General features: G+C 70.9%; 44 protein-coding genes and 2 pseudogenes (1 of these 46 running past the window's edge). 20 read left to right on the top strand and 26 right to left on the bottom strand.

Translation table 11 applies throughout. The features are described 5' to 3' along the window. Positions 1-91: 91 nt before the first annotated feature. Both ACF073_RS35335 and ACF073_RS35330 read right to left on the bottom strand, forming a co-directional pair. Positions 92-484, bottom strand: a complete 393-nt coding sequence (locus ACF073_RS35335; RefSeq protein WP_392075574.1) for a VOC family protein — start codon at positions 482-484, stop codon at positions 92-94. Positions 485-688: 204 nt separating this feature from the next. Further along, positions 689-1,117: pseudogene (locus tag ACF073_RS35330) on the bottom strand (alpha/beta fold hydrolase); the annotation flags it as partial. Positions 1,118-1,477: 360 nt separating this feature from the next. On the opposite strand from ACF073_RS35330, the pseudogene ACF073_RS35325 reads away from it, so the two are divergent. Then, positions 1,478-1,531 (top strand): annotated as a pseudogene (locus ACF073_RS35325) (hypothetical protein); the annotation flags it as partial. Positions 1,532-1,589: 58 nt separating this feature from the next. Further along, the gene (locus ACF073_RS35320; protein ID WP_392075573.1) at positions 1,590-1,829 is read left to right on the top strand and encodes a transposase; all 240 of its coding nucleotides are present in this window, start codon (positions 1,590-1,592) and stop codon (positions 1,827-1,829) included. 137 nt (positions 1,830-1,966) lie between these two features. Here the strand turns inward: ACF073_RS35320 and ACF073_RS35315 are convergent, their stop codons facing one another. Together ACF073_RS35315 and ACF073_RS35310 are read right to left on the bottom strand one after the other, a co-directional pair. After that, positions 1,967-2,659 (bottom strand): hypothetical protein, encoded by a 693-nt coding sequence (locus ACF073_RS35315; protein WP_392075572.1) that lies wholly within the window; start codon positions 2,657-2,659, stop codon positions 1,967-1,969. Between the two features lie 953 nt (positions 2,660-3,612). Next, the gene (locus ACF073_RS35310) at positions 3,613-4,119 is read right to left on the bottom strand and encodes a cupin domain-containing protein (protein ID WP_392075571.1); all 507 of its coding nucleotides are present in this window, start codon (positions 4,117-4,119) and stop codon (positions 3,613-3,615) included. Between the two features lie 71 nt (positions 4,120-4,190). On the opposite strand from ACF073_RS35310, the gene ACF073_RS35305 reads away from it, so the two are divergent. Further along, positions 4,191-4,538 carry a TetR/AcrR family transcriptional regulator C-terminal domain-containing protein gene (locus ACF073_RS35305; protein WP_392075570.1) on the top strand — a complete coding sequence of 116 codons (348 nt, stop codon included), beginning with the start codon at positions 4,191-4,193 and terminating at the stop codon, positions 4,536-4,538. A gap of 211 nt (positions 4,539-4,749) precedes the next feature. On the opposite strand, the gene ACF073_RS35300 is transcribed toward ACF073_RS35305, so the two are convergent. Further along, positions 4,750-5,283 carry a 2'-5' RNA ligase family protein gene (locus ACF073_RS35300; protein WP_392075569.1) on the bottom strand — a complete coding sequence of 178 codons (534 nt, stop codon included), beginning with the start codon at positions 5,281-5,283 and terminating at the stop codon, positions 4,750-4,752. Positions 5,284-5,633: 350 nt separating this feature from the next. Between ACF073_RS35300 and ACF073_RS35295 the strand changes: the two genes are divergently transcribed. From ACF073_RS35295 to ACF073_RS35280, 4 genes are all read left to right on the top strand, one after another. Next, the gene (locus ACF073_RS35295) at positions 5,634-6,389 is read left to right on the top strand and encodes a (5-formylfuran-3-yl)methyl phosphate synthase (RefSeq protein WP_392075568.1); all 756 of its coding nucleotides are present in this window, start codon (positions 5,634-5,636) and stop codon (positions 6,387-6,389) included. Positions 6,390-6,657: 268 nt separating this feature from the next. Further along, positions 6,658-8,091 (top strand): aldehyde dehydrogenase family protein, encoded by a 1,434-nt coding sequence (locus ACF073_RS35290; RefSeq protein ID WP_392075567.1) that lies wholly within the window; start codon positions 6,658-6,660, stop codon positions 8,089-8,091. Continuing rightward, complete coding sequence (locus ACF073_RS35285) at positions 8,088-9,194, top strand: NAD(P)-dependent alcohol dehydrogenase (protein WP_392075566.1); 1,107 nt, start codon at positions 8,088-8,090, stop codon at positions 9,192-9,194. The genes ACF073_RS35290 and ACF073_RS35285 overlap by 4 nt, the downstream gene beginning before the upstream one ends. 236 nt (positions 9,195-9,430) lie before the next feature. After that, on the top strand, positions 9,431-10,288 hold the full coding sequence (locus ACF073_RS35280; RefSeq protein WP_392075565.1) for a class I SAM-dependent methyltransferase: 858 nt from the start codon (positions 9,431-9,433) through the stop codon (positions 10,286-10,288). Between the two features lie 124 nt (positions 10,289-10,412). Here ACF073_RS35280 and ACF073_RS35275 read toward each other — a convergent pair whose 3' ends face one another. Beyond that, positions 10,413-10,946 (bottom strand): EF-hand domain-containing protein, encoded by a 534-nt coding sequence (locus tag ACF073_RS35275; RefSeq protein ID WP_392075564.1) that lies wholly within the window; start codon positions 10,944-10,946, stop codon positions 10,413-10,415. A 182-nt stretch (positions 10,947-11,128) separates the two neighbouring features. Beyond that, positions 11,129-12,406, bottom strand: coding sequence for a PP2C family protein-serine/threonine phosphatase (locus tag ACF073_RS35270; RefSeq protein ID WP_392075563.1), 1,278 nt, complete (start codon positions 12,404-12,406; stop codon positions 11,129-11,131). 618 nt (positions 12,407-13,024) lie between these two features. On the opposite strand from ACF073_RS35270, the gene ACF073_RS35265 reads away from it, so the two are divergent. Beyond that, entirely contained in the window at positions 13,025-13,747 is a 723-nt protein-coding gene (locus ACF073_RS35265) for a dienelactone hydrolase family protein (RefSeq protein ID WP_392075562.1), read from the top strand. Positions 13,748-14,174: 427 nt separating this feature from the next. Here the strand turns inward: ACF073_RS35265 and ACF073_RS35260 are convergent, their stop codons facing one another. The 8 genes from ACF073_RS35260 to dnaK are packed head-to-tail and all read right to left on the bottom strand — an operon-like array spanning position 14,175 to position 23,213. Beyond that, the gene (locus ACF073_RS35260) at positions 14,175-15,989 is read right to left on the bottom strand and encodes an FAD-dependent oxidoreductase (protein ID WP_392075561.1); all 1,815 of its coding nucleotides are present in this window, start codon (positions 15,987-15,989) and stop codon (positions 14,175-14,177) included. Beyond that, positions 15,989-16,252 carry a UBP-type zinc finger domain-containing protein gene (locus ACF073_RS35255; protein WP_133046517.1) on the bottom strand — a complete coding sequence of 88 codons (264 nt, stop codon included), beginning with the start codon at positions 16,250-16,252 and terminating at the stop codon, positions 15,989-15,991. The genes ACF073_RS35260 and ACF073_RS35255 overlap by 1 nt, the downstream gene beginning before the upstream one ends. 5 nt (positions 16,253-16,257) lie before the next feature. Continuing rightward, positions 16,258-16,704: a thioredoxin gene (gene trxA, locus ACF073_RS35250; protein WP_392075560.1), complete on the bottom strand. Its 447-nt coding sequence runs from the start codon at positions 16,702-16,704 to the stop codon at positions 16,258-16,260. After that, positions 16,701-19,340, bottom strand: a complete 2,640-nt coding sequence (gene clpB / locus ACF073_RS35245; RefSeq protein WP_392075559.1) for an ATP-dependent chaperone ClpB — start codon at positions 19,338-19,340, stop codon at positions 16,701-16,703. The genes trxA and clpB overlap by 4 nt, the downstream gene beginning before the upstream one ends. After that, complete coding sequence (locus ACF073_RS35240) at positions 19,331-19,738, bottom strand: chaperone modulator CbpM (protein WP_392075558.1); 408 nt, start codon at positions 19,736-19,738, stop codon at positions 19,331-19,333. Before ACF073_RS35240 ends, clpB begins: the two co-directional genes overlap by 10 nt. Continuing rightward, positions 19,735-20,688 (bottom strand): DnaJ C-terminal domain-containing protein, encoded by a 954-nt coding sequence (locus ACF073_RS35235; RefSeq protein WP_392075557.1) that lies wholly within the window; start codon positions 20,686-20,688, stop codon positions 19,735-19,737. Before ACF073_RS35235 ends, ACF073_RS35240 begins: the two co-directional genes overlap by 4 nt. A gap of 6 nt (positions 20,689-20,694) precedes the next feature. Continuing rightward, a complete protein-coding gene (grpE, locus tag ACF073_RS35230) occupies positions 20,695-21,303 on the bottom strand; it encodes a nucleotide exchange factor GrpE (protein ID WP_392075556.1) in 609 nt (202 codons plus the stop codon). Between the two features lie 8 nt (positions 21,304-21,311). After that, positions 21,312-23,213: a molecular chaperone DnaK gene (dnaK, locus tag ACF073_RS35225; RefSeq protein ID WP_392075555.1), complete on the bottom strand. Its 1,902-nt coding sequence runs from the start codon at positions 23,211-23,213 to the stop codon at positions 21,312-21,314. A gap of 289 nt (positions 23,214-23,502) precedes the next feature. Between dnaK and ACF073_RS35220 the strand changes: the two genes are divergently transcribed. Next, entirely contained in the window at positions 23,503-25,284 is a 1,782-nt protein-coding gene (locus tag ACF073_RS35220) for a PucR family transcriptional regulator (RefSeq protein WP_392075554.1), read from the top strand. A gap of 129 nt (positions 25,285-25,413) precedes the next feature. Here the strand turns inward: ACF073_RS35220 and ACF073_RS35215 are convergent, their stop codons facing one another. Continuing rightward, a complete protein-coding gene (locus tag ACF073_RS35215) occupies positions 25,414-26,313 on the bottom strand; it encodes a LysR family transcriptional regulator (protein ID WP_392075553.1) in 900 nt (299 codons plus the stop codon). A 266-nt stretch (positions 26,314-26,579) separates the two neighbouring features. Between ACF073_RS35215 and ACF073_RS35210 the strand changes: the two genes are divergently transcribed. Beyond that, the gene (locus ACF073_RS35210) at positions 26,580-27,767 is read left to right on the top strand and encodes an MFS transporter (RefSeq protein WP_392075552.1); all 1,188 of its coding nucleotides are present in this window, start codon (positions 26,580-26,582) and stop codon (positions 27,765-27,767) included. A gap of 102 nt (positions 27,768-27,869) precedes the next feature. After that, on the top strand, positions 27,870-28,715 hold the full coding sequence (locus tag ACF073_RS35205) for an aldo/keto reductase (protein ID WP_392075551.1): 846 nt from the start codon (positions 27,870-27,872) through the stop codon (positions 28,713-28,715). Positions 28,716-29,160: 445 nt separating this feature from the next. On the opposite strand, the gene uvrA is transcribed toward ACF073_RS35205, so the two are convergent. After that, positions 29,161-31,629 (bottom strand): excinuclease ABC subunit UvrA, encoded by a 2,469-nt coding sequence (uvrA, locus tag ACF073_RS35200; RefSeq protein ID WP_392075550.1) that lies wholly within the window; start codon positions 31,627-31,629, stop codon positions 29,161-29,163. Between the two features lie 745 nt (positions 31,630-32,374). Here uvrA and ACF073_RS35195 point away from each other — a divergent pair. The 4 genes from ACF073_RS35195 to ACF073_RS35180 all read left to right on the top strand — a co-directional run bounded on the left by ACF073_RS35195 (position 32,375) and on the right by ACF073_RS35180 (position 37,897). Continuing rightward, the gene (locus tag ACF073_RS35195) at positions 32,375-33,418 is read left to right on the top strand and encodes a hypothetical protein (protein ID WP_392075549.1); all 1,044 of its coding nucleotides are present in this window, start codon (positions 32,375-32,377) and stop codon (positions 33,416-33,418) included. Positions 33,419-33,707: 289 nt separating this feature from the next. Next, positions 33,708-34,883, top strand: coding sequence for a glutathione-independent formaldehyde dehydrogenase (locus tag ACF073_RS35190; protein ID WP_392075548.1), 1,176 nt, complete (start codon positions 33,708-33,710; stop codon positions 34,881-34,883). Between the two features lie 89 nt (positions 34,884-34,972). Next, positions 34,973-37,147, top strand: coding sequence for an FUSC family protein (locus ACF073_RS35185; protein WP_392075547.1), 2,175 nt, complete (start codon positions 34,973-34,975; stop codon positions 37,145-37,147). A 327-nt stretch (positions 37,148-37,474) separates the two neighbouring features. Further along, complete coding sequence (locus ACF073_RS35180; protein WP_392075546.1) at positions 37,475-37,897, top strand: hypothetical protein; 423 nt, start codon at positions 37,475-37,477, stop codon at positions 37,895-37,897. Positions 37,898-38,000: 103 nt separating this feature from the next. On the opposite strand, the gene ACF073_RS35175 is transcribed toward ACF073_RS35180, so the two are convergent. The 4 genes from ACF073_RS35175 to ACF073_RS35160 form a co-directional block, all read right to left on the bottom strand. Then, complete coding sequence (locus ACF073_RS35175; RefSeq protein WP_392075545.1) at positions 38,001-39,425, bottom strand: sulfatase; 1,425 nt, start codon at positions 39,423-39,425, stop codon at positions 38,001-38,003. 81 nt (positions 39,426-39,506) lie between these two features. Continuing rightward, positions 39,507-39,590, bottom strand: coding sequence for a putative leader peptide (locus tag ACF073_RS35170; RefSeq protein WP_392075576.1), 84 nt, complete (start codon positions 39,588-39,590; stop codon positions 39,507-39,509). 156 nt (positions 39,591-39,746) lie between these two features. Then, complete coding sequence (locus ACF073_RS35165) at positions 39,747-40,325, bottom strand: TetR/AcrR family transcriptional regulator (RefSeq protein WP_392075544.1); 579 nt, start codon at positions 40,323-40,325, stop codon at positions 39,747-39,749. 69 nt (positions 40,326-40,394) lie between these two features. Continuing rightward, a complete protein-coding gene (locus ACF073_RS35160) occupies positions 40,395-41,285 on the bottom strand; it encodes an SDR family NAD(P)-dependent oxidoreductase (RefSeq protein WP_392075543.1) in 891 nt (296 codons plus the stop codon). 605 nt (positions 41,286-41,890) lie between these two features. Between ACF073_RS35160 and ACF073_RS35155 the strand changes: the two genes are divergently transcribed. The 3 genes from ACF073_RS35155 (at position 41,891) to ACF073_RS35145 (ending at position 43,629) form a co-directional block, all read left to right on the top strand. Then, positions 41,891-42,373 carry a hypothetical protein gene (locus tag ACF073_RS35155; RefSeq protein ID WP_392075542.1) on the top strand — a complete coding sequence of 161 codons (483 nt, stop codon included), beginning with the start codon at positions 41,891-41,893 and terminating at the stop codon, positions 42,371-42,373. 236 nt (positions 42,374-42,609) lie between these two features. Further along, positions 42,610-43,107 carry a cupin domain-containing protein gene (locus ACF073_RS35150; RefSeq protein WP_392075541.1) on the top strand — a complete coding sequence of 166 codons (498 nt, stop codon included), beginning with the start codon at positions 42,610-42,612 and terminating at the stop codon, positions 43,105-43,107. A gap of 120 nt (positions 43,108-43,227) precedes the next feature. Then, on the top strand, positions 43,228-43,629 hold the full coding sequence (locus tag ACF073_RS35145) for a VOC family protein (protein WP_392075539.1): 402 nt from the start codon (positions 43,228-43,230) through the stop codon (positions 43,627-43,629). Between the two features lie 96 nt (positions 43,630-43,725). Here the strand turns inward: ACF073_RS35145 and ACF073_RS35140 are convergent, their stop codons facing one another. Further along, on the bottom strand, positions 43,726-44,343 hold the full coding sequence (locus tag ACF073_RS35140) for an SUKH-4 family immunity protein (protein WP_392075538.1): 618 nt from the start codon (positions 44,341-44,343) through the stop codon (positions 43,726-43,728). 591 nt (positions 44,344-44,934) lie between these two features. Here ACF073_RS35140 and ACF073_RS35135 point away from each other — a divergent pair. Then, positions 44,935-45,777, top strand: coding sequence for a hypothetical protein (locus ACF073_RS35135; RefSeq protein WP_392075537.1), 843 nt, complete (start codon positions 44,935-44,937; stop codon positions 45,775-45,777). A gap of 124 nt (positions 45,778-45,901) precedes the next feature. On the opposite strand, the gene ACF073_RS35130 is transcribed toward ACF073_RS35135, so the two are convergent. After that, positions 45,902-46,966 (bottom strand): aldo/keto reductase, encoded by a 1,065-nt coding sequence (locus ACF073_RS35130; RefSeq protein ID WP_392075536.1) that lies wholly within the window; start codon positions 46,964-46,966, stop codon positions 45,902-45,904. A gap of 117 nt (positions 46,967-47,083) precedes the next feature. Here ACF073_RS35130 and ACF073_RS35125 point away from each other — a divergent pair, with 117 nt between their 5' ends. After that, complete coding sequence (locus ACF073_RS35125) at positions 47,084-47,917, top strand: helix-turn-helix transcriptional regulator (protein WP_392075535.1); 834 nt, start codon at positions 47,084-47,086, stop codon at positions 47,915-47,917. Between the two features lie 242 nt (positions 47,918-48,159). On the opposite strand, the gene ACF073_RS35120 is transcribed toward ACF073_RS35125, so the two are convergent. From ACF073_RS35120 to ACF073_RS35110, 3 genes are all read right to left on the bottom strand, one after another. Then, positions 48,160-48,387: a DUF5133 domain-containing protein gene (locus ACF073_RS35120; RefSeq protein ID WP_392075534.1), complete on the bottom strand. Its 228-nt coding sequence runs from the start codon at positions 48,385-48,387 to the stop codon at positions 48,160-48,162. Between the two features lie 230 nt (positions 48,388-48,617). Continuing rightward, complete coding sequence (locus tag ACF073_RS35115; protein ID WP_392075533.1) at positions 48,618-48,845, bottom strand: DUF6480 family protein; 228 nt, start codon at positions 48,843-48,845, stop codon at positions 48,618-48,620. A 1,028-nt stretch (positions 48,846-49,873) separates the two neighbouring features. Next, positions 49,874-50,215: the end of an NAD-dependent epimerase/dehydratase family protein gene (locus ACF073_RS35110; protein WP_392075532.1), read on the bottom strand. Its footprint extends 555 nt past the window's final position; only the last 342 of its 897 coding nucleotides appear in the window; its start codon lies beyond the right edge, outside the window; it ends in the stop codon at positions 49,874-49,876.

Raw genomic sequence — 50,215 nt, 5'->3', positions numbered from 1 at the left:
ACGACATCGCCCGCGACCTCACCATCTGGTTGGCCGCCCGCGACTTCCCCCGACGGCCAACCAAACAGGGCAGCGATTTCTAAAACACGCTCTAGCCCTGCTTGGGAGCCTTGGTTGGCTGCAGGCGCAGAGTGAAGGAGTGCCCGGCGGGGTCGGCGTAACCGCGTTCCTCGTACGGGCCCGCCGCGTCCCGCGTCTCGATCGGCCGGCCGCCCAGCCCCACCACCCGTCGTTCGGCCTCGTCCAAGTCCTCGACCAGGAACTCCAGATGGGCCTGGAGGGAGTTTTCCGGGCGGGGCCAGCTGGGCGGGGTGGCGTTGACGTCCCTGCGGAACGCCAGCCTGACGCCGTCGGCGCCCTGGATCTCCACGAGGTTTGCGGAGGCCGACGACTGCTCGCCCTCCAGAAACCCTATGTAGAACTCGGCGAGTTTCTCGGGCTCGGCGCAGTCCAGCACCACGACGCCCGCTTTCACCAGTGCCATGTCTCCTCCGGTGTTCTCCGTTCCCCTGCGGATATCCCGGGCCACCGGATTCAGTCGCCGGGAGGCGGCCGATCGTCGCGCATCAGCTCCCTGCCCGGCAGCCCGTTCGCCTCGCGCCAGGCTCGGACGCGCAGCGGGGTCTCTGTGGCGAGGTGCTGCGCCGGGCCGCACGGGAAGGGAAGGAGACGCCGTCCTGGAGCGCCCTCAGGACGCGGGGCGTCCCAGCCGACGGCTCAGGACGACAGCGCCTGCGCCCGCGATCAAGGAGGCGGCGGCGATGCCGGTGAGTGCGGTCTCGGCTCCGGCTGCATGGGTGGACCCCGTGGCCGCCAGCGCAGGCCGGACGGGATCGGTCGCCATGGCGGCTTGGAGGATGAGGTCGGTGACCGCTTCAGGGTGGGCGATCATGGCCACATGGGAGGAGTCGATCTCCACCGTGTGGGAACCCGCACGCTTCGCCTGGAAGCGTTCCTGGTCTGGGTTGATGGTCTTGTCCTGGTTCGCGACGAGGAACCAGGACGGGATGTCTTTCCAGGCGGCTGCCTTGGCCTTCTCCGAGAACGCGGTTGTCGCCGCGGGCCGTTGGGTCACCGTCATGATTCTCGTGGTGCTCTCCGGCAGGTCGGCGACGAAGACCTGGTGGAGCCTGTCGGGCTTGAGGTAGTGGGAGCTACGGCACTTGAGTTTTCACCCGTCCGCACCGGCAGGAGCGGTCGTGCGCGCCACTCGGGTCACGTAGGGCAGCCATCGGAGTGAATGCCTGCACCGACGGGTTTCCGGCGCCACACTCGGCGCACTGGCCCGACCGGCTCAGACGTACGACCCCGGGATGGTGGAGCACAGCTCGCCGAGCAGCCGGCACAACACCGCTCCCAAGGCGCACAGAGCCGTAGTGGCGTGGCAGGCGGGGCGTGGAGAGCCACCCTAGCGGGCCGCTGTCAGTGCCGGCACGGGCACTGTTGAGATTCGGCACACCGCGCGACTTCGCTTGATGTGTTCGCCTCGGTGTCGCGGCGGGATCAGCGGCGGCAGGGCGAATGTTATCTGCGGGGCCTGATGCTCGACCTCCGGCGCAAGGCGGTCCAGCCGATGGCCGTCGGCCGGAGTGGCCCGCCAGTACTGCGGAGCGGTCGGGAAACGGGCGAACTGCCAGGTCGGGATCAATGTCCACGCCGCCACCGACACCGTCGTGCCCCCCTGCAGTGGCCGTTGTATCTGCCGCGCGCGTGGGCGGACGAGCCGGACCGATGCCGCAGGGCGGATCCCCGACGACGTGGTGCACCGGGAGAAGTGGCGTCTCGCGCTCGGCCTGCTGGACACGCTCGCCCAGTGGCAGCGTGAGTGACGGCCAAGCGTTCCCAAGCGGCGTGCGAAATCGCGCGGAAAGCGGCGGTAGTCAGTGCCGCCCCACGCCGCTGCACCTTGTGCCTGACACCCCGTCAGGCACAAGGTACAGCGGCGGTAGAGCCGAACGAATACCGGTCAGGGCTTGCACTTGAGTGTGAACGTCGTGGTGTCCGAGGCATCGCCCGCAGTCACGCGCGCCGTCACCTTCGGAGGGGGCTCGTTGGCCGCCCCGCGCGGGGCGGCCTTCACCACGAATGTCGTTTCGGTGGTGGGGGCCGTGAACTTCACCACGGGGGTGCTCACCTTGGTGTCGGACTCCCACTTGATCTTTGCGTCCCCGGTTCCGGTCCCGGTGAGCGTGGCCTTGAACGTGACGCTCTGCGCCACGGTGCAGTCGACGTCCGCGGCGGGCGTGGTCGACGCACTCGTGATGTCCACATCCGAAATGCTGATGGGTGTGACACGGGCCGGCTTGGTGCAGTTGACCGACTGCGCGTTCCTGTTGTTGCGGCCTCCGCCGAACTCCACCTGGTAGGTGCCCCTCTTGACGTCCTGTTCGGTGAACGCGCCCTGCTGGTCGACAGTGGTCCTGAAGCTCTCCGGGCCCCTGATCCTCACGTTCTGGTTCGGCCTGAACCCGGTGAGGGTGATGTCGTACTCATTGGTGCTCGAGCCGTTCTCCAACTTGCAGGCCGGAGCCAGCGGGGCCGCTGCCGGTGCGCCGGGGGCCCGTTCGGCCGGGGCGGCCTGGGCGGCCAGGGCCGGGGGCAGGGCCACCGAGGCCACCACTAGGGGCGTAAGGAGTGGGTAGCGAAGGTGCCGGTTCATAAGTTTCCCTCCTTGCCGGGAAGGCGCTGCTGGTGAGGACGAACCAGGATCCCGGTGGAGTGCGCGGCTCGTAGTCGCTGCGTCCTGTGGCGAGCTGGCGGGGAGGGCGACCAGGGCGCCCGGTCCACGCCGCGCTCGTTCCACCCGCGCGACGGGCTCTTTCCTGGTTCGCTCTGTGCCATGAATGTGTCCTTCTTCAGGCTAGCGCCGGGTGAGGGAGAGGGCACGCCGAACCGGCCTTCGGCGGGCCGCCGCAGACCGCGACCTCTCACCCATGACGGGCAGCGCGATGAGCCTTCGCTCGGTCGAGACTCCGGCGCGTCAGACCTCTGCAGGAGTGCCGTGCAGCAGTGACCGAGTGTTGCGGGCCGGGAGGCGGCTGCCTCGCTGGTCAGGACGGGATGTGATCCGGCCCTGCGAGGTCAGGGTGCGGCTTTGCGAACCGAGGAGAACTGACGTGCACGACAGACCGCGGGTGGAGGAAGCCCTCGATGTGCTGCGTGCCGAGCTGGAGGTCGAGCGATCGACGAAGACCGAGTTGACCACGCGGGCTGCATGGCCGGCCTTCATGCGATTCGCGCGGCAGCGCTTCGCCACCGCACCCGCCCCCGGCACATGCACTACCTGCGGACGCCCGCTGCCCCGCCCTTGGAGCAGCCACAGACAGCCACAGACAGCCACAACAAGCGTAGCGCTATAAGGACTTGTCCGGGCGATCATGGATCGCCCGGACACGCCCGGTTGCGCAGCCGTGAGCGGGTGCGGCCGGCGCCGCCAGGCGCTCACCACCGCCAATGGCCCCCGGTGGGGCCGGATCCCGAGACGGATCCGACCAGCACACCGACAAGCAGGAGAGCCGAGTAGAGGTGGCGGGCTGTCAGGCCAGGATCCGATCTGGTCGGCACGGTCCGCGTCCGCGCCCGCTTACGGGGCCCCGGCAGGCGGGGTGACGTCTACTTGGCAGCCCTGTCCAGGGTGGCGTTCCAGAGCGGACTGTCGACGTAGTGGTTGTCGTAGAGCTGGGAGGAGTCCTTGATCTCCTGCGGGCTTGCCGCGCCGCGCATGACCCGGCCGAGCAGGCGCAGATAGTCGAAGCGCGGCATGCCGGGCGTGAAGGTGAACAGCACGTCGGCCCTGGAGCCGGGGGCCGGGGCGAAGGCGTGGGGGGTGTGCGGGGGGGGGGGGGGGACGAGCAGGAAGTCGCCCTCGTTCAGCGTCGTCACCTCGTCGTCCACCAGCACCTGGAGCGCGCCGTCGATGACGAAGAACAGCTCGGAGGCGCGGGTGTGGAAATGGGCCGGGGCGCCGACCGCTCCCTCGGCGAAGGTGGGGCGGTAGCTGGTGATCGGGCTGCCGTCGGTGCCGCAGTCGGCGAGCAGGGTCATCGTGCTGCTCGGGTCACTGGTGGTCTCGGCCTGGGCGGCGCGGGTCAAGGCGGCCTTCGACGCGTTGGTGCTCATGATGGCGTCTTTCCTGGTCGGCGACCGTTCCGGTGTTCCGTTCCGGTCTTGTGTCCATGTCTCTTCGGCGGGTGGCGACGCGTCGCCAGCTCATGGGCCCCAACCAGCTCGCCTGGCTCGACGCGGCGCTGGCCGCCCTCGCCCCGACCGGGCTGACGGCCGCGCAGCAGCACGACACCGTGTTGCTGATCATCGGCCACATCCGAAGCCTCGCGCAGCAGCTCGTCCACGCGGACGAGGTAAGCAGTGAGGAGTGGAACCGGCTCGCCGGCGAGGTACTGGAGCGCCACGGGCACCGTTTCCCCGCGCTCGCCGCCGCCATCGCCGACGGCGCCTTCGCCCCGCACGGCAACGGCCCGCTCGACTACGGCCTCGAACGCATCCTCGACGGCGTCACCCACCTGATCGACCACTCCTAGGACCCATCCGCCCGATCATGTGGTTATCGCCTGTCCTGCTCGTTGTCATCACCGTGGTCGCCGCCTTCGCGGCCGGCCATCCGCTCGGGCGACTGCCACTATGGCGTCCTCGGGAGCCAGGCTTCCTGGCTGTCTCGCCGTCGGGGCAGGGCTCGGCGGCGTTGCGGGCTGTCGCTTCGGCGGAGCGCCGACCTGTCGGTGTCGGGGTGTTTCAGGGGCGGGGTTCCAGCACCTCCAGGGCGCCGGTCTCGGTGTCGTAGCTGCGCAGGGTGATGAGCCGGACCGACAGCGGTGGCGCCGGCAGTAGGTCGGGGACGCGCCGGTCGGCGAAGGCGCCGGCCCGCCGGGTGCGGCCGAGGGTGACGTGCGGGCTCCAGCGTGCGGGGGCGTGGAACGGGTTGAGGGTCTCGGGCGGGCTGTCCGATGCCACCGCCTCCCACACCCGGCGGTGCAGGTCGGCCAGCGTGGAGTCGAGGTCCAGTGCCCAGGCGAGCACCGAGGTCGGCCGCTCGAAGCGGACCACGCCGCTGAACCGCACCGGCAGCGGCAGGGCGGCGGCCACCTCGGCGAGTTCCCAGCGGATCGGCGCGGTCAATTCCGGGCAGGCGGCCAGGGTGACGTGCGGGCTGTTGGTCGGTGAGCGGTGACGTGCCTGACTGGGCAGCCCCGCGTCCGCGAGCCGCCACCAGGCCTCCCGGACCGCGAGGTCCGCCGCCTCGTCCAACAGAAGCTCGACCGTGCGCACCGCCGCAGCCTACTGGCGATCGCCTGTGGTTCCGCCACCTACCGGCCGGGCAGTCAGGCCGGGGACCCGCTCAGGGGACCCCGACCGCTTCCTGCGGGCTACCGCCGCGCCGCCGACGGCCTTCCGCGCCGGGGCCGCGCCGCCGGGGGGCTGCCAGATGGGGCGAGAGGGTGCTGTTGGGGGATCTGGACGGCGCACTGTCGGGAGGGCGGGCGCCCCCCGGGGGAACTCCGTGCGCTCTACCGGGGGCCGCTCGGCGGCGGAAATGATGAACACACCGTCTGACCCCAGATGACCCGCGCCTCCTGGTCCCCGGGCCGGGCGGACGGTGCGGCGGAAGGAGACCGGTGGTGTTGCTTCTCATCTCCCCGGACAGCGTCGAGGAGGCCCTCGACTGTGCGAAGGCGGCGGAGCACCTCGACATCGTCGACGTCAAGAAGCCCGACGAGGGCTCGCTAGGTGCCAACTTCCCATGGGTGATCAGAGAGATCCGCGACGCGGTCCCGGCGGACAAACCGGTGTCCGCCACCGTGGGAGACGTCCCGTACAAGCCCGGTACGGTGGCGCAGGCCGCGCTCGGCGCCGTCGTCTCCGGTGCCACCTACATCAAGGTCGGCCTCTACGGGTGCACCACGCCCGACCAGGGCATCGAGGTCATGCGCGGGGTCGTCCGAGCGGTCAAGGACCATCGCCCCGACGCCCTCGTCGTCGCCTCCGGCTACGCCGACGCCCCCCGCATCGGCTGCGTCAATCCGCTCGCCCTGCCCGACATCGCCGCCCGTTCCGGTGCCGACGCCGCCATGCTCGACACCGCCGTCAAGGACGGGACCCGGCTGTTCGACCACGTCCCTCCGGACGTCTGCGCCGAGTTCGTCCGCCGTGCCCACACCGCCGGGCTGCTCGCCGCCCTCGCCGGCAGCGTCCGACAGGCCGACCTCGGTGCGCTGACCCGTATGGGTACCGACATCGTGGGCGTGCGCGGAGCCGTCTGCGAGGGCGGTGACCGCAACGCCGGACGGATCCGGCCGGACCTGGTGGCCGCCTTCCGGGCGGAGATGGACCGGCAGGCCCGGGAGCATGCCGTCGGCGTTCCCGCCGTGAGCTGATCCCGGCATGCCGACACCCGAACCCGAACCCGGACCTGAGCCGGAACAGGGGCGCAAACCCGCACCCGGACCTGAGCCAGGACAGGGGCACGAACCCGAACCCGGACAGGGGCACGGACCCGGACCTGAACCCCGACACGGCCTCGGGGACGGGCTCCGGCCCGTACCCGGGGGCGCGCAAGAGGCCGGGTGCCGGCTCGCACCCACCCCCGTACCCCGGCCGACGCCCCGGCACCAGCCCGCGTCGGTCCCCGTACCCCCCGTCTCCGTGTCCGCCCGCTCCCCCAGACCTCCCTCCCCCAGGCCCCCCGCCCCGAGCTTCGCCGTCCTCGATCCGGCCACCGGCGAGGTCTTCGACGAGGCTCCCGATCAGCGGCCGGACGAGCTGGACGGTGTCGTCGGCCGGGCGCACCGGGCCTGGGCGGGCTGGCGGGCCGACCCCGGCGCCCGTTCCGCCGCGTTGTGTGCCGCCGCCGATGCCGTCGAGGCGGCCGGTGACGGCCTCGCCCGGCTGCTCACCCGGGAACAGGGCAAGCCGCTGGCCGAGTCGCACGCGGAGATCGCCCGTACGGCGGCCCGACTGCGCTACTTCGCCGGCCTGACCGACCCCCGCACCAGACCGATCAGCGACGGGCGGCCGGTGTCCAGCGAGGTCCGGTGGCGGTCCCTCGGGCCGGTCGCGGCGATCGTGCCGTGGAATTTTCCCCTCCAGCTCGCGGCCGCCAAGTTCGCGCCCGCGCTCGCGGCCGGCAACACCATGGTCCTGAAACCGTCCCCGTTCACCCCCCTGGCCACCCGCCTCCTCGGCTCCGTCCTCTCCGTCGCGCTGCCGGAGGACGTCCTGACCGTCGTCACCGGCCGCGAACCCCTCGGCGCCCGCCTGGCCTCCCACCCGGGCATCCGCCACGTCACCTTCACCGGCTCAGTGCCCACCGGGCGGGCCGTCGCCGCGTCGGCGGCCACCTCCCTGGCCCGGGTCACCCTCGAACTGGGCGGCAACGACGCGGCCGTCCTGCTGGAGGACGTCGAGGTGGACCGGATCGCGGACCGGCTGTTCTGGGCCGCTTTCCGTAACTGCGGGCAGGTGTGCATGGCCGTGAAACGCGTCTACGTCCCGGCCCGGCTCCACGCCGACGTGGTCGAAGCCCTCGCCCACCGCGCGAGGACCGTACCCCTCGGGCCCGGTCTCGACCCGGACACCCGTCTCGGCCCGGTCAGCAACGCCCCCCAGCTCGCCCGGGTCGAGGACGTCACCCGGCAGGCCCTGGCCGGCGGAGCCCGGGCGGCGGCCGGCGGCCGGCGACTGGAGCGGCCGGGCTATTTCTTCGCCCCCACCGTTCTCACCGACGTCCCGCCCGACAGCCCGGTGGTGACCGGCGAACAATTCGGCCCCGTCCTGCCCGTGCTGCCCTACCGCAGCCTCGACGAGGCCGTCGACGCGGCCAACAGCACCGGCTTCGGACTGGGCGGCTCCGTCTGGGGCACCGACCTGGACCGGGCCGAGGCGGTGGCCGATCGGCTCGAATGCGGCACCGCCTGGATCAACCATCACGCCGAACTCTCCCTCGCCCAGCCCTTCGCGGGCATCAAGGACAGCGGAGTCGGCGTCGCCGGCGGACCGTGGGGGCTGTACGGCAACCTGCGGCCGTTCGTCGTCCACCGCCCGCGAGAACACCAGCTGGACCAGGAGGTTCGCCGGTGAGGTTCCAGGCGGCCGTACTGCGCTCGTACGAGGATCCGTTCACGGTCGAGGAGGTGACCCTGCGCGCGGCGCCCGCCGCCGGGGAGATCCTGGTCGAGATCGCGGGCTGCGGAATGTGCCGTACGGATCTCGCGGTACGGCACTCCGCCGGCCGCAGCCCGCTGCCCGCTGTCCTCGGCCACGAGGGTTCCGGGGTGGTCGTGGCCACGGGCGGCGGGCCGGACACCGCGGTCGGCGTCGGTGACCACGTCGTGCTCAGCTTCGACTCCTGCGGCCACTGCCCCAACTGCCGCGCCGCGGCCCCCGCCTACTGCGACTCCTTCGCCTCCCTCAATCTCTTCGGCGGCCGGGAGGAGGACCCACCGCGGCTCACCGACGCGGCCGGGCGGGCACTGGCGCCCCGGTGGTTCGGGCAGTCCTCGTTCGCCCAGTACGCGCTCGTCCCCGCCCGCAACGCCGTCCGGGTCGACCCGGCCCTGCCTGTCGAGCTGCTCGGGCCGCTCGGCTGCGGCTTCCTCACCGGCGCGGGAGCCGTTGTGAACACCTTCGGCGCCGGCCCGGGCGACACCCTCGTGGTCCTCGGCGCGGGAGCGGTGGGCCTGGCCGCGGTGATGGCGGCCACCGCTTCCGGGGCGCTGAGCGTGGCCGTGGACAGGCATCCCGGGCGACTGGCCCTGGCCGAACGTTTCGGCGCGGTCCCGCTGCCCGTCGGGCCGGCCGGGCTGCCGGAGCGGATCCGGCGGCTGACCGACGGCGGTGCGCAGTACGCGCTGGACACCACGGCCTCACCCGCGCTCGTCAACGACGCGCTCCGGGCACTGCGCCCCACCGGCAGCCTCGGGCTGGTGGCCCGGCTCCACACCGCGCTGCCGCTCGAACCGGGCACGCTGGACGGGGGCCGCGGCATCCGGCACATCTGCGAGGGGGACGCCGTGCCCGGGCTGCTGATACCCCGGCTGACCAGGCTGTGGCAGGCCGGACGATTCCCCTTCGACCAGCTCATCCGCACCTACCCGCTGGCCGACATCGACGAGGCCGAACGCGACTGTACGCAGGGCAGCGTGGTCAAACCCGTCCTGCTCCCGGAGAGACGAAGCCGATGAGCCGGGCACCCAGTGCTCTTCCCGATCCGCATCCGACAGACGGGTACCTCTCGGTGCCCGCTCCCGCCCACGGAGGACACATGAGCGGCCCGGCACCACAGCAGACGGACACGGACACGGTCACGGATACGGGCACGGTCGCGGAAGGCCGGGAAGCGGCAGGGGCGGATACGGCAGAGGCCGATCCGGGAGAAACGGATACGGGACGAGCGGATCCGGGAGGGGTGGACGGGGGCGTGGGGCTGACCGCCCTTCTGGTCGCGGCGGCGCGGGCGATCGAGACCCATCGCCCCGACAGCCTGGCCCAGGACCCCTACGCGGAGCACTTCGTACGCGCCGCGGCGGCGTGCGCCGACTGGCCGGTGCGGATCCAGCAGGTGGTGGAGGGGGACGGCGATCCGCTGTGGGGGCGGTTCGCCCGCTACTTCGGGCTGCGGACCAGAGTCCTGGACGACTTCGTCCTCGGGTCGGTCGGGGCGGGTGCGCGCCAAGTGGTGCTGCTGGGGGCGGGGTTGGACACCCGTGCTTTCCGGCTGGACTGGGCTTCGCCGGGCTGTGTGGTCTTCGAGGTCGACAGGGCGGGTGTGCTGGAGTTCAAGCACCGGGTGCTCGCGGACCTCGCGGCCTGCCCGAAGGCGAAGCGCGTGCCGGTGCCGGTCGATCTGCGCTCGGACTGGGTGAGCGCGCTGACCGCCGGCGGATTCGACGAGGCGGCACCGAGTGTCTGGCTGGCCGAGGGGCTGCTCTTCTATCTGCCGGGTCCGGCCGAGACGTATCTCGTCGACACGGTGGACCGGCTGTCCGTCGCCGGCAGCGCGCTGGCTTTCGAGGCCAAGCTGGAGAAGGACCTGATGGAGTACCGCGACAGCGCGATCTACGTGGCGACGCGGGAGCGGATCGGCATCGACCTGCTCGATCTCTTCGCCAAGGGTCCGCGGCCCGACTCGGCTGGCGGCCTGGCGGCGAAGGGCTGGTCGACCTCGACGCACACGCCGTTCGATTTCACCCGCCGGCACGGCCGCGGTCCCCTCCCCGAGCCGAACGACGCGCTCGAGGGCAACCGATGGGTGTTCGCGCACAAGCGGCGGCCGTGACGCCTGTCCGCGCGGGCCCTGACAGCGACGCCCCACGCACGGAAGCGGGTCAGGCGGGGCATCCGACCCCACCCGGCCCCCGCCTCGGGCACGCCGCCGCCGCTTTCGCGGTGTGGGGTGCGTGTCAGACGGCCTGCGCGGAGACCAGCCTGTCGCCGGGGATGCCGGCCATGTCCGGCGCGTAGTAGTCCTCGATGCCTACGGCCCAGGTGGCCACGGTGATACGGTCCTCCGCGTCCGGGGCGAAGGCGTCGAACAGCGCGTGGATGTTCGCCTCCTCGAAGCCGATCGCCGTCATCAGCGACACGAACAGCGGGCGTTCGATCAGGCCGTCCTTGTCGGGGTCGCCGAGCGCGGAGAGCGCCTGGGCGAATTCGGTGATGGTGGGGCCGAAGCGCCCGGGGTCGAGCACGAAGGGGCGGAATTCCTCGACGGTGATCACGCCGTCGCCGTTGGCGTCCAGTTCGGTGGCCAGTGTCGTCCAGTAGCGCCGGAAAGCGGCCCGGATGGCCGCCTTGTCGGCGTCGTCCGAGGCGCTTGCCGCCTCCACCACTCGGCTCGTCATGAGGTCGAAGTCGTCGGAGTCGATGACCCCGTTGCCGTTGGCGTCGAAGAGGGAGAAGACCAGCTCGACCCGCCGGGCGGCCTCAGTTCGCATGTCCGTCACCTGTCTTCCGTGGCCCGGCCGTCCCGGGCCTGGTTTCCTGCGTGCTTCCACGAAACCGCGCCGCGCGGAGGGATGTGACGACAAGCCCCTCTTCACTACCAAAAAGAGTGAGTTCCGGCAGTCCGTGCCGAGGCGCCTCATTCATGACCCGCCGGCCTGACCCATAAGCCCGCTCACCCACCGCGCGGGTGGTGTGCCGGGTTGCCTCCTTGGTGGTTCTGCCGCTTCGTACGGGCGGCCGAGGCCTGCCGCGTATCCGCGCCAGAACTGACGTGTCGCTGGGTCTGCTGAGGGCCGTGCCAGTCCAGGCAGATCACGGTGGCATCGTCTTCGAGTCTGCCGCCGGCCGCTTCCAGGACCGCGGAGGTCAGTATCAGCGCGGTCTCCCGTGGATGCAGCGTCCGGGTCACCTCCAGCAGGACGGCCAGGTCGGGCTTCTCCCCATGGTGTTCGAGCATGCCGTCGGTCAGCATGAGCAGACGGTCCCCCGGGCGCAGATCGATCTCCTGGACGCGGTAGGGGTGGGGGACACGCACGGGCAGCCCGAAGGGATGGTCCACCTCGCAGGTGATCGTCTGTGCGGTCCCTTCGCGCATGCGCAGGGGCCAGGGGTGACCTGCGTCAACGAGCTGGGCCCGGCCGGTGTGGAGGTTGATGCGCAGCAGCTGGCCGGTGGCGTGACCGCGGTTGTGACCGGCCAGGGCCTGGTCGGCCAGGTGGGCCTGCTCGGCGAGGCCGGCCCCTGCGCGGCGGGCGCCCCGCAGGGCGCCGACCAGCACGGTGGCGGCCAGGGCGGCGGCGATGTCGTGGCCCATGGGATCGGTCACCGACACATGCAGGACGTCTCGGTCCAGGGCGTAGTCGAAGGTGTCGCCGCTGAGGGCTTCGGAGGGCTCAAGGCTCCCGCACAGCGTGAACTGTGCGGCCTCGCACGACAGTGACTGAGGCAACAGCTGGTACTGGATCTCCGCTGCCAGAGTGGGGGGCCGCGAGCGTTTGCCCCAGGAGTAGAAATCGGTGAAGCGCCCGTTGGCGATCACGACGTAGGCCAGCAGGTGCGCGGCATCCCCGGCCGCTTCCAGGACGCTCGCAGCGGGCGCGGCCGGCAGGAGCAGTTCCAGCAGCCCGATGGCGTCCCCGCGGTTGGTGACCGGCACGATCACCCGCTGCCCCTTGCCCGTCGTCTCCTGATACAGCCGCTGGGTACGAATCACACCTTCATAGACGCTGCCGAACAGAGGGATCCGCTCGACCTCGGGCCCGTCCTCCCCTGCCCCCGCGGTGGACAGCCGCGCCACTGCCTTTCCCGTGAGATCCACAATGAGGAACGACACCTTCGTGGCGTCGAAACGTCGCCGCAGATCCTCCGCGACCACGTCGACGGCATCGACCGGCGCCGCCGTCTCCGCCGCCGTCAGCAGCCGGGAATATTCACTGTGCCTGTCACCCACGGCCGCGATCCTTCCGGCAGCCCCTCCTACGAGCCTGGGAGCGAGCCACGAAGGCATGCGTCAAACGCAACGCAGCACGCGAGAGATCATGACGGCCTCAGAGATCATGACGCCGTCGCACGGATGAGCAGGTCCGGCCCGGCCGCAGCCACCAAGCCGGGCCGCCCGTGCCGGGGGTTGGCCAGGTGGCCGCCGCGGGCAGCGGCGCCTCGGTCGCGTAGGAGACGATGGTGCCCGCCCGGACGGGGCGTCGGGCGCCAGCCTGCGCGGCGGTGACGGCTTCGGCGGGGGGCTCGCCATAGAGCTGGCCATAGAGCCGGCCAGGTCCGGCTTCAGGCTCAGCAGCGCGGACAGAGCGTCGTCGGCCACCGAGCAGCTCTGAGCACCCCGAGCAGCTGTGGGCAGCGTTCCGACCCCGTCGCAGCCGGCCACCAGCCTCCGCGAAAACCCGCTTGGCGGACCAGGGCGACCGCTGCTAGCTTTCCGGAGGCCGTGCGAGAGAACGAGGAGGTGGTACCCGTGAACGCAGTATCGACATGGGTGCTCCCCTCCGGGGTCACGGTCGGGCGATAGGTCGTCCGGGAGCGCCGTTCAAGAGCACTCCCGAAAGGCACCACCGTGCACTTCACTTCCGAACAGCGCCTCGACGACGGCGTCCTCGAACGCGAATTCACCCTCGGTGAGATCCCCGGTGTCCTGTGGACGCCTGGATCCGCGCCGGCCCCGCTGATCCTGATGGGCCACAACGGCGGCTTGCACAAGCGGGAGGCCCGGCTGATGGCCCGCGCCCGGCACTCCGCAGGGCGGTACGGCTACGCGGTGGCCGCCATCGACCACCCCGGGCACGGTGACCGGCCCCGTTCCGCCGTCGACGAGCAGGCCCGCGCCGACCTCCGCCGGGCGATGCAGGCCGGCGAGCCGGTCGACGAGATCTTCGAGTCCTTCGTCGGCCCACTGGTCGACAAGGCGGTCCCGGAATGGCGGGCCACCCTGGATGCCCTGCTTACGCTGCCCGAGATCGGCGGCCCGGTCGGGTACTCGGGGATGACGGCCATCGGCATTCGGCTGGCGGTGGTCGAGCCGCGCATCGCGGCCGCCGGATTCTTCGCCGGGGGGTACGTGCCCCGCGCTCAGCGCGAGGAGGCCCGGCAGGTCACCATCCCACTGCAGTTCCTGCTGCAGTGGGACGACGAAGGCAACCCCCGGCAGCGGGCCCTGGACCTCTTCGACGCCTTCGGCAGCAAGGAGAAGACGCTGCACGCCAACATGGGCGGGCACGCCGGTACGCCGTGGTTCGAGGTGGACGCCGGGGACCGGTTCTTCGACCGGCACCTGAAGTAGGGCCGGGCTGACAGACCGGTCGGCACAGCGGCGGGGCCCGCTGGAGACTCCCGGGTCAGGCGCTGGGGCCTCCGGCGTCGCGGCCGCCCGTCGCCGGGTGAGGTCGGGGACGGCCGCGCGGGCGGCCGACCGGGCTGCCGGCTTCCGGAGGGTCTCCATGAGCCGCCGGAGATTCTCGATCTCCCGGACCTGGGCGACCCGGGTCATGAGCCGGACCCGGGTCGCTCAGGTCATCGCCATACGGTGCTGCTCCCGCCGGCAGCATCATGTGGGGGGAAGGCGATGACACGTAGGCGAATGCGCGTACGGGACACGCCGTATCTGGTCGTTCCCGTCCGCCGCCACCGCGGTGGCGGCGGACGGGAAAGGCCCGTCTGGGCGCCCCCCTCCCCAGCTTCCTTCTCGGAATCTCATCGTCCGTCATTCGTCATGCGAGCCATGCGGACTCCTTGTGACGTATGCGTGGGGAGACGTCCGAGTGGCCCGCGACAGCTGACGTGCCCGTGGTGCCGGGTGCGGCCGAGTGCCCCAGGTGCCGGTGCACGAAGTGGATGGCCATCGCGCCCTCACCGGCCGCGGAGGCCACCCGCTTCACCGAGCCGCTTCGGACGTCCCCTACCGCGAAGACCCCGGGCAGGCTGGTCTCCAGGGTCATGCACGAGCGCCCGCGGCCGTGCCACGCCTCGGGGTAGGCGCAGGCTTCCTGGGCCTCCGGCCCGGTGAGGACGAAGCCGCGGGAGTCGAGGGCGATGCTGCCGGCGAGCCACTCGGTGTGGGGGTCGGCGCCGGTGAAGACGAACAGGCTCCGTACCGCGAGCCGGCGGTGCTCGCCTGTGCGGTTGTCGACCACGTCCAGCTCCTCCAGCACTTTCTGGCCGATGACCTCGGTGACCTCGGTGTGCAGCATGACCTCCACCCGCGGATGTCCCGCTACCTGGTCGACCAGGTAGCGGGACATGTTGGCCTCGAGGCTGGCTCCTCGGACCAGCAGCTGCACCTTCGGCGCGTACCCGGCGAGGAAGAGCACCGCCTGGCCCGCCGAGTTGCCTCCGCCGACGACGGCCACCGGGTCGGTGCGGCACTGCTGGGCCTCGTAGACGGTCGCCGAGTAGTGCACGCTCGTTCCCTCCAGGCGTTCGATGCCGGGCACCTGGAGCCGGCGGTAGCGGGCACCCATGGCCAGGACGACGGCGCGGGCGGCGATCTCGCTGCCGTCGGCGAACGCCACCACGTAGTGGTCCTCGTCCTTGGGATGGAGACCGGTCGCCTCCAGGGGAAGGCTGATCCTGGCGCCGAACTTGTCGGCCTGGAGCACGGCGCGTTCGGTGAGTTCGGCGCCGGAGATACCGGACGGGAAGCCGAGCAGATTCTCGATGCGGGACGTCGTGCCGGCCTGGCCGCCGCTGGCCATCGCCTCCACCACCGTGGTGCTCAGGCCCTCGGAGGCGGCGTAGACCGCGGCGGCCAGGCCGGCGGGCCCGGAGCCTACGATGAGGAGGTCGCCGTGACGATTTCCGGCGGGTAGTGACGGCAGGCCGATGAGCCGGGCCAGTTCCGCGTTGCTGGGGTTGCGCAACAGTGTGGTGTCCCGCCAGATGACGAGTGGTGTCTCCGCCGGGCCGACACCGAAGCGGCGCAGCAGCTCCTCGGCCTCGTCGTCGGTCTCCAGGTCGATCCAGCGGTGCGGCAGCCGGTTGCGGACGGCGAACTCGCGCAGCCGCCTGGTGTCGGGCGAGTAGCGCGACCCGATGATGCGGAACCCGGCGCCCTGTCCGACGAGCTGGGCGCGACGGCACAGACAGGCGCGCAGCACGATGTCCCCGATGGTGGGGTCCTGGGACACCAGGTGGCGCAACCGGTCCAAGGCGACGACGAGGACCTCGCCGGGCTCCCTGGCGACAGCGGTGTAGAAGGCCACTTGTCCGTACAGCAGGCCCAGTTCACCGATGAAGCGACCGGGGCCGTGCACGCGCAGCACGTGCTCCTCGGGAGTGCCGTAGTCCTCGACGACGGCGACGGTACCGCTGAGGACGACGAAGAACGTCTCGCAGCGCTCCCCCTCGCGGATCAGCACGTCGTTCGGAGCCATGGTCCGGCGTTGCCCGTGCTCCGCCAGACGTGCTGTCTGGTCCTCCGTGAGGCGCGGATACGCGCCGTAGATGTCCGGCGTCTCCCAGACGGCGGCCTCGTCCGCTTTCTCCGGTACCGGTTCTTCGCCCGGCAGCGGCTGGTCGCCGGCCATCAGACGAACGCCTCGTGAACGTAGCACCAGCGCCATTCCTCGCCGGGCTGGAACGACTGCACGATCGGATGGGCGACGGCAGCCGCGTGCTTGCGCGCGTGCTTGTTCGGCGAGGAGTCGCAGCAGCCGACGTGCCCGCAGGTCAGGCAGAGCCTCAGGTGAACCCACGGGGAGCCGAGCATCAGACACTCCTGACACCCTTCTGGGGTCAGCGGCTGGACCGGCCGGACGAGCGCAAGGTGGGGGTCTGCGTGCAGGGTCATCCGGATCACCCTTTCCGGGCGGTGATCGACTGTTCCACCCACCGGCGAAGAGCGGGGGCGGGCGCCGCCCCCGCCTGCCGGGCGACCGTCTCGCCCTGGTCGAGGATCAGCAGTGTCGGTACGGCCTGGACCTCGAAACGTTGCGACAGTCGCGGGTTCTTGTCGACGTCGACCTTGACGAGTTTGATCCGGCCGGCGAGATCGGTGGCGACCTTCTCCAGTGCGGGGCTGACCATGCGGCAGGGGCCGCACCAGGTGGCCCACAGGTCGACCAAGACAGGGACATCGGCCCGCTCGGCGACCTCGGTGAAGTCGTCGTCGCCCGCGTCCACCATCCACGGTAGGGGCTGCTTGCAGTGGCCGCACTTGGGGCGGCCCTCCGCGGCCACGGGCACCCGGTTGGTGCGCCCGCAGTGGGGACAACTGACGTTCGTCGCCCGCATCGTGCTCATGCCGCCCGCGCTCCCTTCACGTCCTCGGGCTGGTCGTAGGTGACCACCAGTTCCCCCGCCTCGGCGTCGACGCGGACCGTCGCGCCGTCCTGGACGTCACCGCGCAGCAGGGCACGCCCGACCATCGTCTCGACCTCGTGGGAGATGTAGCGGCGCAGCGGCCGGGCCCCGTACACCGGGTCGTAGCCCTGGTGGGCTATCAACTCGCGTGCGGCTTCGGTGAGTTCGACGGCGATGCGGCGTTCGGCGAGGCGGCGGCGCAGTTCGTCGAACTGCAGCTCCACGATCCGCTCGATCTGCCGCTCGCCGAGCGGCTTGAACAGCACGATGTCGTCGACGCGGTTGAGGAACTCCGGGCGGAAGTGCCCGCGCAGCTCGCCCATCACCAGGGCACGGGCGTCCGGCTTGATCTCGCCCTCGGCGGTGGCGCCGTCGAGGAGGTGCTCGGAGCCGATGTTGGACGTCATGATGATCACGGTGTTGCGGAAGTCGACGGTGCGGCCCTGGGAGTCGGTGATACGGCCGTCGTCGAGGACCTGCAGCAGGGTGTTGAAGACATCGGTGTGCGCCTTCTCGATCTCGTCGAACAGAACGACCGAGTACGGCTTGCGGCGCACGGCCTCGGTGAGCTGGCCGCCCTCCTCGTAGCCGATGTATCCGGGCGGTGCGCCCATGAGCCGGCTGACGGTGTGACGCTCCTGGTATTCACTCATGTCGAGCCGGACCATGTTCTCCTCGGAGTCGAACAGGGCCGCCGCGAGGGTCTTGGCCAGCTCGGTCTTCCCGACGCCGGTAGGGCCGAGGAAGATGAACGAGCCGATGGGCCGGCGCGGGTCGCGGATGCCGGAACGGGCGCGGATGATGGCATCGGCGACGAGCTTGACGGCCTCGTCCTGGCCGATGACCCGCTCGCGCAGGATCTCGTCGAGGCGCAGCAGCTTCTCGCGTTCGCCTTCCTGGAGACGGGCGACGGGGATGCCGGTCCAGGCGGCGACGATCTCGGAGATCTCCTCTTCGGTGACGACCTCCCGCAGCAGCCGGTCCTGCCCTTGTTTGGCGGCCAGCTGCTCCTCCTCCGCGGCGAGTCGGCGCTCCAGGTCCTGGAGGCGGCCGTAGCGGAGTTCGGCGGCTCGGTTGAGGTCGTAGGCGCGTTCGGCCTCCTCCGCCTCGTGGCGGACCTGCTCCAGTTCCTGGCGCAGTTCCTGCACGCGCCGGATCGCCTGCCGTTCGGCCTCCCACTGGGCGCGTTTGGCGTCGGCATCGCCGCGCAGGTCGGCCAGTTCCTTGCGCAGCTCCTCCAGGCGGGCCTTGCTGGCGGGGTCGGTCTCCTTGGACAGGGCCGCCTCCTCGATCTCCAGGCGGGTGACGCGGCGGGTGATCTCGTCGAGTTCGGCGGGCATCGAGTCGATCTCGGTACGCAGCCGGGCGCATGCCTCGTCGACGAGGTCGATGGCCTTGTCGGGCAGGAACCGGTCGGTGATGTAGCGGTGGCTGAGGGTGGCCGCGGCGACCAGCGCGGTGTCCTGGATCTTCACCCCGTGGAAGACCTCCAGGCGTTCGCGCAGTCCGCGCAGGATGGAGATGGTGTCCTCCACGCTCGGCTCGTCGACCACTACCTGCTGGAAGCGGCGTTCGAGGGCGGCGTCCTTCTCGATGTGCTGGCGGTACTCGTCGAGGGTGGTGGCGCCGATCATGTGGAGTTCCCCGCGGGCGAGCATCGGCTTGAGCATGTTGCCCGCGTCCATGGCCCCTTCCGCGGCGCCCGCCCCCACGACGGTGTGCAGTTCGTCGACGAAGAGCAGGATGCGCCCCTGAGCGGCCTTCACCTCGGACAGCACGGCCTTGAGGCGTTCCTCGAACTCGCCGCGGTACTTGGCGCCGGCGACCAGGGAGCCCATGTCGAGAGCGAACACCGTCTTGTCGCGCAGGCCCTCGGGTACGTCGCCGCGAACGATGCGCTGGGCCAGGCCCTCGACGATGGCGGTCTTGCCGACGCCGGGATCGCCGATGAGGACGGGGTTGTTCTTGGTCTTGCGGCTGAGGATCTGGGTGACGCGGCGGATCTCCGCGTCACGGCCGATGACCGGGTCCAGCCGCCCGGACCGGGCCTCGAGGACCAGGTCGCGGCCGTACTTCTCCAGGGCCTCATAGGCCACTTCGGGGTTGGCGGAGGTGACGCGCTGGTTGCCGCGGACCTGGGTGAGCGCGCTGAGGAAGGAATCCCGGGTCACGCCGTGCTCCTTGAGCAGGCGCCCGGCGGCGGTCGCCGAGCCCTCCTCGGCCAGGGCGAGCAGGAGGTGCTCCACGGACACGTACTCGTCCTTGAGGCGTCTGGCCTCCCGCTCGGCCGTGTCGAGCAGGCGGGACAGGCGCTGGGTGACGAAGACCTGGCCGGGTGCCGCGCCGGGGCCGGTGACCTTCGGGCGGCGGGAGAGTTCCTCGCGCACGGCGGCGCGCAGCTCCTTCGGCTCGGTGCCGGCCTGTCGCAGCAACCGTGGGATCAGACCGTCCTCCTGATCGACAAGCGCGAGCAGCAGGTGTTCCCCGTCGACCTCGGTCTGCCCCATGCGGACGGCCGCGCTCTGGGCCTCCTGTAGGGCTTCCTGGGACTTCTGGGTGAGACGGTTCATGTCCATGGGGGTGTTTCACTCCTCGTGCCGCGGCCGCGCAGGGCGGCTTCGAGCAGGCTGATGCGGTCGAGCAGGTCGAGCACCAGGCCGATGGATGCGTAGTTGAGGCAGAGTCCGGTGCGCAGCCGCTGGACACGGGCGAGAACCGCCGGGGCCGTGGGGTCGAACACCAGTCGCCCCGCGGAGTCGCGTTCGGCGTCGACCAGGCCGAGGGCGACGAACCGGCGGATCAGATCGGGGTGGAGGCCCGAGCGAAGGGCCACGGCGGCCAGGGAGAGCCTGGGGACGGGGACGAGCGCGTACCGGAGGGCCGTCGAGGCGGTGATGCCGGCGCCCGTTCGTACCGGACGGGCGCCCGCGCCGGCCCGGCCGGTGCCTCCCGCTCCCGCGGGTCGGTCGTTCATCGCGTCCTCCTGGGGTCGAACGAGGAAGTGGCGGCGAGTTCCTCGAACAGTTCGCGCTCCCGGTCGCCGAGGGCGGGCGGCACCATGACGCGGAGTTCGGCGTACAGGTCGCCGTTCGCGCCCCGCGGGTTCGGCATGCCCTCGCCGCGCAGCCGCAGCCGCCGGCCGCTGGACGAGCCCGCGGGTACCGTGACCTTCGCCGTGCCGCCGCCGGGCGTGGGCACCGGCACGGTCGCGCCCAGAGCCGCCTCCCACGGGGCGACCGGGACCTGGACGTGCACGTCACGGCCGTCCAGCCGGAACCGGGGGTGGGGCTGGATACGCGCCCGCAGGTACAGGTCGCCCGCGGCGGCGTCACCACTGCCCTGGCCGCCCTCGCCGGCCAGCCGGATGCGCTGCCCGTCGGTGACGCCCGGCGGCACTTCGACCTCGTACCGCCGCGGCTGCCCGGTGGGGCCGGCGAGTGTGACGGTGCGACGGCCGCCTCGGTACGCCTCCTCGACGGTGAGCGGCAGTTCCGCCTCCTGGTCCGCTCCAGGGACGCCGCCCCGGGCGGCGCCGGCTCCGAACATGGAGCCGAGCAGGTCCTCGATGTCGATGCCCTCCGCGCCGAAGTCGTCTCCGAAGCCGGTGGCGTACCGGACGCGAGGGCCGCCACCGCCTGCGGTCCTGCGGCCGCGGAAGCCGCCGCCCGCTCCCGCCGCGACCCGTTCGTCGAAGTCCTCCGGGATATTCCGGAAATCCTCGCCGAAGCGGTCGTAGCGGGCCCGGGTCTTGGGATCGGACAGGGCGCTGTATGCCTCGTTGAGGTCCTTGAAACGCTCCTCCGCCTCGGGGTCCTTGTTGACGTCCGGGTGGTACCTGCGGGCGAGTCTGCGATATGCCTGCTGGATCTCGTCCTGGCTCGCGGTCCGCGACACGCCCAGCACCTCGTAGAAGTCCCGTGCCATGACCGGTCACTCCCGCTTCGCGACCGTCACGGCGGCGGGCCTGAGCTGCCGTTCGCCGTCCCCGTAGCCGGGGCGCAGTACCTCGACGACGGTGCCCGGTGGGGCGTCGGGGTCCTGGACGACACCGACCACCTCGTGCCGGGCCGGGTCGAAGGCGACGCCGGTCTCCGCGTGCCGCGGGTAGCCGAGCAGTTCGAGGACGTTCACCGCCTGGTCGCGTACGGCCCGGATGCCCTCCATGATCGCGCCCGGATCGGCGCCGGCGTGGGTCAGGGCGAGTTCGAGGTTGTCGAGGACGGGGAGGAAGGCGGCCGCCGTGCGGGACCGCTCGACCGCCCGTTCGCGCTCCAGTTCCCTGGCGTGGCGCTTGCGAAGGTTGTCGAGGTCGGCGAGTGCACGCCGCCAGCGGTCCTCCAGTTCCTGGATCGCGGTCGTGTATTCGTCCTCGGCGGGCGCGGGGCCGGCCGCATCGGGTCCCGGTTCGCCGTTCGCCGCTTCGGGCCGGGCCGGGCCCGGTTGGGGCAAGTCCCCGCGAGGAGGAGGTCCGGCGCCTTCCGGGACCCGTACGCCCGGATCCGACGCGGCCCGGTCGGGTTCCTGGGGGTGGGTGGGCATGACGCGCCTCAGCCCTTGTCGAACTCGGCGTCGATGACATCATCGTCACTGCCACCGCCGCTCGCGGGACCGCCGGTGGCGGCGTCCTGGCCGGTACCGCCCTCTGTGGCGGCGGCGCCCTGATGGGCCGCCAGTCCGGCGAGTATCTGCTGGAGTTCGGAGGTCAGAGGCCGCACGCGCTCCACGCCCGCTTCTTCCTTGACCGCGGCCCGGGCGTCGGACACGAGCATTTCGGCGCGTGCCTTCTCGTGCGCGGGCGCCGCGTCACCCAGTTCCGCGAGGCGCTTCTCGACCTGGTACGCGACGGCATCGAGTTCGTTGCGGGCGTCGACGGCCTCGCGGAGTTCCTGGTCCTGGCCCCGGTTGTGCTCGGCCTCCTGGACCATGCGTTCGACCTCACCGCGGTCCAGGTTGGAGCTCTCGCTGATGGTGATGCCCTGTTCCTTGCCGGTGTCCCGGTCGCGGGCCTTGACGTTGAGGATGCCGTTGGCGTCGATGTCGAAGGTGACCTCGACCTGTGGTTCGCCCCGCGGTGCCGGCCGGATGTCGGTGAGCTGGAACCGGACCAGCACCCGGTTGTCGGCTGCCCGCTCGCGCTCGCCCTGGAGGACCACCACATCGACGGCCGGCTGGTTGTCCTCGGCGGTGGAGAAGGTCTCGCTGCGGCGAACGGGGATGGTGGTGTTCCGCTCGATGATCTTCGTCATCACTCCGCCGCGCGTCTCCACGCCCAGCGACAAGGGTGTGACGTCGAGCAGCAGGACGTCCTTGACCTCGCCCTTGAGCACCCCGGCCTGGATCGCGGCGCCCAGGGCCACGACCTCGTCGGGGTTGACGCTCATATTGGGATCCTTGCCGCCGGTCAGCCGGCGGACCAGAGCCTGGACGGCGGGGATGCGGGTGGAACCGCCGACGAGGATGACCTCGTCGATGTCGCTCTCGCCGACCTTGGCGTCGGCCATGGCCTGCTGGACCGGTCCCAGGCAACGCTCCACCAGGTCGCCGGTGATCTGCTCGAACGTGGACCGCATGATCGAGTCGGTGAGGTGCTTGGGGCCCGAGGCGTCAGCGGTGATGAACGGCAGGCTGACCTGCGTCTGCGTCACCGAACTGAGCTCGGTCTTGGCCTTCTCCGCCGCCTCGAACAGTCGTTGCAGCGCCTGCGGGTCCTTGCGCAGGTCGATGCCGTTCTCCTTCTGGAAGTCGTCCGCCAGGTAGTCCACCAGCCGCCGGTCGAAGTCGTCGCCGCCGAGGTGGCTGTCACCGGCGGTGGAGCGCACCTCCACCACGCCGTCGCCGACGTCGAGGATGCTCACGTCGAAGGTGCCGCCGCCCAGGTCGAAGACGAGGACGGTCTCGTGCTCCTTCTTGTCCATGCCGTACGCGAGGGCGGCGGCCGTCGGCTCGTTGATGATCCGCAGCACCTCCAGTCCGGCGATCCTTCCGGCGTCCTTGGTGGCGGTGCGCTGAGCGTCGTTGAAGTAGGCGGGCACCGTGATGACCGCCTCCGTGACCCGCTCCCCCAGCTGCTTGGACGCGTCGTCGGCGAGTTTGCGCAGCACCTGTGCGCTGATCTCCTCAGGTGCGTAGAGCTTGTCGCGCACCTTGAAGCGGGCCGCCCCGCCTTCGCCCTCGACGACGTCGTACGCCACCGCCTTGGCCTCGTCGGAGATCTCGTCGAAATGCCGGCCGATGAACCGCTTGGCCGAGTAGATGGTGCCCTTGGGGTTGAGGATCGCCTGGCGCCGGGCCAGCTGGCCCACCAGACGTTCCCCGGTGTCGGTGAAGGCCACCACGGACGGTGTCGTGCGGTTGCCCTCGCTGTTGGGCACGACGGACGGCTCGCCGCCCTCCCACACGGCGATCACCGAGTTGGTGGTGCCCAGGTCGATGCCCACTGCCTTGGCCATGAGGAACTCCTCCCGGTGCAGCGCCTGCGTCGACTCTCCGGATCACTTCCGCTCAGGTAGAGGTGGGACTCCGCCGGTTTCCCACCGGTGCGCACGGAGGGTCTCGAGCACTCCCCAGGGTGACGAACCAGGTGGCTCCACGCCTGCGCCTGGCGAGTCAGGAATGCACGGGTCCGGTCGCCCCACGAGGACGAGAGAAAGCATCCGGACATCTCGGATAGGCCGGCCCGGAGCGGGTACACGAGTACCGCTCGCTTCCCTGAAGGCTCGGGGAAAACGGAGTGATCCCATGTCCGGCAGTCGGACGCACAGCCCGTACCACCGCTGCCCCGACCGGGCGGGCCGCCTTTCGCGGGGCAGCGCCCGGCGGCACCCCATGGCCGCGCGCAGGCAGCCCCGCCCGCCCGTTCGCGCCCCAGCCGACCGTGGCCCCCGCGGCTTGATGGCGCTCTCCCGCGCCCTGCTCGACACCCCGGACGAAGACGGGATCCTGCGCCTGGCCATGGACCACATGGTCGCCGCGGGGCCATACCGTGCCGAGGCCGGATACCTCAAGGTGGGCGGCGACCTGGTCCCGAGCCCTAGGAACAGGCAGCCGCATGCCTTGGCCGTGGGCCGGAGGGTGCGGGAGCTGGCCGGGCAGGACGGCAGCGTGACCGTGGCCGGCAGGACCTGGGGCCGGGCCCTGGGGCTACGCGGACCTGGGGGACTCCACGGCTACCTCGTGGTCACGTCCCGCTCCCGGCCCACCGAGGCCGAGCGATCCCTTCTCGCCCTGCTCGTCCGGCTCACCGCTGCTGCTCTGTCGGTCGCCTTCGCACACCGCCGCCAGCGCGAGGACGCGCTGGAGCTGCGCCGGCTCAGGGAGGAACGCACAGCCCTCCAGCGGCGGCTGATCTCTGTGGTGGCTGAGCTGGGCTACGAGCGAGCCGTTCACGCTCTCATGGCCGACGTCGCTGCCTCGGGCGGCGGCGACGAAGCCGTCACCCGCGCACTGCACGGGCTCACTGGACTTCCCGCGCTGGTCGAGGACCGCTTCGGCCGGCTGAGGTCCTGGACCGGCCCCAGCCGCCCCATCCCCTATCCCGAACCGGACCCCGTGCGCCAGGACGAAATGCTGCACGCCGTCGCCACAGAGACCGGGCCGGTGCGGATAAGGGACCGGCTGATCACCCTGATCCGCCCGCGCGGCGAGATCCTGGGCGTGCTGGCCCTGGTCGATGCCCGGGACGAGGCCGACGAGCACACCGTGTTCGCGCTGGAACACGCCGCCGCGTCGCTCGCCCTGGAAATGACGCACCTGCGCAATCTGGCCGAAACGGAGCTGAGGCTGCACCGCGAGCTGGCCGACGACCTCCTGGCGGGGACGGACGAGCCGAGCGCCTACGCCCGGTCGGAGGCTGTCGGACACGACCTGCACCGCAGCCACTACATCGTCGTGGTGCAGTGGTCGAACCGGACCCCCGACGATTCCTTCGCGCAGACCGTGGGGCGGGCGGCCTCTGCCGTGGGCATGCGCTCGCTGCTGACCCGCCGCTCCGACCACGTCGTCCTCATAGCCGACGAGAGGCCGCACGCCCGCGCGCTGTACGAGGCGCTCGCCCGGGAGACCGGAACACGGTCCGGGACGATCGGGGTGAGCGCCCCTTCCGACTCCCTGAACGACATCCCCCACCACTACCAGGAGGCGCAGCGCGCCATGGACGTGCGCCGCCACTCCCGCGAGCACTACGGCACGACGTTCTTCGACGAGCTCGGCCTCTACCGCATCCTGGGACCCGGCAACGATTACCGGGAGCTGGAGACGTTCGTCGACGAGTGGCTCGGGCAGCTCATCGACTACGACTCCCGGCACCACGCGGCCATGGTGGAGACCCTGTCCCGGTACTTCGACTGCGGCGGCAACTACGACGAGACCGCCGAATCCCTCGCGATCCACCGCAGCACGCTGCGCTATCGGCTCCAGCGCATCCGCGACATCAGCGGCAACGACCTCGCGAACGTCGAGGACCGGCTGAACCTCCAGGTGGCGACCCGGGTGTGGAAGATCGTGCTGGGCGGACCGGGCTGATGCCTCACTGGAACTTTGGCAGCCGGGAGCGTCAGCGGATGCTGCGGCAGGTGTCGCGGCCGGCCGGAGCGAGGCGGACGCAGGGGCCGGACACCACCGACGGGTGGCATCCGGTCCGGGGTCCGGGCGTCACAGGGCGATGACGTGGCGGTCGACCAGGTCGAGCAGCGCCCGCAGAGCCGAGCTGGGCCGCCGGGTCGACGACGTGCCGAGATGCATGCTCCAGCGGAGCGTGGTGTCGTGCACGTCCAGGACGTCGAGGACGTGCAGGCCGGGGGTGCGGGCAGCGGCGAAAGCGGGCAGGAAGGCGATGCCCAGACCGTGCCGGACCAGTGCCGCCCCCATGTCGATGTCGGGCACTTCCAGTGCCACCCGGCGTACGACGCCCGCCGCCGCGAACGCCCGGTCGACCACCTCGCGGTTGCCGTAGCCCGGCGGGAAGTCCACGAAGGGTTCCGTCGCGAGGTCCGCGAGTGCCACCTTTCCCCGCTGGGCGAGCGAATGGCCGGCACTCACCACCAGGACGAGCGGCACGGTGGCCAGCTCCCGTGCGTCGATCCCGGCGGGCTTGCGTTCGGGCAGCGACAGGAAGGCCACGTCCAGGTCGCCGCTGAGCAGCGCGTGCGCCAGTCCCGCCGATCCGGTCGTCGCCAGCCGCAGCCGGACGTCGATCGCCGGATGCCGTGCGTGCAGCTGCCCGAGAAGCGCGGGCAGGTCCACCACCTCGACCGAGGCCATGGCGCCCACATTCACCGTGCCGCGCAGCGTGTCCTGTGCGGCGCGCACGGCGTCCTGGGCCGTCTGGGCGGCGTGCAGGGTGGCCCGAGCCTCCGGCAGCAGTGCCGCGCCCGCCCCGGTGAGCCGGACCTGCTGCGACGTGCGCTCGAACAGCGCGCAGCCGAGCTCGCGCTCCAAGGAGCGGATCGCGGCGGACACCCCCGACTGCACCACGTGGAGCCGACGTGCGGCACGCGTGAAACTCAGCTCCTCGGCGACCGCGATGAAGTGTTCCAGCTGACGTAGCTCCACACGAGAAGTATCACTCGCATTGCTCGATCCCAGCAAAAACATTCGTTGGCATTGATCTCTGCTGGTGAGGAGGATGGAAGACGCCATTCACTTCCGCCCGAGGAGGGGTACCCCTGCCTGCCGTTCCCACGCCGCTGAGCCGTCCCGCAGCCGACGCTCCCGACGTCCCGACCCACCGGATCCCAGCACCCGCTCCCGCCGGCCTGCCGCCCCGCGCCCCCGCCCGGCGCCGTGCCTCGCACACGACCGGCTTCTGGTTCGTGGCGGTGGCCTTCACCGTGCTGATGGCCTTCGGCACCGCGCCGACCCCGCTGTGGCCGCTGTACGAGGCCCGGGACCACTTCGGCGCGACCACGGTCACGGTGGCGTACGCCTCGATGGTCGTGGGCGCGGCGGCCGCCTTCCTCGGACTGGGCCACCTGTCGGACCGGCTCGGCCGGCGACGCATCATCGTCCCGGCGCTGCTGGTCGGCATCATCGCGTCGGTCGTACTGATCCTGTGGCGGGACCTGCCGGGTCTGATCGCGGGCAGGATCCTGAACGGTGTCGCACTGGGGCTGATGGCCTCGACCGCGACGACGTACCTGCACGACCTGCACCACGAGGCCCGTCCGGAACGGACGGGTGCGGTACTGCCCGGCATCGTGGCCACCGCCGCCAACCTCGGCGGCCTGGCCTCAGGGCCCCTGGTCGCCGGAGCCGCCGCCGAGTGGCTTCCCACGCCCCTGATCACCACCCAGGCGATCTTCACGCTCGCCATGGCGGTGTGCCTGGCGCTGGTGCTGTCCACCCCGGAGACCGTGGACCTGGAACTGCCCGCCGCCGAACCGCCCAGCAGGTTCGTCCTGCGCCCCGGCGGCCGGCGGACGTTCGGCGCGGCCGGCGCGCTGGGCGCCTTCGCCTTCGCGATCCTCGGCCTGATCTCCTCCCTCGGGGCGAACGTGCTCCACGGCACCCTGCACACCGACTCGCACCTCGTGGTCGGCCTGGCGGCCTTCCTGATGTTCGGTTCCGCGGCGGCCGCCCAGCTGGTGCTGGGCCGCCTCCCGCTGCCCCGGGTCCTGGCCGTGGGGGCAGTGGTATTCCCGGTCGGCCTGGTGCTGTGCGCCGTCGCCCTCTACCACCCAGTGCTCTGGCTCTACCTGGTCGCCGTGTCCCTGTCGGGTGCCGGCTCCGGGCTGCTGTTCAAGGGAGGCGTCGAACGCGCCGTTTCAGTGGCCGAGCCCGCCTCACGCGCGGGGGTCCTCGCCGTGTTCTTCGTCATCGCGTACCTGGGCATGGGCCTGCCCTCCGTCCTGTTCAGCATCGCCCTGCGGCACTTCGCCGTGCAGACCGCGATGATCGGCTTCGCGGCGGTCCTCTCCTGCGGCGCCGTCGTGTCGGTGGCCGTCGCGTTGCGCGAGCGCGCACCCGATCCCGGCGAGCTCTCGGCGCAGCCCGCCCGCCCCTGCTGACCTCCCTGCGGCGCATGCAACAGCCGTTGTCTGGGAGGCGCGGACCTGGGCACCCGGTGCGGGCGCGCGTGACGCGGATCCGCGGCGGACGGGAGGTTCGAGATGTCTGCGGAATCGGCCAGAACGATCGCGCTCCCCTCCGGTGAGGAGATCGCGGCGCTCGGGCAGGGCACCTGGTACCTGGGCGAGGACCCGGCCCGGCGTGAACAGGAGATCGCCGCGCTGCGGCTGGGCGTTGACCTGGGCATGACCGTCGTCGACACGGCGGAGATGTACGGCGACGGCGCATCCGAGGAACTCGTCGGGGAGGCCCTCCGGGGACGCCGGGAAGAGGTCTTCCTCGTCAGCAAGGTGCTGCCCGGCCACGCAACCCGGAAAGGCACCGTGGCCGCCTGCGAGGGCAGCCTGCGGCGGCTCCGTACGGATCGGCTGGACCTCTGCCTGCTGCACTGGCGGGGACGGTGGCCACTCGAGGAGACCCTTGCGGGATTCACCGACCTGATGGAGGCGGGAAAGATCCGCTACTGGGGCGTGAGCAATCTGGACGTCGCCGACATGGTCGAGCTGACCACCCTTCCCGGCGGCGACGCCGTGGCCGTCGACCAGGTGCTGTACAACTTCTCCCGGCGCGGCATCGAATGGGATCTGCTCCCCTGGTGCCGCGAGGCCGGGGTGCCGGTCATGGCCTACTCCCCGATCGAGCAGGGGCGGCTGCTGGAGGCCGGGGCTTTGCGTGCCGCGGGCCGGGCCCTCGGAGCCACGCCGGCCCAGGTGGCACTCGCCTGGGTGCTGGAACAGGGGGTGGCCGCGATCCCGCGTTCCGGATCACCCGACCACGTTCGGGAGAACCGCGGCGCGGTGGACCTCCGCCTTCCTACCGAGGTGCTCGATGCTCTCGACGAGTCGTTCCCGCCGCCCAGCGGGCCCACGCCCCTGGAGATGCTCTGAAGAAGTGGACGGGGTGGCGCACCCCGGCTCGTCGTCAAACTGGGGGTTCGCCGCGCACCGTCGCGCGTGCTGACGCCGAGCAGGCGCGCGTGCTGACGCCGAGCAGGCAGGCGGTGGCGACCTCGGTGCCGTCCGTGCGGCCACCGAGATGAGGGCCTGTTCGGGCCATTGGCGCCTCTCCGGCAGCCGGTGCGCGAAGTAACTGCCCTGGCGCAGCTTGGGGTGGCCTGCTCGATCGTCCCGGGCAGTCCGGTCCGGAAAGAGGGATGCGGACAGGCCCTGCCGGGTGTCCCGATGCGCCTCGTCGCCGAACTCAATCGTGGAACGGGCCAGACGGGACACCTCACGAGCGATGTCCGCCACAAGCCGGCACCCGGCGTGGCGACGCGCGCGACTCTGCGCCACCCGAACCAGGCCGGCCGGTGCTCAGCCCCTCGCGCTGTCGTCAGGAGCGCGCGAGCCGGGCCGCGAGATAGGGCGCGGTGGCGCTGCGGCGGGCCTTCGCCACCTTGGCCGGCGGTCCCGCCGCGACCACCCGGCCGCCCGCGTCGCCGCCGCCCGGGCCGAGGTCGATGACCCAGTCGGCGGTGGCGATCGTGTCCAGGTCGTGTTCGACGAGGACGACCGTGTTGCCTGCGTCGACGAGCCGGTGCAGTTGTCGCAGCAGCAGCGCGATGTCCGAGGGGTGCAGCCCCGCTGTCGGCTCGTCGAGCAGGTAGAGCGCGTGCCCGCGGCGGGCTCGCTGCAGTTCGGTGGCAAGTTTGATGCGTTGCGCCTCACCGCCGCTGAGTTCCGTCGCGGGCTGGCCCAGCCGCAGGTAGCCCAGTCCCACCTCGCGCAACGTCTCCAGACTGCGGGAGGCGGCCGGGACTGTGGACAGGAACTCGGCGGCGGCGTCGACGGACAGCGCCAGTACTTCCGCGATGTTCTTGCCGCGGTAGGTGACTTCCAGCGTTTCGGCGTTGTACCGGGCGCCTTCGCAGGTCGGGCACGGCGCGTAGGTGCCGGGCAGGAACAGCAGTTCCACCGCGACAAAGCCTTCGCCCTGGCAGGTCTCGCACCGGCCTTCGGGCACGTTGAAGGAGAACCGCCCCGCCGAGTAGCCGCGCGCCCTGGCCTCGTCCGTCGCCGCGTACAGCTTGCGCACCGCGTCGAACATCCCGGTGTACGTGGCCAGGTTGGACCGGGGAGTCCGGCCGATGGGCCGTTGGTCGACCAGGACCAGCCGGTCGAACGACTCGACCCCCGACGCGTCCTGGACGTCGACCTCCAGCCGCGCCTCGTCGGGCTCCTCGGGTACGAGTCCGAGGTGGCCGCGGACGACCTCGGCGAGCACCTGCGTGACCAGCGTCGACTTTCCGGAGCCGGAGACGCCCGTCACCGCCGTCAGCACGCAGAGCGGTATCTCGACGGACACGTCGCGCAGATTGTGGCGGGAGACGCCGCGCAGGTGCAGCCAGCCGTGCGGGGTGCGCGGGCGGTGATCGAGTGGCCGGGCCCGCCCGAACAGGTACTGGCTCGTGGCCGACTCCCCGATCCGCTCGAGACCGGCGACCGGGCCGCTGTACAGCACGCGTCCGCCGCCCTCGCCCGCGCCGGGGCCGATGTCGACCACCCAGTCCGCCCGCCGTACGACGTCCATGTCGTGCTCCACGACGAACAGCGAGTTGCCTGCGGCCTTGAGGCGGTCCAGCACGTCCAGCAGCGGTTCCGCGTCAGCCGGGTGCAAGCCCGCTGAGGGTTCGTCGAGGACGTAGACGACGCCGAACAGCCCCGAGCGCAGCTGGGTGGCGATCCGCAGGCGCTGCGCCTCGCCGGGCGACAGGGTCGTCGAGCGGCGCCCGAGGCTGAGGTATCCGAGGCCCAGGTCGAGCAGCACGTCGACCCGTGCGACCAGATCGCCGCAGATCCGGACCGCGACCTCGGTCGTCTCCCCGGATCGTGCGGTCGACGTGGTGGCGTCGGCCTCGGACCGCCCCGCGACGGGCCGCAGCAGCGCCACGACCTCGGTGAGCGGCATCGCGTTGATCTCGGCGATGGAACGTCCGGCGAAGGTCACGGCGAGCGCCTCGGGCCGCAGTCCGCTGCCGTGACAGGCGGGGCAGGGCACACTCCTGACGAACCGGAGCGCCCGTTCGCGCATCTTCTCGCTCTTGGAGTCGGCGAGAACGTGCATGACGTGCTTGCGGGCGCTCCAGAACTTGCCCTGGTAGCCGTAGTCGACGCGGTCCTCCTCCGGCTCGATGTACACGAGGGGCTGCTCGTCCGTGTACAGCAGCCAGTCCCGGTCCTTCTTCCTGAGCCTGCGCCACGGTCGGTCGATGTCGATCCCCAGGCCGTTCACGACACTGCGCAGGTTGGCGCCCTGCCAGGCGCCCGGCCAGGCGGCGATCGCCCCCTCGCGGATGCTCAGCGAGGGGTCCGGGACGAGCAGGCCCTCGGCGACGTCGTGCACGACGCCCAGTCCGTGGCACTCCGGGCAGGCGCCGGCCGCGGTATTGGGTGAGAACGACTCGGCTTCCAGCCGTGCGGCCCGGGGCGGATAGGTGCCGGCGCGGGAGTAGAGCATGCGCAGCAGATTGGACAGTGTGGTGATGGTGCCGACCGTCGAGCGCGAGCTGGGCGATCCGCGTCGCTGCTGCAGGGCCACGGCCGGCGGCAGTCCGGTGATTTCCTGCACGTGCGGTGCGCCGACCTGTTGCAACAGCCTTCGGGCATACGGTGCCACGGACTCGAAGTAGCGCCGCTGGGCCTCCGCGTAGAGCGTGCCGAACGCGAGCGAGGACTTGCCCGAACCGGAGACGCCGGTGAAGGCGACCATCGCGTCCCGCGGAACGTCGACGTCGATGTTCCGCAGGTTGTTCTCACCGGCGCCCCGGACATGCACGAAGGGGTCGGTCGCGTCCCTGTTCACTGTTACTGGTTACCTGATCACGCCGGGAACCGCGCGACAGGCGTCGTCCCCGGGCCTCGCTCACATGAGCGCTCGACGAAACCCCGGTACGAGACGCTCCCAGGGAACATTCGAGAGTGCTTCACCGTTGGCCCGTATGTGGGCGTGAAGGGAACTGTGTCCCCGGGCCTCACCCTTCGCCCATGAGGACGATCGTTCGGCTGAAGCCTCATGGAGCCCCCGCCGCGAGGCGACCGCCCTTCGCGCCCACTCTCGACCGGCCCCGGACGGGGATCCCCCGAACCGGTCGGGGTCTATGTCCGGCACCTGTCTATGCGGACACATGGTAGGCCGAACGGGTGGCCTCGGCGGTCGGTGACGGGGCCAGGGCGATCGGCCTCACGCGCGAGCACCGGGAAAGAGCTGGGCTGGACACCGAAGCGGGGTGTCCGGTGGCGCGGTGTGCGGTGCCGGCCCGGGGTGGCACGCAGTCAGTGTGCGCGGCGGCGCACGCAACAGTGTGGCCTGGTGGTGGAGCACACCCTGCACGGGGAGGGCGAGGATGTCGGACCGTACCGCCTGCACGTGCCGGCCGGGGGGGCCGACCTGTCACGTGGCGCCGACCTCCCCTCGGGGGCAATCTGTGGGCACGTGCGATCGCGGGAGGGGCAGCCGACGAGAAGGAGTCATGCGGGTGTCGTCTCAGGGCGTAACGGTCGTGGCTCTCCTGGCGGATCCGGACGCTCCGACGGAGATCGCACAGCGTATGGCCCGGATACTTCCCGATCGGCTCGCCGACACGTCAGGCCACAGCCGACGGTTCGACATCGAGGTGGTGAGCGAACCCTTCACCGCGGGGACCGAAGACCCGCCCACCTTGATGCGTCGGATCATGGACCGCGGAAGTGCGGAGAATTGGGACATCGTGGTGGCCCTCACCGACCTTCCCCTGCACTCACACGGGCACAAGCTCGTCGTGGAGCTGAGTCACGAACACGGCTTGGCTCTGCTGTCTCTTCCCCCGCTGGGGGGCTTCCGGCTGCAGACAAGGGCCCGGCAGGCCGTGGAAGAAGCCGTGCTCAGCTTGGCGGGCCCGTATCCCCCTGGGGGTGAGGGGCCTTCGGGAAGTCAGCCGCTGCGGGGGCCCTTCATCGGTCGTCTCACGCCCATCCGTCCGGACCAGGTGGGTGAGGAGGAGATCTCCGATCTTCGGTACGTCGTCAGCGGGCCGCACGGTTACCTGAGGGTGCTCCTCGGTATGGTCCGCGCCAACCGGCCATGGCGCTTGGTGCCGGGCTTGTCGAAAGCCCTGGCAGCCGCACTCGCCACGGGAGCGGTCGCCACGGTGAACTCCACCATCTGGACCCTGGCCGCGTCCCTGAGCACGCCACGCCTCGTCATCGCCACGGTCGGGTCTGTCGCGCTCATGATCGGCTGGCTGATCGTGGACGCGGAACTGTGGCATCGCGCGGATGAGGTTTCGCCGGAGGCCAGGAAGAGGGCTGCTCTCTACAATGCCTCGACGGTCGTGACCGTGGGTATCGGGGTGCTCGTCTGTTACGTGGGTTTGATGGTCATCAACTTCGTGTGGGCTCTGTTCATCCTCAACGACCGAGTGTTCGCCACCATGACACGAACCCCGCTGCATGCCACGGACTACTGGACGTTGTCATGGTTCGTCGCTTCGGTCGCCACGGTGGGCGGCGCACTGGGATCGGGCTTGGAGAGCGACGAGGCGATCCGGGCAGCCGCCTACTCCAAGCGCGAACAGGAACGTCGCAGCGCGCTCCAGGACGACCACGGAGACTAGCCAGTGACCTCAGCCGGAGATGTGCCATCAGTCGGTGGTCGTCCCGGTCCGGAGATTCCGCTGATCGGTCGGTGCCTGATTGTTTCGCCTCGGGGGCCGACGGGGACCCGGATGAAACACCGCCGAAGCTCCGCATGGCGGACCGGCGGCAGACGACCGTTCCACCTGACCCAGGTGAACGGCCCCGAGAGACGTGCCGGAGCCCCGGACCCCCTCGCAGCACTTCCGAGAGTCAGGCTCTCTGCGCCCTTTCCCTTACCGCCATGCCGCGACATCAAGGGAAGTCACCATGAAAGCAGCGGTATACGAAGGACCGCGAACGGTCACAGTGAAGGACGTGCCGGACGCGAAGATCGAACACCCCTGCGACATCATCGTCAAGATCACCACCACCAACATCTGCGGTTCGGACCTGCACATGTACGAGGGCCGCACCTCGTTCGAGTCCGGCCGCACCCTGGGCCACGAGAACATGGGCCAGGTCGTGGAGGTCGGCTCGGCCGTCCGCAAGGTCCAGGTCGGCGAGTACGTGGTCCTGCCCTTCAACATCGCCTGCGGCTTCTGCAAGCAGTGCGAGCGGGGTCTGACCAACTACTGCCTGACCATGCAGCCGGAACCGGCCCTCGCCGGAGCCGCCTACGGATTCGCCGACATGGGCCCCTACCAGGGCGGCCAGGCGGAACTGCTACGCGTGCCCTACGGCGACTTCAACGCGCTGCGCCTGGGTGAGGACGCCGCCGACCGGCAGACCGACTACGTGATGCTCGCCGACATCTTCCCCACCGGCTATCACGCCACCGAGATGGCGCATGTCAAACCGGGTGACCAGACCATCGTTTTCGGGGCCGGTCCGGTGGGGCTGATGGCGACCTATTCCGCCCTCCTCAAGGGCGCCGGGCGCGTCTGGACGGCCGACCACCAGCCCGACCGGCTCCGCAAGGCGGAGGAGATCGGGGCCATCCCGATCAACACCGCCGAGCAGAACCCGGCGGAGGTCGTCAAGGAGGCCACCCTCGGTCTGGGCGCCGACAACGGCTGCGAATGCGTCGGCTACCAGGCGCACGACCCGGAAGGCCACGAGGACGCCAGCCTCACGCTCAACGGTCTGATCGACTCGGTCAGGTTCACGGGCGACATCGGCGTGGTGGGCGTGTTCCTGCCCCAGGACCCCGGCGGCGCGGAGGCCCAGGGGGAGCTGGAAGCTCAGGGCAAGGTCCCGATCGACTTCGGCATGATGTGGTTCAAGGGCCAGCAGATGGGCACCGGGCAGGCGCCGGTGAAGAAGTACAACCGGGCGCTGCGGGATCTGATCGCCGGCGGGAAGGCCAAGCCGAGTTTCGTCGTCTCCCACGAGCTCAGCCTGGACGAGGCCCCCACCGCCTACGAGCACTTCGACGCCCGTGACGAGGGCTGGACCAAGGTGGTCCTGCATCCCAACGGCCACGGCAACGGCCACAAGCGGTAAGAGACCCGGGGCCGCCGGGCCACCTGTCTCCCCTCAGATCGGCCGGGGAACGGGTGGCCCGGCAGGGCGTTCCGGCCAGGCGGACACACGTGACGTGGCTGCGGGCCTTCGGGGAGGTCGTGCGATCCGGACTCACGGTCGAGGAGACGCGGCTGGAGCCCTTGCTCGCGCTGCGCACGGCCGCCGGGGTCGCGATCGTCGTCGGGCCGACGCTGTGGCTGGTCTCCCCCGCGTATGCCGCGTCCGCCGCCCTCGGCGCCTACTCCGCGGGCGGGGCCACCTTCCAGCGCAGCTGGCGTCCACGCAAGGTGGTCGCGCTCGGCGCGGGCGCGGGTCTGGCGCTCAGCACCTTCGTGGGGTACCTGGCGGCGGGGCGACTCGTGACGTTCCTTCCGCTGCTGGCCGTATGGGCCTTTGCCGCGGGAATGGCGTGGGCCGTCGGAACGACCGCCGGGATCGTCGCGGCGACGACCGTGGGCAGCATGCTCGTGACCATCACCTTGCCCACGAGCGTCGGGCGAGCCCTGGAGCACGCCGGGATCATCGCACTCGGAGGCGTGACACAGGCCGTGCTGATCTTGCTGTTCCCGATCCGGCGTTGGGGAGCGCATCGTGACGCGCTCGCCGACGCCCTGGCCGCCGTGGCGGACTACGCCCGCCGGCTGCGGCACGACCCGACCGCACCGTTCGACCCGGAGCCATTGATGACGGCCCGGGACGCGGCCGCCGTGACGCCGTCACAGGCCCGCACCCGTCCCCCCGTCCTCCACGGCCCCCGGGGACTGGCCGAGCGCATCCGGCCGGTGGTCGCGGCGCTCGCCGACCCGGACGTCGGGGCCCCGGCGGAGGGACCCGGGCGGGACCGCGCGCGGGAGTTGCTGGACGCGGCCGCCGACGTCCTGGACGCGGCCGCCCGTTCGGTCCGCCGCGGCACTCCCGCCGAAGTGCGGCCCGAGAGCACAGACGTCCTGCGCGTCGACGAGGAGCACGAGGTGCTGGAGGGCCCCGCGCGGCAGGCCGCCGAGCAGCTCGTGGAACTGCTCGGCGAGGCGTTGGAGATCGCCGCGAGCGGCTGCGTGCGCGGAAGGGCGCCCACGCCGGCCGGCCTCGCCGGCGCCCCGTTCCTGGTGCGCCCGACAATGCTCCGGCTGGTCCCGGTCATCGTCCGGGCCGTGCGCCGTGAACTCCGCCGGGACTCGCCCGTGTTCCGGCACGCCGTCCGCCTGGCGGCGGTGGCCACGCTCGGCTATCTGATCGCCTCCCGGCTGCCCCTGGGCCACGGCTACTGGGCGCCCATCGCCTCGGTGATGGTGCTGCGGCCGGACTTCCACCGGACGTACGCGCGTGCGGTGGCCCGTCTCGCAGGGACCCTGGCGGGGGTCGCGCTCGCCACCGGGACGGTGCGGGCCCTGGGCCCGGACGCCCATGCGGCCGGCGCGCTGGCGGTGGTCTCGGCGGGGCTGTCATACACGCTGAACCGTACCGGCTACGCCTACTCCCAGTGCTTCACCGCCGCATACGTCGTCTTCCTGCTCGGCATGGGCGGCCAGGCGTGGGAGCAGACGGTCCCGGAGCGGGTGGTACTCACCCTGCTCGGCGGGATCCTGGCAATGCTGGCCTACGTGGTGTTCCCCGCATGGGAGACACCCCGACTGCCGGGCCGGCTCGCGGACTGGCTCACCGCCAACGGCCGCTACGCGGCCGCGGTGCTCCGCAGCTACGCCGAGCCGTCCCGGGAGCATCGCGCCGACCTGCGCAGGGCCCTGCTGGCGAGCAGGGAGGCACGTGCCGCCTGGGAGGAGGCTTTCGACCGCGCCAGGCAGGAACCGGTCCGCCCCAGGGGTCTGACGTCGCGCGAGGCGGAGGAGGCGCAGGAAGCGCTCAGGCAATTCGGCCGGGCGGCGATGCTCATGGAGAGCCACGTCCCGCGGGCTGACGGCCGTTTCGCCCCCGAGGCGGAGCGGTTCGCCGAGGCGCTGGAGGCGGACACCGAGCAGGCGGCGGTCGACGTGCGCGAACACAGGAATCCGGACTGGGGACGCGTGGAGGAGGCGCTCCACGCGTGGGAGCGCGCCGCCGGCAACGGGAACCCGGTCCTGCGGCGCGAGGCGGAACTGCAGAAACGGGCCTTGGAGGACCTCGCGACAGCCGTGAGCCGTACCCCCCTGGAACGGGACGTCGGCTCTGCTCGCGAGGAGCAGCGGGTGCGGGCCGCCGTGGCGGCGGAGGGTGACGGATCAGGGCCCGCGCACCGAGGTGGGTGACGGCGCCGGCGACGGACAGCGCCGCGCCTCCTGGAGCGGGAAACAATCTCCCGGCCGCGTCGGGCGCCGCCACACGTACGCCGCTGTCGCCATCACACAGATCGGACGAGCCGCGCCGCGTCATCAGTCGGGCTCCGGAAGCGGGAGGAGCGGGCCTCCCGGGTGGACAGGCGATCCGGTTCCGTCCGGCTGTTACGCAATGGGGACATAACGTCGGTGAACGCCCGCCTCCCTCGCGCCGTCTTCATGGCTGACCACACCGAATGGCATGTAGCTCGCTTCTAGCGTGAAAAGCCGTTCTCGCCACAGAAAAGGACAGGTTCCGTGATGATCTCGAAGCGTCGTTCTGTGCGTACTGCCGTCCTCGGTGCCCTGGGCGCCGCCTCCCTCGCCCTCGCGGGCACCGCGACGGCCGCCGCCGACACGGCCTCGCACCCCGCGTCTCCCGCTGCCGTCGCACACAAGGCCCCGGCCGCCCAGACCGGCATCACCGCCACGCCGTCGACGACCTCGGTCCGGGCCTGGCAGCTGTTCCGGGCCACCGGCAAGACCACCGGCATCACGGCCGGCAGCAAGGTGACCCTGCAGCAGAAGCAGCACGGTACGTGGGTCTCCCTGCCCGCGTCCGCACCCGTCTCTCGCGACGGCTCCTACTCGCTGGGCGTCAAGCTCGGCCTCAAGGGCAAGAACGACCTGCGCATCGTCAACGGCAGGACCGCCTCGCCGGTCTTCAACATCACGGTCCGCTGAACCGCGCCGCCCGCCACCTGGGCCCGGTCCAACCGCCCCTCACCGAGCGGCGGTTGGACCGGGCCCGGCCACTGCCAGCGGCGCGCACAGCGGTCTTGATCGGTCAACGCGGGTAGGGCAGCAGGCCGCTCGCGGTCTTCTCCCACGCCCTCCTCAACTCGGCCAGGAGCTCGGGCCGGTCCCGGGCCAGGTCCGCCTGTTCACGCGCGTCTTCGGCGAGATGGTAGAGATGGTCCGTGCCGCCGGCGTCGCGGTAGTACTTCCAGTCGCCGCGCCGCAGAGCACGATTGGCGCGAACCCGCCAGAACAGATCCCGCTCTGGCAGGTCCTCACCGCGCAGGAGATAGCCGGTGAGACTGGTGCCGTCCAGGGGGTACGCCGGATCCGGGCGGGCGCCGCCCAGTTCGAGCAGCGTCGCGGTCCAGTCCGGGGAGAAAACGGGCTCGTGGCTGACCTGGTGGCCGTCGATACGGGCCGGCCAGCGCACGATCGTGGGCACCCTGATGCCGCCCTCCTGGAGGACGAACTTCGCGCCGCTGAGCGGCCACTGATAGGAGTAGCGCTCGCCGCCGTTGTCACTCGCGAACACCACCACCGTGTTGTGCTCCTGGCCGGAGCGGCGCAGGGCGTCGAGCACCTCGCCGACGGCCGCGTCCAGGCCCTGCACCATCTGCGTGTATTTGGCGACCGAGCCGCCGTCGTAGTGGTTGAGCGCCTCGGTGACCTGCGCCGGTGAAGTGGCGGCCCGGACACGTGCGGCGATCTCGGCGCCGGTCTCCTCGTCGCCCTCGGCGAGCCAGGGCCAGTGCGGGGTCGTGAAGTTGAGGTTCAGCAGCCAGGGATCGGCGTGTCTGCGGCTCACGTACTCCACGGCACGCTCGGTCAGGACGGTCGTGTAGTAGCGCAGGTCCTTGTACTCGGCGTCACCCTCGTACAGGTCGTAGGTGCCCAGCTGGCCCAGCTTGGAGAAGTACTCCAGGACACCGCCGAAGTTGCCGAAGAACTCGTCCCACCCGGACTTGGTCGGGCTGTAGTCGGGCAGCCAGCCGCAGTGCCACTTGCCGATGAGGGCCGTGGAGTAGCCCGCCTTCCGCAGCAGGGAGGCGAGGGTGGGGTGGGCGGGGTCGAGGCCCTGGGACTTGTCGGCCACGGGTTCGGCGAGACCGCCCTTGGTACGGCCCGGGTAGCGGCCGGTGTAGAGGCTGAAGCGGGTCGGCGAGCAGGTCGCCGACCCGGCATAGGCGTCGGTGAAGCGGACCCCCTGACGGGCCAGCCGGTCCAGGTTCGGGGTCCTGATGTGCGGGGCGCCGTAGCAGGACAGGTCGGCCCAGCCGAGGTCGTCGCCGAGGATGACGAGCAGATTCGGGCGAGACGCGTGGGCGGCGGGCGTACGGGCCCGGAACGGCCGTTCGGCCGGTGCGGCGGTCGCGGTGGGCGCGGCTTCGGCGGTGGTCGCGGCACCGGACAGGGCGGTGACCGCGCCACCGCCCAGCAGACCGCCGAAGCCACGGCGTGAGATTTCGGGCATGCGGGATCCTCGGATCGGTCGTGCCGCGGAACGGGACACGACTACGGGAAACGGGGACGAGAAGAGGGAGAGGCAGCCGGCTCAGCGACAGATCGCGCTTGACTGCCGGCACAGATCGACGTGACGCCGCTCCACGAGCGCGACGTGCGCGCGTCCGTGTTCCATGGCGGGCCTCATGAGCACAGGACGGTGCCAGGAGCCCTCTCATACCGTCAAGGCACTGTCCAGCAGGCGGAACCACGAAAGCGGACCCCTGCCAGCCGAGTCCGGCGGGGGGCGAGGAGCACCTGTGACCACCTGGGCGGTGGTCGTGCGGTCAACTCACGCGGTACGCGGTACGGCTCGCAGGCCCTCCAGCAGGGTGGACAGGTATCGATGCGCGGTGCCGATGCGGTCGGCCGGCGTGCCGCCGAGGACGGTGACGGCGTGGGCGATGCCGCACATGAGCGGGACGAGGTCAGCGGAGGCCAGGTCGGGGCGCACCGCGCCGGCTTCGCGGGCGCGGTCGAGGAGTGTGTTACCGGTCGACCGCAGCACGGCCTTGAGTTCGGTGGTGCGTGGCAGGGTGTCGGCGGATGCGGCAGTGACCGGTGCCAGGGAGGCGTCGGTGACCTGCGCTTCGACGGTCCGGGTCAAGAAGCCCTCCAGCGAGCGCCAGGGGTCGGGGTCGGCCAGTGCCTGCTCGCCGTGGGCGGCCAGCGCTTCCAGGCACGAGGTGGCGACGGTCTCCAGCAGCGCCTCCGGGGTGGCGAAGTGCCGGTAGACGGTGCCGACTCCCAGTCCGGCGCGGCGGGCGACGTCGTTGAGCTGCAAGGGCGTGCCCTGGTCGACCAGGTCGCGGGCGACCGCGACGATCCGGTCCCAGTTGCGGGCCGCGTCCTTGCGCAGTGGCGTCGTCATGCGGAACATGCTAATCGGATGACCCATCCGGATGGTCCCCTCCGTCCGCGCCGGTCCCGAGGGGCCGGGTCAGGCGGCCGTGAGAGGTGCGTGCCGTTCGCTGAGCCGGCGCACGGCCCGGGCCACGGACGGGTCCGCCGCCGCGCGGAACGGTGCCACCGGTTCCGCCTGGGCGCCGATGACCAGGCCGGTCCGGCCGGTCAGGGCCTCGTCGGCGGCGGCGACGATCGAGGGCCTGGCCGCCGTCGATGCCGGACCGGAGGTCGAGCGTTCGAACTTGCGGCGCACCAGCGGCCACAGCAGCCGCAGGGCGGGCGAGACGATCTTCGGGTCGGTCAGGGTGCCGTTGGTCATGTCGGTCGCGGCGCCGCCGGGGTCGGCGGCGAAGACCGATACGCCGGTGCCGTCGAGGCGCGTGGCCAGGTCGAGCGTGTAGGCGAGGTTGGCGAGCTTGGCGCGGCCGTACCAGTGGAACCCGTAGTAGCCGCCGGGCGGTTCGACGGCGTCGAACACGCGCTTCGCGACCCCGACCGCCCCTGAGGTCACGTTCACGATCCTGCTCGGCGCACCTGCCGTGAGGGTGGGCAGCAGCGACTCGGTCAGCAGATACGGCGAGAGATGATTGACGACGAACGACGCCTCGACGCCCTTCACGTCGCGCCGGTCGGCGAACATCGCCCCGACGTTGTTGACCAGCACGCTCAACGGTTCTCCCGAGGCCGCGTGGTCGCAGGCGATTCGCTCGGCGAGCGCGCGCACCTCGTCGAGCGAGGCGAGGTCGGCGGGCAGGAACCGGCCCGGGTGGGCCGGGTTCGCCGCGTTGATCCGGTCCACCGCCCTGGCGCCGCGGCCTGGGTCACGTCCGACCACGGTGACCGCGAACCCTCTGGCAGCCAGCCCCAGCGCCGTCTCCAATCCGATACCGGCCGTACCTGCCGTGACTACCGCTGTCTTTTTCATGCACCCCTCCACACCGACAACATCCGGATAGTTAATCCGGTTAACGAGAGGACGGTAGCACGCATCCGGATGAGTTATCCGCTTAGTGGTCGCGTCCCGTCAGACCTGAGAGCGCACTCCCGGCGGCATACCCGAACCCGGCTCCCACGGCCCGTCTGGACCGCCCGCCGACGGTGCCGCGGGAAGGTGGGCCCCATGACGGAGATCAGCTGCCGGGCGGGGAAACGACTGCGTCCTGCGCGCCGCTCGGCCTGCACGACCACGGCCCGCTGCACCTGGGACCGTTACGCCGACGGCCTCGTCCGACCCCTGGACCGCCGGACCTGCCTCACGCCGTCCTCGCCCTAGCGTGCTTCGGCTCCCCCATCACGCTCCGGACCACGGCGGCGATCCGCTTCCTGGACGCCTTCGCCGCACGCGTCCGAAGCGACGGCCTCGAAGCCGCCCGGGAACCCAACCGCTCCCAACTCCCGCCCCTGATCGGCGACATGGCGAAGACGCCGTCGCTACCCTTCCCGACGGCCACCTCGCCACCACAACGATCGGCACGCACCCGCCTCATAAACGCTGTGCGACATCGAAAGCAGCCGTGACACCCTTGGCCAGTGCTCTTGAGTGATCAGACAAGAAGTGTCCAACTCTGCCCGCTCCGCTACCAGTTCTCTGCCGTCAGCGGCGACTCCTACGATGACAACTGGCTGGTCATCGGCGGCACGGTGACGATTCAGGGGGCCACCTGGTCCTTCACCGACCCTTGCCTGCTGACCGGCGAAGCCCTTCAGGTGTCCGCGTGGCTGCGCGCGGTGGCTACGGGCGCGGTGGCGGTGACCGGACCGGATGGCGACGGCTGGCTGTCCCCGGACACATGGTTCATCGAGCCGGTCTTGGCCTTCAGCCTCGTCGACCGGAGTGCGGACGGTGCGCTGATCCGCGTACACCTGTCCCTGGAGGCGGCACCCCCACGACCGCGGGATGACGGCGGAGCAGACATCTACCAGTACTTCGTCGAAATCCAGGTAGCCACAGACGCCCTGCTTCACGCGGCCGACCAATGGGACCTTGCCCTGGCTGCGTTCCCGACCCGCTGATCAGCGTCAACTCAACCCCGGGCTCGAGCACTTCCGCCGACCCCTCTGCCGTAACAGGCGGTAAGTCGTGCGCGGCGCACCCTGCCCGGGGACGGCCCGGGCGCACGGAGCAGCCACCGAATTGACCCATGATTCAGCACTCTAAATGCACTATCACCAAGGTCATTCTGGAGCATAGATTCAGTGGTGTCGCCGGGAACACCGGCCGGCGCAACCGTTGAGACCCAGGAGTGACCATGACGTTCACCAGCCCCTCCAAGCCCGTCCTCGTCCGCGCCGACAAGGCCGAGACGCTGCAGGACGGAGCGACCAGCCTGATCACGCTGCTCGCCGACGCGAACGCCACCGGCGGTGCGCTGACCGCCAACCGCGCGACGCTGCACAAGGGCTCGCCCGGCGCCCCCGCACACTTCCACACGCGTGCCACCGAGATGTTCTACGTCCTGAACGGATCCATGCGGATCCTCCTCGACGACCAGATCCTCACCCTCGGCCAGGGCGACTTCCTGACCGTCCCGCCGACCGTCCCGCACGCCTTCGCGCCGGCCCCGGACAGCGAGGCCGAGATGCTCGTCGTCTTCACTCCGGGCATGGACCGGTTCGACTACTACCGGCTGCTGGAGCGGGTCTACCAGGGCGAAGCCTCGGTACAGGACATCCGCGACAGCTCCGAGCAGTTCGACAACCACTACTTCGAGAGCCCGGTCTGGCAGCAGGAACTCGCCCGACGCTGAACCCACCATCCGGCACGGGGAAACAGAGGTGGCTGACGACAACTACCCGAACCCTGCCGGCCCGGTCGGCCACCACTCTGCAACAGGCTCCGCTCGCGGAGCCGTACAGGAGAACTCCGCATGATCGACTCATCCACCCGGGTCCGGATCGCCCGCCCGTCCCGGGACCTCGCCGCCGCCGAACGCTTCTACGTCGAAGGACTCGGCCTCGACGTCCTGTGGCGGACCACGGAGCGAGTTCCCGGCGAACACGACCTGCTCATGGTCGGCCCGGCCGCCGGGACATGGCACTTCGAGATCACCCGCGACCCGGACGACCCGCTGGAGCCCACCCCCACCGTGGACGACCTCTTCGTCGTCTACCTCGGCACCCCCGTCACTGACGAACAGACCGAACGCCTGCTGGCCGCGGGGGGAACCAGGGTCACCGCACACAACCCGTACTGGGACCAGCACGGCGTCACGATCGCCGACCCGGACGGCTACCACCTCGTCCTGTGCACGCGCACCTGGAACGCGTGACACCAGACAGGTGGCAGGCCGACCGGGGCCAGACAGAGCGGGGAGCTGGTCGAGCAGGTCGATGCGGGGGCCGGTGCGCGGGGAGGCGGCCTGCGATCACCCGTAGAGCGAGCGGGCACCGGGACTGTTGCCCCTGAAGCGCTGCCCCATGGCGATCTCCTCGCCGACCACCGACCAGACGGTCTCGTCGTCCTGGAACGGGAGCGGATCGATGCTGCTCGTCTCCTGGCGGATACGCTCGACCTCACGCTCCAGGCGTTCGAAGTCGGCTTCCTCGTCGCCGTCGTCGCCGCTGAAGGCGAACTCCTCCAGCAGGCGCTGAAACCGGAGGGTGACCTGGACGAGGGAGGAGACGTCCGTGTGGAGTTCCTGCACCGTGTCCTCGTCGGCGTCGAAGGCCTGCACTGTGCCGGACCCGGGGTCGAGGGCGAGGTGGGCGTTGAGCAGCCAGCCGATGACCGGCCATTCACCCGCGTCCTCCGGGGCGTCCTCGCAGTCCTCGGCATGGACAACGTCCCGGACGAGTGGCAGCCGGCCGGAGTCCTCTTCGGGCTCGCGCAGCAGGAGCGTCCCGGTGGGGACGCCGACGGTCTGCAGAAGGCGGGCGCCCTCGGTGTCCGCGGCGGAGGGCGGGAAGGCGGTGGCGGGCAGGATCGCGAGCCGGTCCTCGCCGAAGATGTCGGCGAGTTCGCCGCGGGTGACGTCAAAAAGCACTGCCGGAACTCCGAACTCCGCGGCGGCCGGGGCGGCCGGGGCGCCGTGGGACTCTCAGCGGTCGGAAGCGGTCACAACAACGGCGTCGCGCCCGCCCTCTCACGGAACGAACTTGTCGTCCTTACGGAACGGACTTGTCGTCCGAGGGCGAGGAGATCACATCTCGGACCGGCGAGCAGCATGCCCCCCCTGAACGAACAACCAGCCGGTCCCGTGCGATGCGCCGCCAACAGAAGCGGCGTTCAGGTAGGAGCCGCTCTCGAACGGTCGACCGCGGCCTGCCTCGCCGCACACCTGTTGGGCCGCCCCAAGGCGTCGATCACTTGGGAGGGGCGGTGGTTCGCCTGGACAGGCCGATGGCGGCATTCGGTCACACGTCCGACAGGAGGAGCCAGACCTCGGAGGAGGCAAGACCGTGGTCGCCGGTCACCACGCCGCACGGACAGCCCACAGTGATCTGACGCCAGTTGCTGTCCCCGCTCGTCATGCCGCCGGTCTCCGGCGCATCACGTCACAGCGGGCTTGCCTACGGTTCGGCAGGGACGGCGTTTCCCACGCCATCCGGTCCCGACCTGGGTTTAGGCTCGGCCCGTGGGGCAGCCCGAGCAGCGCGCCGAAGGCGCGGGACCGTTCACCACCAGGCTCACCTGGCACCTTCCCGACGGCGGCAGCGCGCTGTGGGAGTCACGGATCGCGCGCCGGCGCGGAGTGGTCGCCGTCCGGGCTCCCGGTGCGGCGGACAGCCGGACCGTCCGTGCGGATGCCGTTGCCATCGGCCGGCTGCGCAGACTCAATGTCATCGCAGCGGTCGCCTTCATCGTCGGCGGAGCCCTCTTCGCCGCAGGCGCGGCCATCGCCCAGTTCGGCTCCGGCGACGCCACCGAGTGCGCCTCGATCTACTTCGTGGGCGGTCTGTTCTTCAACACCGGCGGCTACATCTCCTTGCTCCAGGTGATCAACTCGCCCCGTCACGTCGCCGGAGGCCAAGGCCGTCTGGTCACCCGCGGCTGGCGGTGGTGGAGCTACGAGCCGATGCGAGTGGACTGGCTGAGCACCTTCGTCCTCTTCGCGGGCACGCTCGTCTTCGCCGTGTCCCTGCTGGACTCGTTCCTGAGGGGCCTGAGCGTCCAGCAGGTCAACCGGCTGATCTGGGCGCCCGACATGGTCGGCTGCCTGCTCTTCCTGGTCTCCGGGCACCTGGGCTTCGTCGAGATCTGCCACGGCGAGCTCTGCGTCCACCCGCACAGCCTCGGCTGGTGGATCGTCGCCGTGAACCAGCTCGGCTCCGTCCTGTTCATGGTCGCGGCGCTCGCCGCCTTCACCCGTCCCGCCACCGATACCCTGATCGCCGCCGGCATCGCCAACTGGGGCACTCTCATCGGCGCCCTGTGCTTCTCGCTCGGCGGCCTCCTCCAGCTCTACGAACACCCCTAGCCTCGTGCGCGCCACCACCCCCGTCACCGGCTCGGCGACCTTCGCGCAGCTTGCCGACGGCGGGCGACCGCGTCGCGCCGAGGGCAGCCGCAGTGCTGTGCTGCCCCCGGTGCTCGGCCTGGTATCAGCGGCGGGCTTCGATCTTCAGGTCGCCCCGGGTGTGCGTGCGGGCGACGTCGCCGGCGAGAAGGGTGTGCGGGTAGCCGAGGTCGATCGCGCCGGCCTCGTCGAGGCGGGCCAGGTGGGAAGCGGTGAAGTCGACCTGCAAGGCACCCAGGTTGTCCTCCAGTTGCGCGGGGGTACGGGCACCGATGATCGGTGCCGTCACATCCGGGTTCCGCAGGGTCCAGGCCAGAGCGACCTGGGCGGGTGTGCGGTCCAGCTCCGCGGCGATCTCCTTCACCACGTCAGCCACGGCGAGAGTGCGTTCGGTGATCAAGCCCAGTGCGTGGTTGAAGGTCTTGCGCGTGCTTTCCCCGGATCCGGTGTTCGTACCGGTCAGGTCGTCACGGCGGTACTTGCCGGTGAGCACCCCGCCGCCCATCGGTGAATACGGGACCACTCCAAGGCCCATCTCCCGCGCCATGGGGATCAGATCACGTTCGCCGGCACGCTGGATCAGGCTGTACTCGATCTGCAGAGCGACCAGCGGCGTCCAGCCGCGCAGGTCGGCGATGGCCTGCATGCGCGACGCCTGCCAGGCCGGGGCGTTGGAGATCGCCGCGTACAAGACCTTGCCCTGCCGGACCAGGTCGTCCATGCCGCGCAGGATCTCCTCGACCGGCGTCGTGAAATCCCACACGTGCAGGTAGAGCAGGTCGATGTAGTCCGTGTTCAGCCGCCGCAGACTGGATTCCACCGAAGCGAACAGGTTCTTGCGGTGCGGGCCCCCGGAATTCGGATCGCCGGGACGGCGATGCGTCGTGTATTTCGTTGCCAGGACCAGGCTTTCGCGGTTGTCGCGGGCGAATTCGCCCAGCAGGCGCTCGGAGCTGCCATTGGTGTAGGTGACGGCGGTGTCGATGAAGTTTCCGCCGCGCCCGACGTAGAGGTCGAACAGCTTGCGCGCCTCGTCCCGCTCGGCGCCCCAGCCCCAGTCGGTACCGAAGGTAGCCGTGCCCAGTGCCAGCGGTGAGACCCGCAGGCCGGAGCGGCCAAGGAGCCGGTATGTGTCGAGGGTGAGCGGCATTGTGTCCTCCTGTGCTGGTGATCCGTTGCCGAGGACAAGCCTGTGACCCCCGCGCTCCGGGGGTAAGGGAAGGAAGTTCCTGGGAATGCCGGTCCTACCCTCGCTGTTGGACCGGTCGTGACGACCAGCACCGTGCATGCGGTTCAGGAGTTGGCCGCGTTCCTGCGGACCCGGCGCGAACGCCTGGACCCGTACGACTTCGACCTGCCGTCCCGCCGCCGGACCCGGCGGACCCCGGGACTGCGCCGCGAAGAGGTCGCCGAACTGGCCGGGGTCAGCACCGACTACATCGTGCGCCTGGAACAGGGACGCGGGCTGAGGCCCTCAGCGGACGTGGTGGAGGCCCTGGCCAGGGCGCTGCGCCTGGCCCCCCACGAACGCGCCTACCTCTTCGATCTGACCCGGCAGCGCCCTCGCATCGCCGATGAGCCCGCGACCACCGCAGCGCAGCCGCTGACGCGTCTGGTCACCGATCTGTCGCCGCTTCCGGCCATGCTGATGAACCACCGCTACGACATCCTTGCCTGGAACGGTGAAATGGCCGGGCTGTTATTGGACTTCGGTACTCTGCCGCCGGCGCAGCGCAATGCGATGTGGCTGTGCCTGATGCATCCGGAGATCCGCGAATTCTATGTCGACCGCGAACGTGTCGTGCGGGAGGGAGTCGCCCATCTGCGCGCCGCGTGGGCCACGCATCCGGAGGATCAGGCGTTGGCCGACCTCATCGCCGAATTCATCACTCGTGACGAGGAGTTCGCGCGCCTGTGGGCCGAGCGGGACATCACGGTCAGCGGCCGCGGGCACAAGGCGATACGGCATCCTGCCGCCGGTGAGATCGCCCTGCATTTCGAAGTACTGATGCCGATTCAGGATCCGGACCAGCGGTTGGTGATCTACCGCGGCGCGGACGACAAGAGCCGGGCGGCGTTGGACCGCCTCTGCGCACGGTGAGTCCGACGCGGCGGGTCGAGCCAGCGGAAGGCACCGCCGGCCAGCGCATCGGCGTCTGCACCGCCGAACCCGGCAGCCCCTACCGCGATGCTCCGCTCCTGCTCGACATGACCGCACCGCAACCGGCGCGACGCACCTCGCCCCCGAAGGCGACCGGCCAGCAGCCATGAACGCGTAATTCCGGGGCCGAGCCCGGACTCCCACTCGGCCCCGTCATCCGTACGCAGGGGTGCGAGGAAGGTTCAAGCGGCGAGGAGGGAATCGTCCTGCGGGCGGGCGCCGGGCAGCTGGTGCCGAGCTGCGATGAGGGCGGCGTCGATGTCGCGGGTACCGGTCGACACACAGAGGGTGTAGGCGATGTCGTCCATGCGCCGGCGGGCCTGCGGGCTGCCGGCCTCGGCGTGCAGGACGCGCAGCGTCTCGTACTGCTCGATCAGGTTCCGCAGGACGGCGGGGTGTGCCATGAGCATCGCGGGTGTCCCCCTCGTTTCAAGAGTCACATGGGCTGTCCACCGCCCCTGCTACCCCGGGCCCGCGCTGTCATACCTGTGCATGATCCCAAGACCGTGTGGTCGTCCTGTACGCGGCGCGGCTGCGGACTGGATGCGGCTCACTCGGCGAGCGCGACGCGGGAGCCAGCGCCCTGCGGGGCGTCGGCGAACGCGGCATCCGGCGCAGGAGCCCGCAGCGGTCCGCGGATCTAGACCATCAGGGCCACAGCCATCGCTATCAGCCCGACCGCGACCAGAGCCACCACCAGCAGGATCAGAGCGAGCGGCACGGGCCCCCACCCCCTGCGCAGTTCGGGCTCGGGGTAGGAGATGGCAGAGGTGGTACTCCCCTCACCGGGAGGGGTCTCACCGGGGGGTATGTCGCTGCCCCGTCGGGCCCCCGGAGGTCGTGTCGGTTCGGGGCCAGAGCTGGTCATGTGCTTGCTCCTCTCGGCTCTCCTCCCCGGCAGGCAGGCCGGCGCCTGTGGGCTTGCCGAGCTGGCGGGTCATGCCGTGAGGCTGTTGGTGGGCGGACTCGATCGGGCGAGCCGGTCCTCCAGGATCCGCACGATCGCCCCGCGATCAGCGGCTGGAGAGCCATGTGCTCCTTGAGAGCCCCGGCCGGCAGGCGGTAGCAGGCTGCGGCTGCGACCGGCAGAGCACCGGGTTGCCGGTGCACTGTCCTCACCTCCCCGCGAAACGGGAGGCACAATCCAGGTTCCCGGTCACTGCCCGGGGAAACTGCGCGGATGCCCGGCTCTTCTGCGCCTGGAACGCGGCCCCTGTGAGGCCGGCGGCGTGGATGACCGCCGTGTGATCGGGCACGCGTCCGACGGACGGGAGGCGGCGGGTGCGCGTGGACGCGGTGAGCCTCGCCATTTACCTCTGTCGCCGCTACCCATGGTGATCAGGGTCGTACTCCATGTGCCCTCCGGCCGGCTCGTACGGGCCTGGGGGTCTGACGGATCGCGAGTGGTCGCTTCATGAGCTGCGTCCGGATTGTGCGAGCGGTTCACGCTGACGCGGACCTCGTCGGCCCGGTCGGCTGATGGGGGTCGGCAAGGGCGAGGCCGCGGCAGCGCCGCCCCGACGAGACCCCGCCCGGCGGGCCCGCGAAGCACTGGGGCGCACGGGCAAGCCCTCGACCTGGGACCGGCCGGGCCGCCGCCGTGTCCCGACCCCGCAGCCCGGCGTATGGCGCCGACCGCTCGCGGACAGGGAAGCGGTGAAGGACCTCCCGGACTTACCTGACCTACCGGATCTACCGGACCTACCGGATCTACCGGACCTGCCGGACCTGCCGGACCTGACCGGTCTCGGATGCACGTGGCCGCGGCGCGGACGGCCGGCCTGATGCGCGCCTACGCGGTGCGGGACCGTGTGCCGATTGTCGAGTGCCGAGCACCTCGCACAGCTCATGTCCCGGTGTGGGCGGGCCTGGAGCGCCGGTCCGCCCACCGCCGCGTCAGGCCGCCAGCGCTTCGCGGAGCGTTGAAGGCTTGAGCCCGAAGGTGTCGCGGATGTCGCTGTCGTCCACGATGAACGGACGCTCGGACATGTAGCTCATCTCGGCGAACTCCCGCCACAGCGGATCGGTGAAGGACAGCAGTGCCATGTCCCGTTCGGTGAGCGGCTCCAACCGCGGTTCGGGCGCTCCGTGGAGTTCGGCGAGGTCGGTTGCCGCGTGACGCACGGTGGTGGTGATGACCGGGGCGTGCCAGGGCCGTCCCCAGGCCCTCTCGTCGCTGCTGACCGCCACCAGCGCCGCTGCGACGTCCTCGGTGTAGGAGAACGAATGTGCCGCATC

The organism is Streptomyces sp. NPDC015171 (assembly GCF_043079545.1).
Taxonomy (GTDB): domain Bacteria; phylum Actinomycetota; class Actinomycetes; order Streptomycetales; family Streptomycetaceae; genus Streptomyces.
This window is presented reverse-complemented; position numbering and strand designations above follow the sequence as displayed.

Bases quoted from the DNA above. Each gene is read 5' to 3' on its own strand.
- ACF073_RS35335 (WP_392075574.1), bottom strand. From the start codon at position 484: ATGGCACTGGTGAAAGCGGGCGTCGTGGTGCTGGACTGCGCCGAGCCC.
- ACF073_RS35315 (WP_392075572.1), bottom strand. From the start codon at position 2,659: ATGAACCGGCACCTTCGCTACCCACTCCTTACGCCCCTAGTGGTGGCC.
- ACF073_RS35310 (WP_392075571.1), bottom strand. From the start codon at position 4,119: ATGAGCACCAACGCGTCGAAGGCCGCCTTGACCCGCGCCGCCCAGGCC.
- ACF073_RS35275 (WP_392075564.1), bottom strand. From the start codon at position 10,946: ATGCGAACTGAGGCCGCCCGGCGGGTCGAGCTGGTCTTCTCCCTCTTC.
- ACF073_RS35260 (WP_392075561.1), bottom strand. From the start codon at position 15,989: ATGGCCGGCGACCAGCCGCTGCCGGGCGAAGAACCGGTACCGGAGAAA.
- ACF073_RS35255 (WP_133046517.1), bottom strand. From the start codon at position 16,252: ATGACCCTGCACGCAGACCCCCACCTTGCGCTCGTCCGGCCGGTCCAG.
- trxA (WP_392075560.1), bottom strand. From the start codon at position 16,704: ATGAGCACGATGCGGGCGACGAACGTCAGTTGTCCCCACTGCGGGCGC.
- clpB (WP_392075559.1), bottom strand. From the start codon at position 19,340: ATGGACATGAACCGTCTCACCCAGAAGTCCCAGGAAGCCCTACAGGAG.
- ACF073_RS35240 (WP_392075558.1), bottom strand. From the start codon at position 19,738: ATGAACGACCGACCCGCGGGAGCGGGAGGCACCGGCCGGGCCGGCGCG.
- ACF073_RS35235 (WP_392075557.1), bottom strand. From the start codon at position 20,688: ATGGCACGGGACTTCTACGAGGTGCTGGGCGTGTCGCGGACCGCGAGC.
- grpE (WP_392075556.1), bottom strand. From the start codon at position 21,303: ATGCCCACCCACCCCCAGGAACCCGACCGGGCCGCGTCGGATCCGGGC.
- dnaK (WP_392075555.1), bottom strand. From the start codon at position 23,213: ATGGCCAAGGCAGTGGGCATCGACCTGGGCACCACCAACTCGGTGATC.
- ACF073_RS35220 (WP_392075554.1), top strand. From the start codon at position 23,503: ATGTCCGGCAGTCGGACGCACAGCCCGTACCACCGCTGCCCCGACCGG.
- ACF073_RS35205 (WP_392075551.1), top strand. From the start codon at position 27,870: ATGTCTGCGGAATCGGCCAGAACGATCGCGCTCCCCTCCGGTGAGGAG.
- ACF073_RS35195 (WP_392075549.1), top strand. From the start codon at position 32,375: ATGGCCCGGATACTTCCCGATCGGCTCGCCGACACGTCAGGCCACAGC.
- ACF073_RS35190 (WP_392075548.1), top strand. From the start codon at position 33,708: ATGAAAGCAGCGGTATACGAAGGACCGCGAACGGTCACAGTGAAGGAC.
- ACF073_RS35180 (WP_392075546.1), top strand. From the start codon at position 37,475: ATGATCTCGAAGCGTCGTTCTGTGCGTACTGCCGTCCTCGGTGCCCTG.
- ACF073_RS35175 (WP_392075545.1), bottom strand. From the start codon at position 39,425: ATGCCCGAAATCTCACGCCGTGGCTTCGGCGGTCTGCTGGGCGGTGGC.
- ACF073_RS35170 (WP_392075576.1), bottom strand. From the start codon at position 39,590: ATGGAACACGGACGCGCGCACGTCGCGCTCGTGGAGCGGCGTCACGTC.
- ACF073_RS35165 (WP_392075544.1), bottom strand. From the start codon at position 40,325: ATGACGACGCCACTGCGCAAGGACGCGGCCCGCAACTGGGACCGGATC.
- ACF073_RS35160 (WP_392075543.1), bottom strand. From the start codon at position 41,285: ATGAAAAAGACAGCGGTAGTCACGGCAGGTACGGCCGGTATCGGATTG.
- ACF073_RS35150 (WP_392075541.1), top strand. From the start codon at position 42,610: ATGACGTTCACCAGCCCCTCCAAGCCCGTCCTCGTCCGCGCCGACAAG.
- ACF073_RS35145 (WP_392075539.1), top strand. From the start codon at position 43,228: ATGATCGACTCATCCACCCGGGTCCGGATCGCCCGCCCGTCCCGGGAC.
- ACF073_RS35130 (WP_392075536.1), bottom strand. From the start codon at position 46,966: ATGCCGCTCACCCTCGACACATACCGGCTCCTTGGCCGCTCCGGCCTG.
- ACF073_RS35120 (WP_392075534.1), bottom strand. From the start codon at position 48,387: ATGCTCATGGCACACCCCGCCGTCCTGCGGAACCTGATCGAGCAGTAC.
- ACF073_RS35115 (WP_392075533.1), bottom strand. From the start codon at position 48,845: ATGACCAGCTCTGGCCCCGAACCGACACGACCTCCGGGGGCCCGACGG.